At 56.8% G+C, this 57,671-nt stretch carries 47 protein-coding genes, 2 tRNA genes and 3 pseudogenes (2 of these 52 running past the window's edge); 26 read left to right on the forward strand and 26 right to left on the reverse strand.

Features of this window, described 5'->3' with window-relative positions; all coding sequences use genetic code 11:
* The 3 genes from AC07U5_RS16290 to AC07U5_RS16300 form a co-directional block, all read right to left on the reverse strand.
* Nucleotides 1–1,957, reverse strand: the 5' portion of a protein-coding gene (locus tag AC07U5_RS16290) for an RNA degradosome polyphosphate kinase (protein ID WP_062445358.1). It extends 248 nt beyond the left edge of the window; the window shows 1,957 of its 2,205 coding nt (coding positions 1–1,957); its start codon is at nt 1,955–1,957; its stop codon lies off the left edge, out of view.
* Between the two features lie 64 nt (nt 1,958–2,021).
* Complete coding sequence (gene hdaA, locus AC07U5_RS16295; protein WP_111847384.1) at nt 2,022–2,735, reverse strand: DnaA regulatory inactivator HdaA; 714 nt, start codon at nt 2,733–2,735, stop codon at nt 2,022–2,024.
* Complete coding sequence (locus AC07U5_RS16300; protein ID WP_062445362.1) at nt 2,735–3,889, reverse strand: AI-2E family transporter; 1,155 nt, start codon at nt 3,887–3,889, stop codon at nt 2,735–2,737. Before AC07U5_RS16300 ends, hdaA begins: the two co-directional genes overlap by 1 nt.
* Nucleotides 3,890–4,123: 234 nt before the next feature.
* Between AC07U5_RS16300 and purM the strand changes: the two genes are divergently transcribed.
* Together purM and purN are read left to right on the forward strand one after the other, a co-directional pair.
* Nucleotides 4,124–5,197: a phosphoribosylformylglycinamidine cyclo-ligase gene (gene purM / locus AC07U5_RS16305; protein ID WP_494723636.1), complete on the forward strand. Its 1,074-nt coding sequence runs from the start codon at nt 4,124–4,126 to the stop codon at nt 5,195–5,197.
* Complete coding sequence (gene purN, locus AC07U5_RS16310) at nt 5,194–5,853, forward strand: phosphoribosylglycinamide formyltransferase (RefSeq protein WP_494723637.1); 660 nt, start codon at nt 5,194–5,196, stop codon at nt 5,851–5,853. Before purM ends, purN begins: the two co-directional genes overlap by 4 nt.
* A 69-nt stretch (nt 5,854–5,922) precedes the next feature.
* On the opposite strand, the gene AC07U5_RS16315 is transcribed toward purN, so the two are convergent.
* On the reverse strand, nt 5,923–6,861 hold the full coding sequence (locus AC07U5_RS16315) for a phytanoyl-CoA dioxygenase family protein (protein ID WP_494723638.1): 939 nt from the start codon (nt 6,859–6,861) through the stop codon (nt 5,923–5,925).
* A 131-nt stretch (nt 6,862–6,992) separates the two neighbouring features.
* Between AC07U5_RS16315 and AC07U5_RS16320 the strand changes: the two genes are divergently transcribed.
* Nucleotides 6,993–7,844, forward strand: a complete 852-nt coding sequence (locus AC07U5_RS16320; RefSeq protein ID WP_494723639.1) for a helix-turn-helix domain-containing protein — start codon at nt 6,993–6,995, stop codon at nt 7,842–7,844.
* Between the two features lie 51 nt (nt 7,845–7,895).
* On the opposite strand, the gene AC07U5_RS16325 is transcribed toward AC07U5_RS16320, so the two are convergent.
* A complete protein-coding gene (locus AC07U5_RS16325; RefSeq protein ID WP_494723640.1) occupies nt 7,896–8,510 on the reverse strand; it encodes an NUDIX domain-containing protein in 615 nt (204 codons plus the stop codon).
* Nucleotides 8,511–8,523: 13 nt separating this feature from the next.
* Nucleotides 8,524–10,722, reverse strand: coding sequence for a molybdopterin-containing oxidoreductase family protein (locus tag AC07U5_RS16330; RefSeq protein WP_494723641.1), 2,199 nt, complete (start codon nt 10,720–10,722; stop codon nt 8,524–8,526).
* A gap of 17 nt (nt 10,723–10,739) precedes the next feature.
* Here AC07U5_RS16330 and AC07U5_RS16335 point away from each other — a divergent pair, with 17 nt between their 5' ends.
* Nucleotides 10,740–11,588 carry a 23S rRNA (adenine(2030)-N(6))-methyltransferase RlmJ gene (locus AC07U5_RS16335; protein ID WP_494723642.1) on the forward strand — a complete coding sequence of 283 codons (849 nt, stop codon included), beginning with the start codon at nt 10,740–10,742 and terminating at the stop codon, nt 11,586–11,588.
* Nucleotides 11,589–11,594: 6 nt separating this feature from the next.
* Here AC07U5_RS16335 and AC07U5_RS16340 read toward each other — a convergent pair whose 3' ends face one another.
* Nucleotides 11,595–12,551 (reverse strand): lysylphosphatidylglycerol synthase domain-containing protein, encoded by a 957-nt coding sequence (locus AC07U5_RS16340; protein WP_062427581.1) that lies wholly within the window; start codon nt 12,549–12,551, stop codon nt 11,595–11,597.
* Between the two features lie 204 nt (nt 12,552–12,755).
* Here AC07U5_RS16340 and AC07U5_RS16345 point away from each other — a divergent pair, with 204 nt between their 5' ends.
* Nucleotides 12,756–13,484, forward strand: coding sequence for a ribonuclease T2 family protein (locus tag AC07U5_RS16345; protein ID WP_494723643.1), 729 nt, complete (start codon nt 12,756–12,758; stop codon nt 13,482–13,484).
* 17 nt (nt 13,485–13,501) lie between these two features.
* Nucleotides 13,502–14,095, forward strand: coding sequence for a glutathione S-transferase family protein (locus AC07U5_RS16350; RefSeq protein WP_494723644.1), 594 nt, complete (start codon nt 13,502–13,504; stop codon nt 14,093–14,095).
* Nucleotides 14,096–14,169: 74 nt separating this feature from the next.
* Here the strand turns inward: AC07U5_RS16350 and AC07U5_RS16355 are convergent, their stop codons facing one another.
* Nucleotides 14,170–14,820, reverse strand: coding sequence for an outer membrane protein (locus AC07U5_RS16355; RefSeq protein ID WP_062445385.1), 651 nt, complete (start codon nt 14,818–14,820; stop codon nt 14,170–14,172).
* Nucleotides 14,821–15,189: 369 nt separating this feature from the next.
* Between AC07U5_RS16355 and AC07U5_RS16360 the strand changes: the two genes are divergently transcribed.
* The 5 genes from AC07U5_RS16360 to AC07U5_RS16380 all read left to right on the forward strand — a co-directional run bounded on the left by AC07U5_RS16360 (nt 15,190) and on the right by AC07U5_RS16380 (nt 19,405).
* A complete protein-coding gene (locus tag AC07U5_RS16360; protein WP_062427577.1) occupies nt 15,190–15,957 on the forward strand; it encodes an SDR family oxidoreductase in 768 nt (255 codons plus the stop codon).
* Nucleotides 15,954–17,996: an excinuclease ABC subunit UvrC gene (uvrC, locus tag AC07U5_RS16365; protein WP_494723645.1), complete on the forward strand. Its 2,043-nt coding sequence runs from the start codon at nt 15,954–15,956 to the stop codon at nt 17,994–17,996. The genes AC07U5_RS16360 and uvrC overlap by 4 nt, the downstream gene beginning before the upstream one ends.
* Before the next feature lie 102 nt (nt 17,997–18,098).
* Nucleotides 18,099–18,686 carry a CDP-diacylglycerol--glycerol-3-phosphate 3-phosphatidyltransferase gene (pgsA, locus tag AC07U5_RS16370; RefSeq protein ID WP_062427575.1) on the forward strand — a complete coding sequence of 196 codons (588 nt, stop codon included), beginning with the start codon at nt 18,099–18,101 and terminating at the stop codon, nt 18,684–18,686.
* A complete protein-coding gene (gene moaD, locus AC07U5_RS16375; protein WP_062427574.1) occupies nt 18,686–18,940 on the forward strand; it encodes a molybdopterin converting factor subunit 1 in 255 nt (84 codons plus the stop codon). The genes pgsA and moaD overlap by 1 nt, the downstream gene beginning before the upstream one ends.
* 3 nt (nt 18,941–18,943) lie before the next feature.
* Nucleotides 18,944–19,405, forward strand: a complete 462-nt coding sequence (locus AC07U5_RS16380; protein ID WP_494723646.1) for a molybdenum cofactor biosynthesis protein MoaE — start codon at nt 18,944–18,946, stop codon at nt 19,403–19,405.
* A gap of 95 nt (nt 19,406–19,500) precedes the next feature.
* Here AC07U5_RS16380 and AC07U5_RS16385 read toward each other — a convergent pair whose 3' ends face one another.
* Nucleotides 19,501–21,798 (reverse strand): heavy metal translocating P-type ATPase, encoded by a 2,298-nt coding sequence (locus AC07U5_RS16385; protein WP_494723647.1) that lies wholly within the window; start codon nt 21,796–21,798, stop codon nt 19,501–19,503.
* A gap of 230 nt (nt 21,799–22,028) precedes the next feature.
* Here AC07U5_RS16385 and AC07U5_RS16390 point away from each other — a divergent pair, with 230 nt between their 5' ends.
* Entirely contained in the window at nt 22,029–22,913 is an 885-nt protein-coding gene (locus tag AC07U5_RS16390) for a DMT family transporter (RefSeq protein WP_494723648.1), read from the forward strand.
* Here AC07U5_RS16390 and ocd read toward each other — a convergent pair.
* The gene (gene ocd, locus AC07U5_RS16395; RefSeq protein ID WP_494723649.1) at nt 22,908–23,996 is read right to left on the reverse strand and encodes an ornithine cyclodeaminase; all 1,089 of its coding nucleotides are present in this window, start codon (nt 23,994–23,996) and stop codon (nt 22,908–22,910) included. The genes AC07U5_RS16390 and ocd overlap by 6 nt on opposite strands.
* 13 nt (nt 23,997–24,009) lie before the next feature.
* Nucleotides 24,010–24,930, reverse strand: coding sequence for an arginase (rocF, locus tag AC07U5_RS16400; RefSeq protein WP_113261566.1), 921 nt, complete (start codon nt 24,928–24,930; stop codon nt 24,010–24,012).
* 129 nt (nt 24,931–25,059) lie between these two features.
* Here rocF and AC07U5_RS16405 point away from each other — a divergent pair, with 129 nt between their 5' ends.
* From AC07U5_RS16405 to AC07U5_RS16430, 6 genes are all read left to right on the forward strand, one after another.
* On the forward strand, nt 25,060–25,497 hold the full coding sequence (locus tag AC07U5_RS16405; protein ID WP_494723650.1) for an Lrp/AsnC family transcriptional regulator: 438 nt from the start codon (nt 25,060–25,062) through the stop codon (nt 25,495–25,497).
* A gap of 108 nt (nt 25,498–25,605) precedes the next feature.
* Nucleotides 25,606–25,679, forward strand: a tRNA-Gln gene (locus tag AC07U5_RS16410).
* A 511-nt stretch (nt 25,680–26,190) separates the two neighbouring features.
* On the forward strand, nt 26,191–26,910 hold the full coding sequence (locus AC07U5_RS16415; RefSeq protein ID WP_494723651.1) for a hypothetical protein: 720 nt from the start codon (nt 26,191–26,193) through the stop codon (nt 26,908–26,910).
* 94 nt (nt 26,911–27,004) lie between these two features.
* A complete protein-coding gene (locus tag AC07U5_RS16420; protein WP_494723652.1) occupies nt 27,005–27,712 on the forward strand; it encodes an FkbM family methyltransferase in 708 nt (235 codons plus the stop codon).
* Nucleotides 27,713–28,100: 388 nt separating this feature from the next.
* Nucleotides 28,101–29,054: an IS110 family RNA-guided transposase gene (locus AC07U5_RS16425; protein ID WP_494723653.1), complete on the forward strand. Its 954-nt coding sequence runs from the start codon at nt 28,101–28,103 to the stop codon at nt 29,052–29,054.
* 207 nt (nt 29,055–29,261) lie between these two features.
* The gene (locus AC07U5_RS16430; protein ID WP_494723654.1) at nt 29,262–29,567 is read left to right on the forward strand and encodes a hypothetical protein; all 306 of its coding nucleotides are present in this window, start codon (nt 29,262–29,264) and stop codon (nt 29,565–29,567) included.
* A gap of 1,557 nt (nt 29,568–31,124) precedes the next feature.
* Here the strand turns inward: AC07U5_RS16430 and AC07U5_RS16435 are convergent.
* The 5 genes from AC07U5_RS16435 to AC07U5_RS16455 all read right to left on the reverse strand — a co-directional run bounded on the left by AC07U5_RS16435 (nt 31,125) and on the right by AC07U5_RS16455 (nt 37,961).
* Entirely contained in the window at nt 31,125–32,129 is a 1,005-nt protein-coding gene (locus AC07U5_RS16435) for a hypothetical protein (RefSeq protein WP_494723655.1), read from the reverse strand.
* Between the two features lie 45 nt (nt 32,130–32,174).
* Nucleotides 32,175–32,513: a hypothetical protein gene (locus AC07U5_RS16440; RefSeq protein WP_494723656.1), complete on the reverse strand. Its 339-nt coding sequence runs from the start codon at nt 32,511–32,513 to the stop codon at nt 32,175–32,177.
* Nucleotides 32,514–33,351: 838 nt separating this feature from the next.
* On the reverse strand, nt 33,352–33,753 hold the full coding sequence (locus tag AC07U5_RS16445; RefSeq protein ID WP_494723657.1) for a hypothetical protein: 402 nt from the start codon (nt 33,751–33,753) through the stop codon (nt 33,352–33,354).
* Nucleotides 33,754–34,536: 783 nt separating this feature from the next.
* Nucleotides 34,537–35,508, reverse strand: a complete 972-nt coding sequence (locus AC07U5_RS16450) for an acetylxylan esterase (protein WP_494723658.1) — start codon at nt 35,506–35,508, stop codon at nt 34,537–34,539.
* 11 nt (nt 35,509–35,519) lie between these two features.
* A complete protein-coding gene (locus tag AC07U5_RS16455) occupies nt 35,520–37,961 on the reverse strand; it encodes an aminotransferase class III-fold pyridoxal phosphate-dependent enzyme (RefSeq protein ID WP_494723659.1) in 2,442 nt (813 codons plus the stop codon).
* 353 nt (nt 37,962–38,314) lie between these two features.
* Here AC07U5_RS16455 and AC07U5_RS16460 point away from each other — a divergent pair, with 353 nt between their 5' ends.
* From AC07U5_RS16460 to AC07U5_RS16475, 4 genes and pseudogenes are all read left to right on the forward strand, one after another.
* Nucleotides 38,315–38,485, forward strand: coding sequence for a hypothetical protein (locus AC07U5_RS16460; RefSeq protein WP_494723660.1), 171 nt, complete (start codon nt 38,315–38,317; stop codon nt 38,483–38,485).
* A 12-nt stretch (nt 38,486–38,497) separates the two neighbouring features.
* Nucleotides 38,498–39,127, forward strand: a pseudogene (locus AC07U5_RS16465) (ABC transporter substrate-binding protein); the annotation flags it as partial.
* Between the two features lie 64 nt (nt 39,128–39,191).
* The gene (locus AC07U5_RS16470) at nt 39,192–39,968 is read left to right on the forward strand and encodes an amino acid ABC transporter permease (RefSeq protein WP_494723661.1); all 777 of its coding nucleotides are present in this window, start codon (nt 39,192–39,194) and stop codon (nt 39,966–39,968) included.
* Nucleotides 39,965–40,739, forward strand: a pseudogene (locus tag AC07U5_RS16475) (amino acid ABC transporter ATP-binding protein). Before AC07U5_RS16470 ends, AC07U5_RS16475 begins: the two are co-directional and overlap by 4 nt.
* A gap of 236 nt (nt 40,740–40,975) precedes the next feature.
* Here the strand turns inward: AC07U5_RS16475 and AC07U5_RS16480 are convergent.
* The 9 genes from AC07U5_RS16480 to AC07U5_RS16520 form a co-directional block, all read right to left on the reverse strand.
* On the reverse strand, nt 40,976–41,884 hold the full coding sequence (locus tag AC07U5_RS16480) for a LysR family transcriptional regulator (RefSeq protein WP_494723662.1): 909 nt from the start codon (nt 41,882–41,884) through the stop codon (nt 40,976–40,978).
* Nucleotides 41,885–42,097: 213 nt separating this feature from the next.
* Nucleotides 42,098–43,765 carry an amidohydrolase gene (locus tag AC07U5_RS16485; protein ID WP_494723663.1) on the reverse strand — a complete coding sequence of 556 codons (1,668 nt, stop codon included), beginning with the start codon at nt 43,763–43,765 and terminating at the stop codon, nt 42,098–42,100.
* A 49-nt stretch (nt 43,766–43,814) separates the two neighbouring features.
* On the reverse strand, nt 43,815–44,165 hold the full coding sequence (locus AC07U5_RS16490; RefSeq protein WP_494723664.1) for a cupin domain-containing protein: 351 nt from the start codon (nt 44,163–44,165) through the stop codon (nt 43,815–43,817).
* A 25-nt stretch (nt 44,166–44,190) separates the two neighbouring features.
* A complete protein-coding gene (locus tag AC07U5_RS16495; RefSeq protein ID WP_494723665.1) occupies nt 44,191–45,678 on the reverse strand; it encodes an aldehyde dehydrogenase family protein in 1,488 nt (495 codons plus the stop codon).
* Nucleotides 45,675–47,063, reverse strand: a complete 1,389-nt coding sequence (locus AC07U5_RS16500) for an NAD(P)/FAD-dependent oxidoreductase (protein ID WP_494723666.1) — start codon at nt 47,061–47,063, stop codon at nt 45,675–45,677. The genes AC07U5_RS16495 and AC07U5_RS16500 overlap by 4 nt, the downstream gene beginning before the upstream one ends.
* Complete coding sequence (locus AC07U5_RS16505; protein WP_494723667.1) at nt 47,060–47,854, reverse strand: ABC transporter permease; 795 nt, start codon at nt 47,852–47,854, stop codon at nt 47,060–47,062. Before AC07U5_RS16505 ends, AC07U5_RS16500 begins: the two co-directional genes overlap by 4 nt.
* On the reverse strand, nt 47,851–48,705 hold the full coding sequence (locus tag AC07U5_RS16510) for an ABC transporter permease (RefSeq protein ID WP_494723668.1): 855 nt from the start codon (nt 48,703–48,705) through the stop codon (nt 47,851–47,853). Before AC07U5_RS16510 ends, AC07U5_RS16505 begins: the two co-directional genes overlap by 4 nt.
* A gap of 3 nt (nt 48,706–48,708) precedes the next feature.
* On the reverse strand, nt 48,709–49,749 hold the full coding sequence (locus AC07U5_RS16515; protein WP_494723669.1) for an ABC transporter ATP-binding protein: 1,041 nt from the start codon (nt 49,747–49,749) through the stop codon (nt 48,709–48,711).
* Between the two features lie 73 nt (nt 49,750–49,822).
* Nucleotides 49,823–50,929: an ABC transporter substrate-binding protein gene (locus AC07U5_RS16520; protein WP_494723670.1), complete on the reverse strand. Its 1,107-nt coding sequence runs from the start codon at nt 50,927–50,929 to the stop codon at nt 49,823–49,825.
* A gap of 159 nt (nt 50,930–51,088) precedes the next feature.
* Here AC07U5_RS16520 and speB point away from each other — a divergent pair, with 159 nt between their 5' ends.
* The 4 genes and pseudogenes from speB to AC07U5_RS16540 all read left to right on the forward strand — a co-directional run bounded on the left by speB (nt 51,089) and on the right by AC07U5_RS16540 (nt 56,605).
* Nucleotides 51,089–52,123, forward strand: coding sequence for an agmatinase (gene speB / locus AC07U5_RS16525; protein WP_494723671.1), 1,035 nt, complete (start codon nt 51,089–51,091; stop codon nt 52,121–52,123).
* Nucleotides 52,124–52,175: 52 nt separating this feature from the next.
* Entirely contained in the window at nt 52,176–53,771 is a 1,596-nt protein-coding gene (ggt, locus tag AC07U5_RS16530) for a gamma-glutamyltransferase (protein ID WP_494723672.1), read from the forward strand.
* Between the two features lie 73 nt (nt 53,772–53,844).
* Nucleotides 53,845–55,125 (forward strand): 4-aminobutyrate--2-oxoglutarate transaminase, encoded by a 1,281-nt coding sequence (locus tag AC07U5_RS16535; protein ID WP_494723673.1) that lies wholly within the window; start codon nt 53,845–53,847, stop codon nt 55,123–55,125.
* A gap of 3 nt (nt 55,126–55,128) precedes the next feature.
* Nucleotides 55,129–56,605: pseudogene (locus tag AC07U5_RS16540) on the forward strand (NAD-dependent succinate-semialdehyde dehydrogenase).
* A 991-nt stretch (nt 56,606–57,596) separates the two neighbouring features.
* On the opposite strand, the gene AC07U5_RS16545 reads toward AC07U5_RS16540, so the two are convergent.
* Nucleotides 57,597–57,671: transfer RNA gene (locus tag AC07U5_RS16545), tRNA-Met, on the reverse strand; it runs 2 nt beyond the window's last position.

Below are 57,671 nucleotides of genomic sequence, written 5' to 3' on the forward strand. Positions count from 1 at the left end.
GATTGACGAGCGGCACAAGGGTTTCGACACGGCGGTCGAGGTTTCGCGGCATCATGTCGGCAGAGCCGATATAGACCAGCGCCTTGTCCGATGGCAGCCCGTGACCGTTGCCGAAGCAGAAGATGCGGCTGTGTTCCAGGAAGCGACCGACGATCGATTTGACGCGGATATTGTCCGAAAGTCCGGGCACCTGCGGGCGAAGGCAGCAGATGCCGCGCACCACAAGATCGATTTCCACGCCTGCGGCACTGGCACGATAAAGCGCGTCGATGATCTCCGGATCGACCAGAGAATTCATCTTCATCCAGATCGCAGCCGGCGCGCCGTTCTTGGCGTGCTCGATTTCATCATTGATGTGCTTGAGGATGCGCGGACGCAGTGTATAGGGCGAGACCGCCAGCTTCATACCTTCTTCCGGCTCGCCATAGCCGGTGATGAAGTTGAAGATATTGGCCATGTCATGGGCAATCTTCGGATTGCAGGTGAAGAACGAAAGGTCGGTATAAATCTTCGCCGTGACGGGGTGGTAGTTGCCGGTACCAAGATGGCAATAAGTACGCAGCTTGCCATCTTCACGGCGCACGACCATCGACATCTTCGCGTGGGTCTTGAGTTCGATGAAGCCGAACACGACCTGCACACCAGCACGCTCAAGGTCGCGCGCCCAGCGGATGTTGGCCTCTTCATCGAAGCGGGCCTTAAGCTCGACCAGTGCCGTCACCGACTTTCCAAGCTCAGCCGCATCGATCAGGGCACGAACGATCGGGCTGTCATTGGAGGTTCGGTAAAGCGTCTGCTTGATCGCCAGAACGTCCGGATCGCGGGCAGCCTGAATTAGGAACTGTACGACGACGTCGAAGCTCTCATACGGATGGTGAACCACCATGTCCTTTTCGCGAATGGCGGCAAGGCAGTCGCCCATATGTTCGCGAACGCGCTCCGGGAAGCGGGCATTATAGGCTTCGAACTTGAGGTCTTCTCTCGGCGCTTTGGCGAGTTCCGAAATGGTGTTGAGCGCCAGAAGACCGGGCAGAACCGCCACACGATTTTCCGGTACGTCGAGCTCGTGAACCACGAACTGGCGCAAGGAATGCGGCATTTCACTGTCAGTCTCGATGCGGATCACCGAGCCGCGACGACGGCGTTTCAGAGCGCTTTCGAAGTAGCGCACCAGATCTTCCGCCTCTTCTTCCAGCTCGATATCGCTGTCACGAATGATGCGGAAGGTGCCGAAGCCCCGAACGGTGTATCCAGGATAGAGCCTGTGGATGAAGAGGCCCACCGAATCTTCCAGTGTGATGTAGCGGATCGCAGTCTTGTCGTCGGGCAGGCGGATGAAGCGGTCGAGCGCCGTCGGAAGACGCAGCAGCGCCGTCATCGGCTCGCGTCCATTGACGCTGTCCAGCTGCAGACCCATCGAGAAACCGAGATTGGGAATGAACGGGAAAGGATGCGCCGGATCGATGGACAGCGGCGTCAGAACGGGGAAAATCCGTTCCTCGAACTCGTTCTCGAGCCAGGTGCGGTCTTCGTCCGAAAGCGCGCCCGGACGAACAATGTAGATATCTTCCTTGGCGAGATACTGCTGCAGAACGGCAAGCGAGGCCTGCTGCTCCATCTGAAGATTGTCGATTTCCTTGAGAATATCTTCAAGCTGCTCGGCGGGCGTCCTGCCATCCGGTGTCTTGATGGTGACGGACTGGCGTACCTGGCCTTCCAGGCCGGCAACGCGCACCATGAAGAATTCATCCAGGTTGGCGGCGGAAATGGACAGGAAGCGCAGTCGTTCCAGAAGCGGATGCGCGGGGTTCAGCGTCTCTTCCAGCACGCGGCGGTTGAACTGCAGCCAGGAGAATTCGCGGTTCACAAATCGAGTGGGGCTGTCCCAGAGATTTTCAACCTCCGCTGCCTGTGCCGATTGACCGCCTGCCAATTCTTCCTGTACCGCCGAATCCATCAAGTCGCCCACCCTTTGTCAGTTTCCATGCCCGTATAACAGTTTGACGACGGAACTATGACAGTCAATCGTCCTGCGAAGCGGCACCCAATTCGTTCAGCACCTCGGCCGCGAGCGCCCGACTGATACGCGTGCCACGCGAAAGTGCCAGACGATCCAGCCGTTCCACGATGATCTGCGCCGTGTCTAGCGAACGCTCCATTCTGGCCACGATATAGCTGACAAGTTTGTCATCCATGTAAAGCTGCCGGTCGGCGAAGAGCTTCATCAGCACCTGCGCCAGGAGGTCCTCATCCGGCTCGCCGATCTCCACCACCGTCGCCGCTTTCAAGCGCGAACGCAGATCCGGAAGCGTGACAGGCCACGCCGCCGGCCATTGCCGTGTCGTGATCAAAAGCGAAGTCCCGTTTTCACGCACGCTGTTGATCACGTGGAAAAGCTCGGTGTCGTCGAAGCCAACGCGATCGGCATCTTCGAAAAGAACCGACCCTTGCTCGGCAGCGCGCGCGGCATCAGATCCCTTTTCAGGTTTGATCTCGACGGCACCGCTGGTGTTCCTCCAGATCGCAGCGAGATGCGACTTTCCCGACCCTGGCGGACCAGCCAGAATGACGACCGGAGACGGCCATTTCGGCCATTCGTCCACAATGCTGACCGCTGCATCCAGGGGCGCAGCCACCAGCAAATCGTCACGGCCCGTCGCGCTGCTATGAGAGAAGGCAAGCGGCAACTGTTCGGCCTTTGGCCGGAGCGGACCGGGCTTATCATTCTCGTTCATCAATCAGCTCTGGAGTCGATCTGCGCATCGATCTTCTGCGATGGCACGATGTCGGGTTGCCACGGCAGATTGGCCGCGCGACCATGATAGAGATCGCTTTCCAGATATCGCGACAACGCGAAGCGAACCAGAACACCAACCGCGGCCGCGGCCGGCACAGCAACCAGCAGGCCGACAAAGCCGAATAGCGCACCGAAAGCAAACAGCGCGAACATCAGCCAGACAGGGTGCAGGCCGACGCTGCTGCCGACGAGCTTCGGCTGAAGGATATTGCCCTCGATGAACTGACCGGAGAAGAACACCGCCAGCGTCAGGATCACGTAGATATAGTCCGGCCAGAACTGGACGAGCGCAATCCCGATGGCAAGGACCAGACCTACCATCGAGCCGATATAGGGGATGAAGCTGATGGCGCCAGCAAACATGCCGATCAGAAGGCCGAAGTTGAGGCCGACGAGCGACAGGCCGACCGCGTAATAGACGCCGAGAATGATGCAAAGCGAGCCTTGGCCGCGGATGAAGCCGGCGATGGTCGCATCCATGTCACGCGCAATCTGGCGAACCGTCGCGACATGATCGCGCGGCACCCAGCTGTCGACCTTGTCGATCATCCGATCCCAGTCCAGTAGGAGATAGAAGGCGACAACCGGGGTGACGACCAGAAGCGAAATCACATCGATCAGCGACTTGCCGGAATTCCAGATCTGCGTCAGCAAGGTGCCGATAAAGCCTGCCCCTTCGGCGAGAAGCTTGGAGAAGTTCTCCTTTACCGTATCAATCTGGGCGCTGACCCAGGCGGGCAGCAGGTTGGTATCCGCTCCGGCAATCAGATTCTGCAGCGACGAGATGTAAGACGGAATGCGGGTGATGAAGTCCGACGCCTGCGCCGCGATCAACGGAATGATGATGATCAACGATAGCGCGAACAGGAGCACGAAGGAAATCAGGATGAAGATGCTCGCCATCATGCGGCTTAAGCCCCGGCGCTCCAGCCAGTCGGCAACAGGATCGAGAAAATAGGCAAGCGCCATGCCTGCAACGAAGGGCAGCAGAATCGAGCTGAACACCATCAGGAAGACGACGAAGACGACAAGCGCGCCCAGCCAGAAGAATATCTGGCGTCTTAGATTGATGCCTCTGATGTGTGGCTGCATCTCATTTCCCTTCGCGGCACGTGACGCCTCATAACGCACTGCAACGAGATAGGATGCGCCGCTAGGAGAGGTCAAGGGTTGCGGCAGGTGGTCAGACACCTCAACAGCGCATTGCTCAATGCTCTGCCGCGGGTAAAATGGTACGAAAATCGGGGGCTGCAGCGCTCTTACCCTTGCATCAGCACCCATCTCATGCGAATGGCGAGCCCAAGAAAACCAGCGGAGACGAGAGCCATGAGCCAGTCGGGCAAGAACGGTCTTACCTACAGCGATGCAGGCGTGGATATCGATGCCGGAAACCTGATGGTCGAGAAGATCAAGCCAGCCGTTCGCTCCACCCGCCGCCCCGGTGCGGATGGCGAAATCGGCGGCTTTGGCGGCCTGTTCGACCTGAAGGCCGCAGGCTTCACCGATCCTGTTCTGGTTGCCGCCAATGATGGCGTCGGCACCAAGCTGAAGATCGCGATCGACGCCAACTTCCACGACACCGTCGGTATCGACCTCGTAGCCATGTGCGTCAACGATCTGGTCGTCCAGGGCGCAGAGCCTCTCTTCTTCCTCGACTATTTTGCTACGGGAAAGCTCGATCCGGATCAGGGTGCAGCCATCGTCAACGGCATTGCCGCGGGTTGCCTGGAATCCGGTTGCGCGCTGATCGGTGGCGAGACGGCTGAAATGCCGGGCATGTATTCCGATGGCGACTATGATCTCGCGGGCTTTGCCGTTGGCGCTGCCGAACGTGGAAAGCTTCTGCCAGCGGGCGACATTGCCGAGGGCGACGTGATCCTCGGTCTTTCTTCGTCGGGCGTTCACTCCAACGGCTTCTCGCTGGTGCGCAAGATCGTGTCGCTTTCCGGCCTTGGCTGGGATGCGCCAGCACCCTTCGCAGACGGCAAGAAGCTCGGCGAAGCCCTGCTGACGCCGACGCGCATCTATGTGAAGCCGCTTTTGAAGGCAATCCGCGAGACGGGTGCGTTGAAAGCACTCGCCCACATCACCGGCGGCGGTTTTCCTGAAAATATTCCGCGCGTGCTGCCGAAGCATCTGGCGGCAGAAATCGATCTCGAATCCATCGAGGTGCCTGCGGTATTCTCCTGGCTTGCAAAGACCGGCGGCGTTGCGGCAAACGAGATGCTCCGCACCTTCAACTGCGGCGTCGGCATGATCGTCGTCGTCTCCGCAGAGAATGCCAAGGTCGTCACAGACGCCTTGACGGCGCAAGGCGAGACCGTGTTCCCACTGGGGCGCATGGTTGCCCGTGAAGAGGGTGCGCATGGTACGATCTACAAGGGCACACTGGCACTATGAGCCACAGCGCTCCCCGCAAGCGGGTCGTCGTCTTCATCTCAGGCGGCGGCTCCAACATGGTGGCGCTGGCGAAAGCCTGCCGTGAGCCGGATTTTCCCGCAGAGGTCGCTTGCGTCATCTCCGACAAGCCGACGGCTGGCGGGCTTGCCAAGGCGCAAGGCCTTGGCATTCCGACGCTGGTCTTCGAGCGCAAGAACTATGCGAGCAAGGGTGAGCATGAAGCTGCGATCCTCGCAGCCCTTGGAGAACTCGCGCCCGATATCATCTGCCTTGCGGGCTATATGCGCCTGATCTCTGGCGAGTTCATCGCGCCTTACGAGGGCAGGATCATCAACATCCACCCCTCGCTTCTGCCGCTCTTCCCCGGCCTCCACACCCACCAGCGCGCCATCGACAGCGGCATGAAGATCACCGGCTGCACCGTGCATTTCGTCACCGAAGGCATGGATGAAGGCCCGATCATCGGCCAGGCCGCCGTGCCTGTTACCGCTGGCGACACGGCCGACAGCCTTGCCGCCCGTGTGCTTACCGTCGAGCACAAGCTCTATCCGCTTGCCCTCCGTTTGCTGGCAGAAGGCAAGGTGCGGATGGACGGCGGGAAGGTCGTCCGGGACTCAGACGTCAGTTCCGAACTCCAATCGCTTGTTTCGATCTGATCCAAGACGCCAGTCTACAATCCTGATGATCGGGTCGCCATCCCGTATGACGACGACGCTGCATCATCATCACCAGCGTTTCAGCCCGAGAAGCTTCTCGCCAAGGGGATTGAGTTCTGCCGTCTCCGCATTGTGCTTTTCCCACTCGCGAGGATCGCCGGGAAAAGCATCGCGGCGCGGATGATCACGGTCTTTCCATAGCCGAATGCGCTCCTGGCGCTCAGCATCGTTGTCGAACTCAGCGGGGTGCATCGAGATATATTGCGCCATGCGCACACGATCATCGGAATGGTTTGGTCTGACGCCGTGCGCCAGCAGCGAGTTGAAGATCATCAAGTCACCCGGCTCCATATCGATATTGACGATGGAAAGGCCGGCCATGTCCGGATGCATCGGATCACGATCGTCGGGCTGCGTTTTCACCCATCCGTCAAAGTGCTCGAAAAGATACGGCACGCATTGGAAGCCGCCGACGTCGCCATCTTGCTTCTGCAGGCTCAACACGCCCTGCACGCCAATTGGCAATGGCCGAATGGAGGTATCGACATCCCAATGGATGAAGCCGTTCGGATTTCCCTTCACCTTCTTCGGCGGATTGAGATTGGCGCGGTCGATAGTGACCCAAAGGTCCTCCCGATCCCAGATATCGACGAAGATATCGTAGACCCGCCGCTCCATCCGATTGTCCCAGAGGTATTGGTGATTATAGATCTCCAGCATGCCTGTATTGTTGAGCTCTTTCATTTTGTGTTCGCGTCGCTGCGGCGCGTACCATGTGGACGGGTCCTTCGGGTCTTTCTCGTCAAAGCGCCAAAGGAGATCCACAAGCCGCTCTACATTGGCCGCAGGCACCGCCTGACGGACAATGATGTAGCCCTTCGTGATCCAGTGCTCCCAATCGGCCTTGGACAGAACCCGCAGCGGCAAAGTCTTGCTGATCTCCTTGAGCTGCGTCGTGGCATTCGTCGTCGGGTGGCTGTCCCGTTTCATTGCGGCGGTGGATTGCATGTTCGTCTCCCATCGAAATCTCCCTGAACACCAAGGCGATGTGAAAAGAGTAATCGACGCGACGCCTTCATGTTGTCGAAGGCTGGCAATTTCTGATACTATTCTGGCGTCCACAGCTCTCGGAATGCGCGATGCGATCTTATCTCGAACATCTTATCGTGTCCCCTGGGTGTTCCTGGAGCCGGCTGAACAGGCGCCTTGAGGAGGAAATTCCATTCGAATGGCATCACCATCCCGAATTCGAACTGACACTGACGCTTAACTCGCGCGGCCAGCGCTTCGTCGGCGATCATGTCGGTCGCTATGACGATGGCGATCTGGTTCTCATTGGGCCGAACTTGCCGCACACCTGGGCATCGAGAGAAAAGGTGCGTGAAGGTGAACCGCATACCGCGCTCGTCTTCTGGTTCAGTCGTGAATGGATCGAACAACTGACGACCGAAACCGCGGAATTGCGTCCTATCCACCGCCTGATCGACGGCGCCGCCAGTGGTCTTGCTTTCGACCGAACCATTGGATTATCGCTCGCGGCGGATTTCGAAGCGATCTTTTCCAGAGCGCCAGCCCAGAGCCTGTTCAGCCTGCTCGACCTTCTGCTGCGCCTATCCGAATTAGAGGCGCAACCACTGTCAGCAACCGCGCCAGCCCAGGCAGAGGCCGGTCGCGAGCGGATCGACCGGGTGTTGCAACACCTGCACCAATCCTATCAAGAGCCGCTGCGGATGGAAGACCTTGCCGAGATCGCCGCACTCAGCGTTTCCGGCCTGCACCGACTGTTCCGCAAACACACGCAGTCCAACGTCTCGGACTATCTGATCGGCTTACGGATCGGCGAAGCCTGCTCGCGCCTGTCGGCAACCCGGCAGCCTATCCAGCACATCGCGGCTGAGGTTGGCTACGCTTCGCTTGCCAACTTCAACCGGCAATTCCGGCGGCTGCGTGGGATGTCACCACGCGCCTACCGCGCTTCGTTTCAACGGTAACGCGGACGGGCCCGAAAGGCGGATCAAAGCCCTCTCGCCACGAACTCCCGGTTACAGGTTCGCCCGGTTGAGCATGGCCCATTGCAGCATGATGATCGTCTTGGAATCGGTGATCTCGCCGGATGCAATCATGTCATAGGCGGCGTCGAGGGGGACGGTCAGAACTTCGATGTCCTCCCCCTCGTTTTCAAGGCCGCCACCCTCTCCCGCCTTCACATCAAGATCGACACGAGCATAGAAGAGGCTGACCTTCTCGGTCAATGTGCCGGGGCTGGCATAGGTATCGAAGAGATAGCGCGGCGCGCTGACGGCATAGCCAGTTTCTTCCATGGATTCGCGGCGAATGGCCTCGTCCGGATGATCGCCATCGGTCAAACCAGCCGGAATTTCCAGCATGAAGCTTGGGTCGCCATTTACATAGGCGCCGGGACGGAACTGGCGAACCAGCACGACTTCCCCCCGCTTCGGATCGAAAAGCAGGATGGCAGCAGCAACGCCATGATCATGCACCTCGCGATGGATGCGGAACGTGCGCCCGTCACGAGCCTGCTGTTCGAAAATCATCGTCTGCAGGTGGATGAAGTTCTTCCAAACCGTCTGCTTTTCGATGAGCTTGACGCGCGCCTCGTCATCGACCTGCGATACTGGACCAGCAGTGGACCGCATCATGAAACTCCCATCAGGCTTTCTTCAGCCACACCTTGTTATCGTGGAACGCCGCGCCGCCATAGGGAGCGACAGCATCGGCTCCCGTCAAGACGTTGATACCCTCACCGTCAAGATGTGCCTTGTTGGGCCAGAGCCCTTCGGCAATCAACACGCCGGGGCGAGCGCCCTCGACGACTTTCGCATGAATGCGCACATCGCCGCGCGCATTGCCGATCTGGACCACGTCCCCTTCTGCGATGTCGAGGCGCACGGCATCAACGGGGGAAATCATCAGTTCCGGGCGACCTTCCTTCTGCACCGAGGTCTTCGTTTCAGCGAAGGTGGAATTCAGAAAGTTGCGAGCCGGAGACGTGGCAAGCCGGAAAGGATGCTCGGCGTCGACCGTTTCGATCACATCCACCTGATCCGGGAATTTTGGAAACGCGTCGGCAGGCCCCATGACGCCGACATTTTTAGGCGGCTTGTTGGGTGACGGGCCTTTCTGCCAGTCCGGACTGAAACGGAACTTGCCGTCACCATAGCCGAAACCCTGCAGATAATGCGCGACCTCGAATTCCGGCTGCGCATCGATCCACTTCTCCTCAGCCAGATTGTCAAAGCTGCCCCAGCCACTTGCTTGAAGGATCGTCTCGACATGCTCGCGCTCGCTCATGCCAAAGCCCGGCATGTGATCGACACCAAGGCGCTTTGCGAGTTCCTCGATAACGAAGAGGTTTGTCCGTACCGTCTCCGGTGGCTCGACCAGCTTGGGACCGAGCAGAATATGGTTCTGTCCGCCGGCGCGGTAGAGATCGTCATGCTCGAGAAACATCGTGGCCGGCAGGACGATATCGGCAATCTCTGCCGTCTCCGTCATGAACTGCTCATGCACGGCGACGAACAGATCCTCGCGCAGGAAGCCTTGGCTGACCAGCCGCTGCTCCGGGCAGACATTGGCCGGATTGGTGTTCTGGATCAGCATGGCCGTCACAGGTCCGCCGCCGCGCAGCGCTTCGGCATCGCCTGTCAGGATGCGGCCGACTTGCGACTGATCGAGCTGGCGGACATTCGGATCGGCATAGGCCGTCCCCATCAACTCCGCCTTGTTCAGCCGGAAGATATCGCCGTTGTTATGAAACGCGCCGCCGCCCTCATATTGCCAGGAGCCGAGAACGGTGGCGATCGAGAGCGCCGCATGCATGGCGACCGCGCCGTTGCGTTGGCGGGCAAAACCATAGCCAAGGCGGAAGAAGCTTTTCTTCGTCGTCCCGACGAGCCTTGCGAAAGCCTCGATCTCTTCCACCGAAAGCCCGGTAATGTCGGCAGCCCATTGCGGAGTCTTGGACGCAAGATGCGCTTCGAGCCCGGCCGGATCGTCGGCAAATTTCGCCATATAGGCGCGGTCGGCATAACCATCGCGAAACGCGATGTGCATGACGGCGCAGGCAAGCGCCGCATCCGTGCCCGGTCGCACCACAAGCTTCATATCCCCCTGCTTCATCGTCGGGTTGTCATAGATATCGACAACAACGATCTTCGCACCGCGTTCCTTGCGGGCCTTGACCGCATGGGTCATGACATTGACCTGGGTGGCAACCGCGTTGGTCCCCCAGATGACGACGACATCGGCCTTTGCCATCTCGCGCGGGTCCGGTCCGCGCAAGGCACCTGTCCCCATCACATAGCCGGTCCAGGCCATATTGGTGCATATGGAGCCGAAGAAGCCGGAATATTTCTTGGCGTGGCGCAGCCGCTCGATGCTGTCGCGCTGCACCTGGCCCATCGTGCCGGCATAAAAATAAGGCCACACGGCCTCGGCACCATGCGCCGCTTCCGCCTTGATGAAGGCGTTGGCGATCTCGTCCAGCGCATCGTCCCAGCCGATCTCCTGCCAGTCGCCAGCACCCTTCGCGCCCTTGCGGCGCTTCGGCGTCAGCAATCGGCCCGGATGATAGATCCGCTCCGCATATCGAGCCACCTTGGCGCAGATCACGCCAGCGGTGTAGGTGTTGGCGTTCGCACCACGCACCCGGCCAATGCGGCCATCGGCGTTGATATCGACCTCCAGCGCGCAAGCGCTCGGACAGTCATGCGGACAGACGGTATGGCCGACGCGGTTGGCATCGGTCACGGCTTTGGCGGAAATCGGGGTCGCAACGTTCATAGATTTTCTATATTGCATGTGCGAGATCGCCAAAAGGGCGAAGTGACGCACATCAAGATAATTCATAAAAGGCATCGCCCCAGATGAACTACCGGCACATTTACCACGCAGGCAACTTTGCCGATGTTCTCAAACATGCGGTCCTGGCCCGGCTCGTTCGCTATCTGCAGAACAAGGACAAGGCGTTTCGCGTGCTTGATACGCATGCCGGCATAGGCCTGTATGACCTCTCATCTGAAGAGGCGCAGAAGACAGGCGAATGGCAGACCGGCATCGGCAAGCTTCTGGAAGCCGATCTTCCGGCAGAGGTCGCGGAACTGATGGAGCCTTATCTCTCAGCCGTTCGGGAATTGAACCCTGAAGGTGGGCTCAAATACTATCCAGGCTCTCCAAAGCTCGCCCGGATGCTGTTTCGCCCCCAGGATCGTCTTTCAGCCATGGAGCTGCACCCGGATGATTTTCGCGCGCTCTCACGCCTCTTCGAAGGCGATTATCAGGCGCGCGTCACCGAACTCGATGGCTGGCTTTCGCTTGGCGCCCATCTGCCGCCGAAGGAAAAGCGCGGCCTCGTTCTGGTCGATCCACCCTTCGAGAAGGAAAATGAATATGAGCGCCTGGCGGATGGTCTGCACAAGGCCTATCGCCGCTTTGCCACCGGAACCTATTGCCTGTGGTATCCGCTGAAGAAGAATGCGCCCATCAAGGACTTCCACGAGCGCCTGCAATTCTATGAGATTCCCAAAATGCTCTGCACCGAGCTATCGGTCAGAAGTGACCGGCTGGAGGGCTTGAGCGGCTCTGGCCTCATCATCGTCAACCCGCCCTATACGCTAAAGGACGAGTTACACGCGATGCTGCCCGTGCTGAAGGCGATCATGGCGCAGGACCGATACGCGTCACATCGCGCCTTCTGGCTGCGCGGCGAAGAATAGGAACGGCTACTTCTGCTGAAGCCGCCTCTCCTCCCGCTCGGCCGCCGCCAGCTGGGATCGTTCGAAAAACAGGATGATGAACAGGCCAATGACGAAGGGGATGATCAGGTAGAACAGGCGGAAGACGAGAAGTGCGGCGATGACGTCTGCCGGGTTCATGTCCGGCAGACCCATGACGAAGACGAGTTCGAGCACGCCAAGCCCGCCCGGCGCATGCGAAATCAGGGCGGCGGAAAATGAAATCAGGAAAATTCCCAGGATCACCATGAAGCCTGGATTGCCAAGCTCGGGCAGTGCGAAATAGATGATACCGGCCGCGCCGATCAATTCGATCGGACCAATGACCAGCTGCTGCACCACGAGCTTCGGCACCGGGTAGAACAGCGTGAAGGAGCCGATCTTGAGCGGCCTCAGCTTCATCAGACTCCCGAGAACGTAAAGCGCGACGATGGCAAGCAGCAGAATTCCTGTGGTGCGCGAGGCTTCCACCGGCAGAACATCGACAAAACGCTCCGTGATATCCGGCTCATAAACCAGGATGAAGCCGATCAGCATCAGCGTGCCGATGACGAAGGTGAAGGAGCAAAGCGCAACGAGAACGCCGACTTCCGCAGCACTCAACCCCTTGGAGGTGTAGGCACGGTAACGCACCACGGCACCGGAAAACACGGACGCGCCGACATTGTGGGATAGGGCGTAGGTGGTAAACGAGGTCAAAGTGATGAACCACCAGCCGACCTTGCGCTTCAGATGCTGCAATGCGATTCGGTCGTATCCGGCAAGAGCGGCATAGGCGACCAGCGTGCAGAGCCCCGACATCATCCAGTGATGCATGCTGATGGCGCTGAGGCTGTCCCAGACGTCATCGAGCGAGAGATGGCGCAATTCCTTGTACAGCAGCCACACCGAAAAGCAGATCGTCGCAATCCCGATGACGGGCCAGAGATACTTTTTCATTTTCATGCGGACATGCCCAGGCTCGATCCTCCCTCCGGCAAGATGTCATGCCGGATTCGACAAGCTTATTCGTTATACTAACTCCGGTTCAACACGAAGGATGCCGGAGAGATGATTTTTCGGTGGTCTGTTTGCCATAGGCAGAAGATGGTATAAAACCCGAAGCCTGTTCAACAAATCGTCATCCTTGCCAGAAAGACAGCGCCCTCGATGAAACAGTATTTCGGTTTTATCGCACTCGGCGCACTGTCATTGGCAGCGGCTGGCTGGGCGTTTCTGGGCCAACCCCAGCCGGCGTCCGGTCCTGCGGCGCCGCGAACCGGAACCCCATCAGCGCCAAGCTCACAAGACACTGCTAAAACCTCGGAAACAGGCTTCGATTTCTACGTCCTGTCGCTCTCCTGGTCTCCCGCATTCTGTGCCAGTGACGCCGGACGCAACAGCCGGCAGCAATGCGGCTCGGATCGAAAGTTCGGTTTCGTGGTTCATGGTCTCTGGCCTCAGAATGACCAAGGCTATCCGGAATTCTGCGGCGCGGACAAAAACGAGCGCGTGCCTGACAACCTTGGACGAAGCATGTTCGACATCATGCCGTCCATGGGGCTGATCGGCCACCAGTGGCGCAAGCATGGCAGTTGCAGTGGCCTGACCCAGAAACAATATTTCGACAAGACACGTGATGCCTACGACCGCATCAAGATACCTGCCGACCTCTCAACCGGGGATCAGAGCAAGCGGCTTTCCGCCGACGCTATCGAATCCGCTTTTGTGGATGCCAATCCTGGCATGACAAAGAGTGGCATCGCTATCAGTTGCGAAGGTCCGCGACTGGAGGAGGTGCGGATTTGCCTGTCCAAGACCTTGTCCTTCCGCGATTGCTCTGAGGTCGATCGCCAGGGTTGCCGATCGAATGCTGCAGAGATCATTCCCATCCAATAGTGAAACAGGAAAAACCGATGGAACTGCTTTACGCTCCCGCCTCCCCCTATTCCGCCAAAGTGCGCATGGCAGCGCGCTATCTGGATATCGGCATCACCGATGTCCGCGTCGACACCAATGCCGAACCCGCCACGCTGATCGACAACAATCCGCTCGGCAAGATTCCCGTGCTGCTGCATGAAGGTGGCTCGGTCTACGACAGCGTCGCGATCATGCATTATCTCGATCGCGTGTCTGGCGGAAAGCTCTATCCGAAGAAGCATGCCAAGCGCACCGAGGCCGAAATCCTCGAAGCACTTTGCGACGGCGTGATGGATTGCCTGCTGGCGATCGTTTACGAAAAGCGCTTCCGCCCGGAGGAAAAGGTTCACCAGGAGTGGATCGACAAGCAATGGCGCAAGGTGGTGAAGGCGCTTGATTACCTGAACGACAATCTGCCGAAAACCGGCAAGAAGCTGCATGGCGGCCACTTCGCCCTTGCTGCGATGGTCGGCTATCTCGATTTGCGCTTCAGCGGACAATGGGCGGATGGCCGCAAGCGGCTCGCGGACTGGCCGGAAAAATTCGGCAAGAAGTTCAAGCAGTACACGGAGCTGAAATCGGCAGCCTGATCGCCGAATTTCACTCGATGTAGAAACAGAAAAGCCGGGGAGAACCCCGGCTTTTCCGCATTATATCTGGCAGATTAGAACTTGACGCCGATACCAGCCTTGACGCTGTGATCGTCGAAGCCGCGCGAGACGTTGCCACCGTTGATGGCGAAGTCCTTGTCCTGGTAATCGGTGTAACGATACTCAAGACGTGCCGTGATGTTGTCGGTGACGAGAGCTTCGACACCGGCACCAACCGTGTAGCCGAGAGCCGTCTTGTCGTCCTTGCTACCGGTTGCAGTGTCACGAATTTCGTTATTCGAAACTGCAAGACCACCCGTACCGTAGATCAGGAAGGGGTTCATGTCGTAACCGACGCGAGCGCGCAGCGAGCCGTTCAGCTTCTGCTTGCCTTCGAGCGTGCCGCCAGCGGAGCCCTTCTCATCGCCGTAAGCGAGATCGGCTTCACCACCGTAAACGATCTGGCCGTTCTGCCAGTTGTAACCACCATAGAGGCCGCCGCCAAAACCGTCAGCGTCGCGACCGTTGTTGCTGCCGCTGAAACGACCCCAGTCGTAGTTCACGGTACCACCGAGATATGCGCCAGACCAATCCTTGATCGGTGCGGGCTGCTCAACTGCGACCGGCGCCTGCGGAACTTCATTTACCGCATCGGCTGCCTGTGCTGCCGAGAAAGCTGCCGCGGCCATGGTAGAAGCCAAAAGTGTTGCAACGATAGTACGCATGCCATTCTCCTTTTCAAACCCGCGGGGGCACTCAAACACTCGGTCCCAACGCGGTACAAAACAGTTAGTTCCCTGCCCGTCTGGAAATGCAAAATGATGGGGGAATGAGGAAATCACAGAGCCAAAATGTGAATTGATTGAGGCACAGCCGTGACAGAAATTGGACGTTGCCAAAAGGACACAGAAATCCATTAAGGATAATGGATCGTTAATTTAAGCAAAGCGCGTTTTTACTTGTGTTTACATCAAATTAAGCTGGTAAAACTTGCGCCTGATAAATCTGTATAACGCCATTCGGATGTGGGCAAACCTCACGGTTTCGATTTATATCTACAGGTAAATGTGGAATAAGCAGAGCACGGGTCCGCTTTGACAGAGACTATACCGAAGACCGTCTTGATCACGGGCGCAGCGCGCCGCATCGGCAAAGCCATCGCCGATTATCTTGCTTGCGAAGGGTTTGCGGTGGCAATCCATGCACGCTCTTCTTTGGCCGAAGCCGAAGAGTTCGCTAACGATTTACGGCAAAAAGGTGGCAAAGCGGTCGTCTTACAGGCCGACCTCATGGATTGCGCCTCCACCGCCGAATTGATGGAAAAGGCAACAAAAGCCCTTGGACCTGTGGGTGTTCTGGTCAACAACGCCTCTGTTTTTCACAAGGATGAGGCCGAAACCTTCGACGCCGAGACGTTCGACGCGCATTTTGCCGTGCATGTGCGCGCGCCGTCCATCCTCTCAGCCGCATTTGCAAAGCAACTGCCGCAGGAGCATTCCGGTCTGATCGTCAACATCATCGACCAACGCGTGTTGGCGCTCAATCCGCGTTTCTATTCTTATACCCTGTCCAAGGCAGCGCTCTGGGCCGCAACGCAGACGCTCGCCCAAAGTTTTGCGCCACGCATCCGGGTCAATGCCATCGGCCCTGGTCCGACGTTTAAAAATGAGAGACAGAGCCCCGAGGACTTTCAGGCGCAGGTCGACGCCCTTATATTGAAGAGAGGTCCGAAGCCCGATGAGTTCGGGCGGACGATTCGCTTTCTTTACGATACCCCCTCGATGACCGGCCAGATGATCGCACTCGACGGGGGCCAGCATCTTGGCTGGGAAACCCCGGACGTGGCGGAGATTAATGAATGAACGGAAAGAAGCTGCCGGATGGCGGTGTTCTCTTCGATGAAACCGACGACGATGAAGACGATGTTGCACTTTCCACCGCCGATGTCGCTGTGGAGCGGGACAGCGCCGGCATCGACTGGAACGCCGGCTGGAAGAACGAGTCCGGCCTGAAGGGCATGGATCTGATTGGCGAATTCGTCAAACATCTGCCCAACAATCCCGGCGTCTATCGCATGTTCAACGAGGCTGGCGACGTTCTTTATGTCGGCAAGGCGCGCTCGCTGAAAAAGCGTGTCAGCAATTACGCCCAAGGCCGTGTGCATTCCAACCGCATCGGCCAGATGGTGCGGCTGACGACTCATATGGAGTTTGTTACCACCCGCACCGAAACGGAAGCGCTGCTGCTGGAAGCCAATCTCATCAAGCGCTTCCGCCCACGCTTCAACGTGCTGCTGCGCGATGACAAGTCGTTTCCTTACATTCTGATTACGGGCGACAACCGAGCGCCGGCGATCTTCAAGCATCGCGGTGCAAGAGCGCGCAAGGGCGCCTATTTCGGTCCCTTCGCCTCTGCCGGTGCGGTCGGTCGAACCATCAATTCGCTGCAGCGCGCCTTCCTGATCCGCACTTGTACCGACAGCGTGTTCGAGAGCCGCACCCGGCCTTGCCTGCTCTATCAAATCAAGCGCTGTTCAGGCCCCTGCACCCATGAGGTCAGCGACGAGGCCTATGCAGAGCTGGTGCAGGAAGCCAAAGACTTCCTCTCCGGCAAAAGCCAGAGCGTGAAGTCGACGATTGCCCGGCAGATGAACGAGGCCTCCGAAGATCTCGATTTCGAGCGCGCCGCCATTTATCGCGATCGTCTTGCCGCGCTCTCGCACGTTCAGAGTCACCAGGGCATCAACCCTGCCGGGATCGATGAGGCAGACGTCTTTGCCATCCATCACGAAGGTGGCGTGTCGTGCATTCAGGTCTTCTTCTTCCGCACCGGCCAGAACTGGGGCAACCGCGCCTATTTCCCCAAGGCCGATCCGTCGCTTCCTGGCTCGGAAATTCTCAATGCTTTCCTGGCGCAGTTCTACGATGACAAGCCGGTGCCGAGGCAGATTCTGTTGTCTGAAACTGTGGACGAACAGGAATTGCTGGCTGCAGCCTTTAGCGAAAAGGCCGGTCACAAGGTTGTCCTTTCGGTGCCGCAGCGCGGCGAAAAGAAGGACATTGTCGATCATGTGCTGGGCAATGCTCGCGAAGCCCATGGCCGCAAGCTCGCCGAGACCTCGTCTCAAGCGCGGCTGTTGAAAGGCTTCGCCGAGACCTTCGGTATGTCCTACATCCCGCGCCGCATCGAGATCTACGATAACTCCCACATCATGGGCACCAATGCGGTGGGCGGCATGGTGGTGGCAGGGCCGGATGGCTTCGTCAAAAACCAGTACCGCAAGTTCAATATCAAATCGACGGACATCACCCCGGGCGACGACTTCGGCATGATGCGCGAGGTGATGACTCGTCGCTTTTCTCGCCTGTTGAAAGAAGAAGGCAGGCCTGACCGGAGCCAGCCGGTGTCGCCGGAAGACGCGGCAGATATGCCGTTTCCGGTCTGGCCAGACGTGATCCTGATCGACGGTGGTCAAGGCCAGATGTCAGCGGTACGTGCCATTCTCGATGAACTCGGCATTCGTGATTGCGTCACCGCGATTGGCGTTGCCAAGGGTGTCGACCGCGATGCCGGTCGCGAGCGCTTCTTCACCGATACGCGCAGCGACTTTTCGCTGCCACCGCGTGATCCCGTTCTATACTTCGTACAGCGCCTGCGTGACGAAGCGCACCGCTTTGCCATCGGCTCGCATCGGGCGCGGCGCAAGAAGGAGATGATCAAGAATCCTCTCGATGAAGTAAGCGGCATCGGGCCGGGCAGAAAGCGCGCGCTTCTGCAGCATTTCGGCACGGCGAAAGCCGTGTCGCGTGCAGCGCTCAGCGATCTGATGGCTGTGGGCGGCATTTCAGAAACTGTCGCAAAACAGATATACAATCACTTCCATGAGAGCGGCCGCGAGTGACGTGGCGGCTTTTACCGCCGCCCGCTAAAAAAACACAAAGAAGTGTTGACGCTTCCACCTCGGAGCGTCATCAACGCTCTGATATCGATAGACAGGTTTTCCATGGCTTCGCGCGCATACAACATCCCAAATCTTCTGACCTACGGCCGCATTCTGGCCGTACCGGTCATCGTTTTGTGTTTCTTCGTCGAAGGAAAACTCGAAAGTTCGGATTTTGCGCGATGGACCGCGCTCTGGCTGTTCATCATCGCCTCCATCACCGATTTTCTCGACGGCTATCTGGCGCGCATCTGGAACCAGACCTCCAATATCGGCCGCATGCTCGACCCCATTGCCGACAAGCTCTTGATCGCCTCGATCCTGTTGCTTCTGGCAGCCGACGGCACGATTGCCGGTTGGTCGCTCTGGGCCGCCATCACCATCCTTTGCCGTGAAATTCTCGTCTCGGGCCTGCGCGAATATCTCGCAGCGCTGAAGGTGTCGGTGCCTGTGACGCGCATTGCCAAGTGGAAGACGACCATCCAGATGGTGGCGATCGCTTTCCTTCTGGCCGGACCCGCAGGCGACACGATCCTGCCCTACACCACCGAGATCGGCATCGGCCTTTTGTGGATCGCCGCAGCGCTGACGATCTATACCGGCTATGACTACTTCAAGGCTGGCCTGCGCCACATCGTGGATGAAGAGTGATGACCCATATCGTTTACTTCGCCTGGGTGCGAGAAAAGATCGGCAAGTCGGAGGAGGATATCGACCTTCCCGCGAATGTGAAAACGGCGCGCGAACTGATCCTTTATCTGAAAGGTCTTGGCGAAGAATACGAGGCGGCCTTTGAATATCCGAATGTCATTCGCGTCGCGGTCAATCAGGAGCATATCGAGCATCACGAAAGCATCGTCGGCGCGCGGGAGATCGGCATTTTCCCGCCCATGACCGGTGGCTGACCGATGGGCGTGACCCCGACCATCCGCGTGCAGACGCAAGACTTCGACCCTGCCGCAGAAGCCAGGCTCTTGACGCGAGATGACGCAGGGATTGGTGCTGTCGTGACCTTCACCGGTCTCTGCCGCGATGAAGGCGGCGCGCTTTCTGCTCTGGAGCTTGAGCATTATCCCGGCATGGCAGAGGCGGAAATGACGCGGATCGCCAGGCTTGCCATCGAGCGCTTCGACCTTCGTGGCCTGACTGCGATCCATCGCTATGGCAAGATCGCCACCGGCGACAACATCGTCCTCGTCATCGCCGCCTCATCCCACCGCCAGGCCGCCTTCGATGGCGCCAATTTCGTCATGGACTATTTGAAGACCGCCGCCCCCTTCTGGAAGAAGGAGCACGGGACGGATGGGACTGCGGGCGGTTGGGTATCGGCTAAAGATGCCGATGAGAGCGCCAAGGAAAAGTGGCGCTAACGCTCTCGATCTTCTTCGCGTGACCACATGAACGGTCTCAGACTTCGCCGAGTTGAGGCCTGAGACACGGTCGCTGGTTGGTTTTGAGCTGTTCCTTACTTCGCGACCCTCAGCAGGCGCAGCGCGTTCATCGTTACAAGTACCGTGGCGCCGGTATCGGCAAGGATTGCGGGCCACAGACCGGTGACGCCGATAATGGTGGTGACGAGGAAGATGGCCTTCAGACCAAGCGAGATCGCAATGTTCTGATAAATATTGCGCATCGTCCGCTTGGAAAGATCGATCATCCGGGCGACATCGCCGACGCGCCCATGCAGGATGGCGGCATCGGCCGTTTCCAACGCCACATCCGTTCCGCCGCCCATGGCAATGCCGACATCGGCAGCGGCAAGTGCCGGTGCATCGTTGATGCCGTCGCCCACCTTGCCGACAACGAGACCCTGCTGTTTCAGTTCGCCGACGATGCGCTGCTTGTCCTCTGGCAGAAGGTCTGCACGCACCTCGATGCCGAGCGTCTTGCCGATTGCGCTTGCCGCGCGGGCATTATCGCCCGTCAGCATGACGATCCTGACACCCGCATCCTTCAGCGCCTTCAAACCGTCTGCGGCATCCGCACGCGGCTCATCGCGCATGGCAATCGCACCGGCCAGTTTGCCATCCACCACGAGGACAGAAACCGTCTTGCCTTCATCATTCAGCGCACTGATGGCGGTCTGATCCGCAGCGGGAATATCCACCAACCCCGAGGCCGCTTTCGCCGAGCCAAGAAAGACCGACTGCCCTTCCACGGTGGCCGACACGCCCTTGCCGCCAAGCGCCTTGGCATCGCTGACCGGTGGTAGGGCGATCTGGTTCTCCGTGGCCCTTTCCAAAATAGCGATAGCAAGCGGATGGCTGGAGCCCGTCTCAAGCGCTGCTGCCAGACGCAAGGTTTCCGGCTCCGACAGCCCGAAAGATACAATATCCGTGATCTTCGGCTTGCCCTCCGTCAGCGTGCCCGTCTTGTCGAAGGCCACCGCCGTCAGACGACCGAGCCCTTCCAGAACAGCGCCACCCTTCAACAACAAGCCTCTGCGTGCACCTGCCGAGAGCGAGGCGGCGATGGCGGCGGGGGTGGAGATGACGAGCGCGCAAGGGCAGCCGATCAGCAGGATGGCAAGGCCCTTGTAGATCCACTCATCCCAGTTGGCGCCCCAGAGAAGCGGCGGTACAAGCGCAACCAGCGCGGCAACAACCACGACGCCTGGCGTATAATATTTCGAGAAGCGATCGATGAAGCGCTCGGTCGGCGCCTTGCTTTCCTGCGCCTCCTCAACCAGCTTCACCACGCGCGCAATCGTGTTGTCGGCTGCGGCCGCCGTAACGCGGACCCGCAATGCAGCGTCACCGTTCACAGTGCCAGCAAACACGCTGTCGCCAGCGCTCTTTTGAGTAGGTACGCTCTCCCCCGTCACCGGCGCTTCGTTGATCGCACTTTCGCCGGACACGATGACGCCGTCTGCCGATATGCGATCACCCGGACGAACAAGAATGATGGCGCCGATCCCAAGGCTTTCGGCCGGCACCTCGCTGGTTTTGCCCGCCTCTTCCAACAGTGCGGTCTTCGGAACGAGGGCGGCGAGCGACTTGATGCTGTCACGTGCCTTCCCGGCAGCTACGCCCTCCAGCAACTCGCCCACCAAAAACAGGAAGACGACGGCAGCGGCTTCTTCCGTCGCGTTGATGGCCAGGGCGCCAACGGCCGCAATGGTCATCAGCATTTCGATAGAGAAAGGCGTGCCCGCGAGCGCTGCCATGATGGCCCGGCGCGCAATCGGCACCAGACCCACCAGCATGGCGATGGCGAAGGCATAAAGCTGGATGGACGGCACGAGGTGGCCGATCACATAGGCCACCACCAGGGCTGCGCCCGCCAACAGCGTTGCACGCCCCTTCTTGCTTTTCCACCAGGGGCCGTCACTCGACCCATGGTCATGGCCATGCAATCCCTCGACAACGGCGGCACGGTCGCCTCGGTCCTGTTTGCCATGTTCGTGGCTATCGTGGTCGTGGGCATCGTGATCGTGGGCCGGGCCGGAATGCGTGTGGCTGTCGCCATCCGCATGATCATGCGCATGACCGCCACAGCAGGCCCCACCATGGTTCGCCGATGTCGGGTGATCGACTTGGCGCCCAGCCAATCGCTCGACCGAGTAGCCAAGGCCCCGAACCTTCTTTCCTATGGCGTCGAGATCGCTCGTCTGATCGTGACGGATGCTCATCGTTCCCGCGGTGACGGAGACCGACACGTCTTCCACCCCCGGCATGCGCCGAACTGCAGTGTCGATCTTGCTGGCGCAAGAGGCGCAGTCCATGCCGCCAACCCGAAATCTGGTCTGTAAATCCGTGCTCATCTCGTGGATCCTCTTAATGGTGAACACGTCTTACGACCTCTAGCCACTAGAGCTACAAGACCAAAATGAGATTTCTCGCAAAATTCAACGCGGCATGTGACGCATATAAATTGGTGAAGGGAACGGAAGAGATTTGATCCGGCCTTTCGCTTCGACCATTTTTCGCTAGATTGTTTGGTGATCAGACTATCGGCATTTCCTCCCTCCCGCCGATATGCCGAGAGAGAGCGATGCCCAGCCAGTCAACCGGACTTCTTTACGCCCTTGGGGCGTTTTCGATATTTGCCGTGCAGGATGGCATTTCCAAGCATCTCGGCCAGTACTACCCGCCGGTCTTTGTCGTGATGCTGCGCTACTGGGCCTTTGCAGTCTTCGCCGTGATTCTGGCCGCACGCTCTCACGATGGCCTGAAGGCCACCATGCGCTCCAAGCGGCTATTGCTGCAGATCAGCCGTGGCGTGCTGCTTGCCGCGCAGATCGTTCTTTCGATTTTCTCGTTCAAGCTCGTGGGCCTGGCGCACACGCACTCGATCTTCGCCTGCATCCCGTTGATCGTCGCAGCGCTTTCCGTGCCGATGCTGGGGGAAAAGGTCGGGTGGCGGCGCTGGTGCGCCATTCTTGTCGGCTTCATCGGTGTGCTGATCATCATCAACCCTGGCGAAACGGGCTTCGATCTGACCTTCCTGTTGACCTTTGTCGCCGCCTTCATGCTGGCGCTCTACGGTGTGATGACCAGGCTTGCCAGCCGCACGGATACGGCCATGACCAGCTTCTTTTACACCGGCGTTGCTGGCGCCGCAGCGCTGACGCTGGTCGGTCCTTTTTACTGGGTGAACATGGCCCCGCATGACTGGCTGTGGATGGTTGCGCTCTGCATCACCGGCATGAGCGGCCATTACCTTTTGATCCGCGCTTTCGAACTGGCGGATGCGGCCTCGGTGCAGCCCTTCTCTTACTATCAGCTCGTGCTGGTCTCGATCGTCGGCGTCACGATCTATGGGGAAGTGCTGACCGCCCATATGGTTTTCGGCGCGGCGATCGTCATCGCAGCCGGCCTCTTCACCATTTGGCGCGAGCAACTGACCGCCAGAAGACGCCGACTTCAAGGACTATGAAAGCGCAGGCTGCTTCTGTGTGTCGGCAGCGGACATCGCCGCCTCGCATCGAAGCAACATGCCATAAAGATCGCGCGGCTCGTCGGGATCGGCGAGAAGATCGAGTTCTTCGAACAGACCCGTTTCCATCAGCTTGGAACGCACATAGCGCAGCGCTGAAAAATCCTCGATGGCAAAGCCGACACTGTCGAATAGCGTGATCTGCCGGTCGCTCGTGCGACCCACCGTCTTGCCCGCCATGACCTGCCACAGCTCGATGACCGGATGATCGGCATTCAGCTGCTGGATCTCCCCTTCGATGCGCGTCTGCGGCGGATATTCGACGAAGATATCCGAGCGCAGCAGGATATCGCGGTGAAGTTCCGTCTTGCCGGGGCAATCGCCACCAATCGCATTGATGTGGACGCCTGGGCCAACCATGTTGTCGGTCAGGATCGTGGCATATTGCTTGTCTGCGGTGACGGTTGTGATGATGTCTGCACCTTCGACAGCCTGCTCGGCGCTGTCGCAGATCGTGATCGAAAAACCGAGCCCGCGTAAGTTTGCCTCGCATTTGCGGCTCGCCAGCGGATCGATATCGTAAAGCCGCAAGTGATCGACGCCGAGAATTGCCTTGAACGCGCGGGCCTGGAACTCGCTCTGCGCACCGTTGCCGATAATCGCCATGGAGCGCGCATCCGCCCGCGCCAGATGTTTTGCCGCAACGGCAGAGGTGGCGGCGGTTCTAAATGCTGTCAGGATCGTCATTTCGGACAGCAGCATCGGGTAGCCGTTGCCGACATCGGATAGGACGCCGAATGCCGTCACCGTCTGCCGGCCTTCGCGCGTATTTTTGGGATGCCCGTTGACATATTTGAAGCCGTAAAGCGTGCCGTCACTCGTCGGCATCAACTCGATCACCCCTTCCCGCGAGTGCGAGGCCACGCGTGGCGTCTTGTCGAAGGACTCCCAGCGCAGAAAGTCCTCTTCGATCACGTCCGCAAGCTCGCGAAGAAAACTGTCGATGCCAACGTTCAGCACCAGCTTCATCATATGATCGACGCTGACGAAGGGAACGATGTTGAGTTTCGCAATGGCTGTCATGGTGAGTTCCTCCTCAACCTGCTCGTGTCGGACGGTCGAGAACGCGCTTGCCCATCAGGCTTGCGGTCAGATCCACCATCAGGGTCGCGGTGCGCCCACGTTCATCCAGAAACGGGTTCAACTCCACGAGATCGAGGCTGCTGACGAGACCGCTGTCATGCAGCATCTCCATCACCAGATGCGCCTCACGGAAAGAGGCGCCCCCCGGCACCGTCGTGCCGACAGCTGGCGCAATCGACGGATCGAGGAAATCGACATCGAAGCTGACATGCAGCAGCCCATTGGCCGCCTCGACCTTCGCCAGGAACTCCCGCAGCAGCGCGGCCACGCCATGCTCATCGATCATGCGCATGTCATGCACGGTGATGCCGGAACCTTTAAGCGCCGCACGCTCTGCCGGATCGACACTTCGAATACCGATCATGCAGACATTGTTCGGATCGACAGGATGCGCGAGCGGCGGGAAGTAACCTGCAAAGCCATGTCTCCCTGTGTAATAGGCGACCGGCGTGCCGTGCAAATTGCCGCTCTTCGTCGTCTCAAGCGTGTGAAAATCAGTGTGGGCGTCCAGCCAAAGCACGAAAAGTGGTCGCCCCCGCTCGGCAGCCCGGCGCGACAGCCCGGCAACCGTGCCGGCGGAGAGAGCGTGGTCACCGCCAAGGAAGATCGGCATGGCATTCGCACTTTCGAGATAGGCTGTCTCGATCAAGGCTTCGGTCCAGGCGACCGTTTCGGGAAGGTGATGCACCGCCGCGTTCGGATGCTGGAGATCGCGAAAAGGCGCCGGCGACACATTGCCGAGATCGCTGACGTGATGCCCCAACTCTTCAAGCGCTACCTTCAGCCCCGCGACCCGAAGAGCGCTGGGCCCCATCTCGCATCCGAGCTGCCCTGCTCCGATCTGCAGCGGAACACCGATCAACTTGCAGTCCATCATGTCATCTCCAGTTCCCGATTTTGGATCATGACACCATATCTGTATGGCAGATTGAATGGTAAGGATTGGCAATTTTTATGAGAAAGCTTATCATTATGATCAATTACCCTGCCAAAATGGTTTATCATGGATCAACTTGACGAAAAGCTCATCACGCTTCTGCGCCACAATGGACGAAGAAGCATATCGGACCTGGCGATCGAAACCGGCGCCTCCCGCGCCACGATCCGCACGCGCATGGAGAAGCTGGAGCAAACCGGCACGATCATAGGCTACACCGTCATCCTTCGCGCCGACGCAGTGGAAAACGCAATACGCGGCGTCATGATGATCGAGATCGAAGGCCACGTCACCGACCGCGTCATCCGCGCCCTCGGCGGCATTTCGGAGGTCTCCGAAATCCACTCCACCAATGGCCGCTGGGATCTGATCGTCGAACTGAGCGCCGCAACACTCACCGAGTTTGACGCAGTACTCCGCCGCATCCGCCTCGTCCCCGGCATCACCGGCAGCGAAACCAGCCTAATCCTCTCGACACAGAGATCCACCAAAGCAAGGCTTTGACCTGAACCGAAAAACAAGCTTTGAAAAAATGCATTTTTCAGCTTGCATAGCCAACCAAATCATCTATATGACGACCCACCAAACGAAAGCGCCCGGCGCTTCTCGGATTGGGGAATAGTTCAATGGTAGAACAGCGGACTCTGACTCCGTCGATCTTGGTTCGAATCCAGGTTCCCCAGCCAAATTTCTTTACAGAAATCAAGGCTTACTTCTTCGAAGATCTCGGACAAACCAGAACAAACGTCGCACTTCGGTCACACGGAAGTCGGCACAATATGTTCGATGCATGTTCTATTTGATCGAGATGCGCGCCGTGCTTTCTCTTAAATCAAGACGTCTAAAGACGGTGCTACTTGAAGTAGAAAGGCGTCTTTTTTTCTATTCGTCAGCCATAATCACGCTGCCCCCGTCAGAACCACTTATTTCTCCGGGCTTTAGAGCCGTCCGCCGTCCGCCGCGGATAAGATCATTGTCTCTGCCCTCGCCACTATGCTATCGATGGGCTAAACTGCTCTTAGAGCGTGTTTTTAACGCTAATTTTTTTCTATAGGTATAGCATTGAAATGTGTATGCTTTTGCAGCGCTCCACCAGCAGATACGCCGGCCCACGGCGTTTGGACTATTCTGGACGGTGACGCGCAGTTTCGCCTGTTTCACGCCTCAGTTGCGGCCGTCGAACCCGATGCGGATTTCGTGATCCTGACGGATGAGTTCACCCCTTTTGATGCAAGTTTTCCCACGACCGACGTGCAGCGCTCCTCCATCAATCACGGCGAGATAATGCTGGAGCGGACACGACGCCAGTCATCTTTCCTGGACGGAGATCCACTTGATAAGCCCGTGGTCTTCTTCGACACAGACATGCTGCTGCTAGAGCCGATCTCGCCTATCTTCGAGCGCGATTTCGATATTGCCTTGACGCTTCGTCCCTCCGGGCGAATGCCGGTCAATGGTGGCCTGATTTTCATCAACAACCGCCGCCCCGACCTGGTTCGACTGTTTTTTCAAACACTAAAAGAGCACATAGAGAGAGAGGCCCAAGGCCAGAAGCGCGAATGGTATGGCGACCAGATAGCATTGGCCGATATTGTCGGCGAGGTGAATGTTGCCCGGGACCGTGACGCGATCCGCGAGATCAACGGCCTGCGCATCCTATTTTTGGATGCGGCGCGCTACAATTACTCGCCTAACCGGGATCACCCAGTTTTGTGGTCAAATCTTTCAGGTATCTCGCTGTATCACTTTAAGGGGCGCTGCCGTATCTACATGCGTGATTTCTGGATCAAACGCATCAATCCACAAAGGGGCTTTCTTGATCGGTTTCCGCTAACATGGCTAATCACAGGGCTGTGGCTGGAATGGAAACGCAAGAAGACAAAGGCTGTGTTTTTTGGCGACACGCGGAGACTTTGAGGGAACTGCACTCACGGCGATACACCAGGTTCGGGCTCAGTTGCGAGGCACCGGGAATGCTGCCATAAGACCGCATAATGTAGAGAGGACTGCGATGAGAAAGCTGTCAAAATCCATCCGCAAAAAAATCCGGTACTTATTGGACGCAAAAACTGTTCGTATTAATGGGGTTAAACTCGTCAGCGACGGGACGAGGATTTCCGCGTATATGCGTGATCTAATCTATCGCGAAGCGTACGAGGACACTGAGGCAAATGTTCTTCTCAGGGCTTTGAGACCCGGTACCAAAGTTCTTGAAATCGGCACGGGCGTCGGTTTCATCGCGCTCCTTGTTGCAAAAATTTGCGGTGCTCAGAACGTCAAAACCTATGAAGCCAATCCAGATGCTGAGCAGCTCATCCGCGAGAACTTCGCACTTAACGGTATCGAACCCGATCTGGTTATGAGAGCAATGACTGCTGATGGTCGCTCTCTAACGTTCAACGTTGCAGACAACATTATCTCTTCGAGTGCTTTCGAGCGCGACACGCAGTCCAAAAAGATTGCGGTTAACAGTGACCCCTTCAAGAGGGTACTGAGCGACTACAATCCAGATATGATCATTATGGATGTTGAGGGTGCAGAGTATGAACTGTTTCTGAGCGTCACTCAGTTTCATGCGAAAGACATCCTTGTCGAATTGCACCCGCAGATTATCGGCCAGGACAAGGTCGATGAAATAGTAAGTCATCTCACGGGGGCTGGTTACAGGGTCAGTTACACCGACCGCAGGACCTACCATTTTTCGTTGACCCATCCGTGATAGTGCAGGCCACAAACCCCACAACGGACTGCAGAGACGAAGAGCGCACAGCTTTGCGCGCGCCGTTCGAAGCATTGAAAAGGCTACAACACGTTTTTCCGACCGGCAAACTAATCGATAGCTGACGCCAAGTCTCGCGACGAGAGCAAAAAGGCCGTCCGGATCGCTCCGGACGGCCTTATACATTGGAGGCCGGAACATTGTTATGATGTTCCGGCCTTGTCTTTCTTGATGATGGTCGCAATACCGTCGAGACGATGGGCAGGGCGGTTGGGCCTTTGGCGGCCTGAACTTTCGTTCGTAAAAAAGCAAAACCCTCAGCGCATTTCGAGGCTTCGTCGAACCGTTGAGAGAGCCAAGCGCTCGCGTATAAGGGAGACAAGACCTCATGACCTATACTAGCCATTTTGTCGGCATCGACATATCGAAAACGTCATTCGATGTCTGCGTTCCTCCCGAAGAGCGCTTCGCAAATTTTGCTAATGATGCCGCAGGGATTGCTCATTTTGTGACATTTCTCGCGCAATGGGAGGGTGTCGAACGTCTGGTGCTGGAGCCGACGGGCGGCTATGAGCGTGGTGTCGTGGAGGGCCTTCTGGCGGTTGGTTTGCCTGTGGCCAAGGTCAATGCAAAGCAGATCAGGCAGTTCGCACGCGCCTGCGGTCGCTTGTCGAAGACGGACAGGATCGATGCATTCGTCTTTGCCGACTATGCCAGGCGCATGGATACCAAGGTTCTGGAGCCCTCTTCACCTGCCCATGCGATGCTGATCGATCTCGTATCGCGCTACAGGCAATTGTCGCACATGATCGTCCAGGAAAAGAACCGGCGCGAGAAGCTCGTCAATCAGGACAACGCCAGAACAAGAGCATGGATCGAACAGACGCTTGCATTTCTGCAGCAACAACGTCAGGCGGTCGTCGATGCGATGGCAGCCTGCCTGACCTTGGATGAGCACCTTGCCCTCAAGGCTAAGGTGCTCATGTCGCTCAAAGGCATTGGGTTGCGCACAGCGTGTTTTCTACTCGCAGGTCTTCCCGAACTCGGCCAGATGAACAAAGGACAGATCGCAAAGCTTGTCGGCGTTGCGCCGATCAATCGTGATAGCGGCCAGATGCGCGGCAAGAGAATGATATCGGGCGGACGAAAGCCGATCAGAGACGCTCTCTACATCGCAGCCTTACCAGCCATTCGTTTCGATCCGAACATGAAAGCCGTCTTCCAAAGGTTGAAGGCCAAAGGCAAACCAGGAAAGGTCGCCCTCGTTGCCGTCATGCGCAAAATGATCGTCATCCTCAACGCAAGAATGAGAGATCATCGAGCAACGGCCCTTGATTGTTAACACCGTTGCTTTTTGATGACTACTGACGATCTGTTGACTCTGTCCTTAAATAAGAACATTTATAGAACAAAAATGGAAGGACCATGCGAGCCCGATCACTCATAACCCCGGACGAAATTAGAACAAGAATCAGGAGGCCGCTTAGCTTTCCCATGCTGGTTTTTTACGGCAACGAATGGCAGGTCTGCTACGAGGAAAAAGGTGAAAATGCCAGGCGGTAAGATTGTCACTGCCTGGGTCTATGGACGAGAGAGCATCTTCTTTTGCGAGAAAGGACACAAAAGATATGTTTTCGATCTACCTAACCCCGACCAGAAAACGTTCTTCGATAACGCGTTCAACCATAGCGTTGATGAGATTATGCCGGACGGTAGCCGCGAGCGAAAACTAGGCGGCGCGCAGAATGTTGTAGCGGCAAACGCCATGTACCAAGCGCACAAGTTCAACTCTTCCGGCATCATCCGCCTCTGCGAAAGCGGCAGACTGATGCGCCGATCCGACACAGAAGACTAAGATTTGCTTGTCGGCAGGATTGTGAACTGTATCCCGAGCGAAACGACGGGGATCGGCCCCACCAAGTTGTGAAGCGGATTGCAGATGTATTCCAGCGTCACACTGTACTCCGCAGGACCAGGTGCAGCGGCCGGAGGGATGGTAAATTGACCGACGATAAGTCTCTCTGCCCGCCAAGAGCCTCAGTGCGGTCGTGTATTGAGGAATGGAGTGACGCTCCTTATGGGCACCGAGCAGCCAGCGTTTCGCCACCAATGGGCATATCCTCTTGCGGAAACAGAAAATTCCATCTCGATCGTCCCGCCCTGCTCGACTGTCCCAGAGAGCGCTCTTACACTCTCAACTCAATGGGAGCGTAAGTGTCGGCTACCCAGATCCCGAGGTTGACCGAGCCAACAATGGCGAGGAGGCCAATCACCGTCGCAAAAATTTTTATGAAAAATCTCTTCATTAGGACGATCCCCCTCTGAAAAAGCTTATGAACTTGATGAACTGCTCATAGAGCATGGCTGTGCCCACGAAGATCGAGATACAGGTGATGATCACCCATCGCATATTGCAACCGACAATCCGCATATCTCTGATCAGTTTGAATGCATTGCGGATGTCTTCTTCTGGCAGCTCAACGATCGCCTTGAGCGTGTTGAGCTAGTCCGGTCGTAAACCCGCCATCCATTCACGAGTCTCCGTCGGCAAATCCCGCATTTTATCCGGGATAGCAGTTTCGGTCGTTTTTCTACTTTCACGACGCAAGGGGTGATCGAGGTCGCGATAACCGCAGATTCTGAGGACCAGCGGAGACGCGCAGATAAGCGCCTCCCGCCAATTGACGGTGAAAATTGGTGGTGCGTGATTGTTCAGAATGAACAAGTTTCGCCAACCGACGTAATTGATTAAATCGGAAAGCCAGCCATCATTTTAATTCTGAGTCGTAACTGAAGGATCGAAGATGTATTCAGACCCGCAAATCTTCGTTTCGGACTTAGATGCACTATCGGAGATGATGAAGTACCCAAACGAAAAAACATGCTCTAGGCTTCAGGTAGACTAAGAAGACTGCTTCTCGACAATGTCGCAGGAGGCACGCTCCTATCAAAGGTAGCGCATGAAAACGGATTTAAACCAAAATTTCGCGTGCACTCCGTACAACTCCTAGAGGAACTTGCCGAAGAAGTTACATTTTCGTGGTCAAGTGCGAACGCCGACTCTGGCAACCGGTACGTGGGGCTCGATGCATTTCTCGCAGAACCAATAACGTGGATCCGAAGATAACGGTGCGCGAGACCATCAGCTACGTGGCGAATGTAGGAGGAGGAGTGCACAAAGGGCAACCTTCGAAACGAGATAACGCGGAAAGCATCCACGAGACAGTGAACCGGTTTTTGCCGGAAGGGATTCCCTATCCAGTCTACAGCATTTTAGGCATCTGTCGGGCGACATTAGATGCGTTACAGCCACTCTATGATTGTCTGAGGGCCTAGTATATCAGATTAGAGAACGCCGGATCGGGTACAAAGCCGAGGCACTTATCATAAAGGGCCGCGCACGGACCTTCCATCACTTCACCGCAACTGCAGTCCAGTGCGTGCTGTCGAAGAAGAATGCCGCATCTTCACTGTTAGACAGGACAGTTGGTGTGATGTGCTCGATTTTGGTGGTATCGATGCAAAAATCAAACCCAATCTCACTCCTTTTTGCTTTTAGGTAGGCCATCACGTCGATATTGTGAGCGCTGATTGAGCCATTGATACCGCGAGCCCACATGCCACGATGAACGATCTTTAGATCGTGAACGTAGGAGTAGCGCTGACGGCAAAGCGCGACGAACGGCTTAAGGACGTTGTCGATGTAGTTGATCGTCCCCGCATATGTCGCGCCCGGCGTTCCAGCAGGCACCGAAGCGAGGCCGGGGTTACTGTTATCGAGCGAATAAGGAATGTCATTGGTGTCGCCAATTGCGAGCACCAATTGCTGGTCGGCTCCGACGTTGATCTGATCCATCTGACCAAAGTTTTCCAACCAGGCCACACCCTGCGTGTAGGCCCAGTTAGGGATGGTGACGAGCCGCGCGCTGTCCCGTCCCATGTTCATGATGCAGCGAGTTTTCTCGTATGCCCATCGCGGATTGAACCCGATCTTCTGGTTGGATGATGTAGGGGGAAAGATCGCCTCTAGCCCGGTAGGCAATATGCCTTGTGACCACAATTGGTCTCTAAACAGAGGCGTGTATCCGCCGAGAACAGAATTTATGCGGCTATCTCCCACCGCGCATATGAGTTGGCGCTGCAGTATGCTGTTGAAGTAAGACACGTCGTCACTTGTTGCCGTGTAACTTCCAGCAGGAGCGTCGCTGCCGTAAAGCGCGTCAGCAAAGATGTTAGGGTTAGCGGCCTTGGCGGCGTCGTAGCTGCGCTGATCAATCTGCAGGTGTCGTTCTGAACCAAGAGCGAAAATCGGTCCCCATTTGGGCGTTTTCTTACCGAGCGCATTGGATATCCGGGTCTGCAAAAATCTCTGATCATCAGGACCAGTCGAGGCAGGCTGTGCGACGGCAGTCGTCACGGCCGGGAAGGCCTGCGCTGGTCGGATTTAACGAAATGGCATGGATCAGACCTCCGACATTGCGGCGAAGATTGCATCAAGACGGGCGCTGTCGGCAATTTCGCCTACCAGCAGCAAGTCCGCGAAAATTTCAGCGAGTGCTGTCCCGTCTCCCAGAAAACTTTGCACGCTGTCTGGCGTGTTAGATGCCCAGGGAGCGGGTTCGGCAGGGGTCCAGCTTTCTGTGTAAATTGCAGTTCGCGAGTTCATGTACATGTTCATGAGAACCTGGGACCCGCTCATATCCAGCGTCACGATGCCGGTGTTTTTCGCGCCGTCTACCGCCTGGAGAGGATTAGCAGAAGTGCTGACAGTGGCCTTAGTCGCTCCGTCTGCAATCGCCATGCTGATGAACGGCCTTCGATTTGCCGCCCAGCCGGACAAGCGAAAAGAGAAGCGCGGCTGAGTTGATCCCCACCGGCAGGAGAGGCCGTTGTCGCAGCTTCGGAAAAAGTCACGAGAACTCGCGCTGCACCTGACGCACCATATAGGTCGCCTCGAGACAAGAACCCCATCGCGTAAGTGATTTTGTTGGCGCCACTGAGCGCTGAATTCTTGAGCGCTAGGAGCCGCTGCGCTTTAGCAGCATCAGCAAAAAACATGCCGCCGTTGACGCCCTTTGTCGGCTGAAGATTTTTGTCACCATCCACCACCCCAGAGAGCGGCTTAAGAAAGCAATATCTAAAGCCGCTGAAATGGGACTGACAGCCGACAAACCCTTCTTGACCAACTTCGCTCGCAGGAAGGACTAGCTAAACTGAGCCAGAACGCGACGGTGAACGCCCTCGCTGCAGACAGCTCCCTCATAATGTAGATGCTCTCCGCTGCGGAATTCGAAATCGGCGTTACATCAGAGGATGAATTTGTGATCGAAAGCAGACCGATCGCAATGGCTAGCGAGGGGCTGCTGCAAGCTAAGGTAGGTAAACAGCCATGTGGTTCCCGCTAGCGCCGGATGTCGCGGTGCGCCCGAAGTTCAAGGGACCATCATGCATCAGCGAGTTGAACACAAAACAGGTGAGAGAAATAAACGAGCACATCCTTCGGCAGAGCGGCTACGTGGCGAGCGCATCTGAAGCCCTGCTCAGAAGCCTACCGATAATGACGGCCTGATATCTGCTGGATACGGCTCGCTAGCGTCGGTCGAGCTCACAAAGTATCAGATTTGGACGCCCGGGCCGGATCAAGTGGCATTTCGCGACTTTGTTCCGATATTAATTTGCGAACGGATCGCCGCTAGAGTGCGACGAACCGTGAGGAGCATTGAGGTAACCTTAAACACCCCGAAGAACTTGTGGACGATGGTAATGCTACTGCGAAACCCTGGTAGGCCGTAGATCTCGACGGTGTAGACGCACTCGTTGCGCGTGTCTGGATTGCCGAAGGCCATGAGGTCCAGCGGCTTCTGATCGTAAAAGCGGTCGATTCCGTCCTGGATGGCCCGCGCCTCCGAATCGGCGTTGTCGACGAGCCGATGATAGATGTGGTTGATCGTGTATTCCGGCGGCAGTTGCTTTCTTTGGGACTTGTAGATGACGCCGCACGAAAGTGCCGTGAAGAAGTCGTCGAAGCGTGCGCGGTCCACGGGATACCTAACGCACCCCCCGGAAACCTTAACGAACCTTTCAGCAATAGCTTTCGCAGAGCGTCTTTATTGTGCGACAGCTGTGGAGCGACTTTCGCCAGAGATACCTCTCTCGCACGGTTGCTCGGCGACGCCGTTCATGCAGATCTGAGCTAACACGTAAAGGTCGTCCGTCGACTTGTCATTGGTGTGCGATTTGCAAGAATTGACACTAAGAAGTTGCAAACTTTCGCGGTTTGGGAAGAACGATCGCGGCGGAATGTGCTCCTTAGTGATCCCCTTTTCAGCGCAGCCTTGGAAATAACAGCTCATATTAACCTTCAGGCGCGATCGGTTTGCCCCACCTGGTAGCTATATAGCTGCCATCGGCCGCTAACCGATAAAGTTGCTTGAAAGCGAATAATATAACAAGGGTTGCAAACTTTCGAGTTCGAATTGTTCGTCTTTTGAACTTGAGTCAGCCATCGCAACTAAGCGGCGTGTCAGAATTATGTGCTCAACTCCGGCAACTGCTCATTCGGAATGTGCCGCTGGAGGTGCGTGCTCGGCCTACGACGGCCGCTACCGTCTTTGAACGGGGTGCGGACCTTCAGGCCACCATCAGGCCGCTACCCACGGGGAGCGCGTGCCCGATATGTTGCCAGTTTCAATATCCACCACCGCATTGAGCGCCGCTATTCACTTTTGGAAAGATATCTCACAGAGAAGCTCAAGCAACTGGCCCAGTCGTTGTATGGTCACGATGTCTGTGACATCAGCCCGGGTGAGCGTAGAAGGCACACCCTAATGTGTCGCAAAGAGGTCGGATAGCCAGTTCATCTGCTCTCGCTCCTGGTAGAACTGCCCACCTTCGTGATTGTTGAAATCACAGTCGACAATGTTTTTCTGTCCTGCATAAGCGTTAAAGGCGGCGTACACCGTCGAGGCAGGACAGATTTCATCCATCAGGGCGACAGAAAACAGCGCCGGCGCCTTGGCGTGCCGCGCAAAGTGGACGCAATCGAAGTAATTCAGCGTCTCGAAAACCTTGGCTTTCTTGTCTCTGTGTTGCGAGAGAAAGCGAATGATCTCGATGTAGGGATCGCGAGTAGCAAGCTGCACAGCGCGTGGGAAGTCGCAGAGAAATGGCACATCGGGCATGACAGCCTTAATTCTTGGATCCAAACCACCGACTGCGATGGATATCGCTCCTCCCTGACTGTCGCCACAAACGGCAACTCGCTCGGTATCAATGAAATCCAGCGTCAAAAGTGCATCGATTGCTCGGACGCTGTCGGTCAAGACGCGACGATAATAGTAATCGTTTTTATCAAGAACGCCTCGTGTCATGAAGCCCGGGCTGGATGAGAAAGACCCTACGGGATCGGCTGTCGCCCCAACACTCCAGACACTGCCCTGCCCGCGGGTATCCATGCGAAAGTAAGCAAACCCCGATGCCGCCCAGTGCAGTTGCTCATGCGGCAAACTCCGCCCGCCACCATATCCGATATATTGAACGACCAGTGGAAGCCGGCCTCGCCTTTCTTTGGGAAGAATAAGCCAGCCCTTTATCGGATGCCCTCCAAAGCCTGGAAAGGTGACATCGAAGACTTCAATCACCTTGAGGGTGGTCTTCTCAGGCACGACTTGAATGTCACCACCAATCTCACGTGCCTGCGCAATGTTGGACTGCCAGAAATGTGTAAAGTCATCAGGCATGATGACATTGCTCTCATAAGCAGCCAACTCAGGTTGAATAAGGTCCGGAAAAGCCATGCCTTTACCCACTATCTGCTTGCTAAGCTTGAGTTGGAGCTACTCTTTCGTCTGTCGCAACGGCACTGTACTTCCGAGATAGCCTGATCCAGAACGGCAAGGCACTGCGAGGCATCCGAGACACTGAAAACGAGCGGTGGTCGAATCTTGATGATGTTGCCGTGTGGGCCAGTGGAGGAAACAAGAACGCCAAGCACCTTCATGCGCTCTCGCACCCAGCGCGCCGCCAGCTTTGCGGGCTCCCGCGTCTCTCGATCAGTGACGAGTTCCACGCCGAGGAAAAGACCCCTTCCCTGAATGTGTCCGACGAGCTCATGCCGCTTCATGAGGGCTTGGAGACCGGGAATGAGAACATCAGCGCTACGTCTGGCATTGCCTTGCAAATCCTCTCCCTGCAGAACATCAAGACAGGCATTGGCGACAGCAGCAGAGACAGTATTTCCTCCAAAGGTGTTGAAGTACCCCGTCTGCTTTTGCAGCCTTTCTGCAATATCGCGGCGGGTTGCAAGTGCCGCAATCGGGTGTCCGTTGCCCATGGGCTTGCCCATCGTTACGATATCAGGCTCGACACCGAAGGCCTCGAAACCCCACATGTGGGTACCCGAACGGGAAAACCCCATTTGCACTTCGTCGGCAATGGTCAGAGCGCCGGCGCGCCTGGCGGCGGAATATGCAAGCGCAAGGTAATCTGGGGGAGGAACCAGCGCGCCATTGGCATCGAAAATCGAATCAATCATCATGCCCGCCATACCGTGCCCTCGCTCCGTCAGGCACGAGGCTGCGTTGGTGATATGCGCGGCATATTTTTCGCCCGCGTCGTTTACGCCCTCGCGATAAAGCCCTCTATACAGATTGGGAGGCGCAACCGCCTCGACCCAGTCCGGTTTGTCCTTGATGTCGTAATCGATCAAAGAGAGCGGCGTTACCACCGACGTATTGCCGTGATAGCTATTCTCTGTAATCACGATGCCCTGTCTGCCGGTTGTCTGACGTGCCAAGCGAACCGCCAGGTCATTGGCCTCGGACCCGGTGCAGACGAACAGCCATGTATCGAGATGCGCCGGCAGCGTCGCGCCGAGCCGTTCTGCCAAACGCACGATCTCCGGATGAAGGTAACGCGAATTCGTATTGAGCGTACCGGCCTGTCGTGCCAGGGCATCGACCACGTAGGGATGGCAGTGACCGACATTGGCGACGTTGTTGTAGCAGTCGAGATATTCTTTTCCGTTGGCGTCGTACACGCGACATCCGCGCCCGCGCACCAGTTCAAGGGGTTCATCGTAAAAAGTATAGGTCTTGCCGAGAACCGCTTCGCGCCGTTGAAGGAGTCTCGGTGTCGGTCCGGTAATGCCGGCCCCGGTGGCCCCTGATACGGGAACGACGGAGGGCATCAGGTGCGCGGCAAAATCAACATCGGAAACGGCGGCGATGTGCAAGATCGCGGCGGTGTAAACCGATTGGAGTTCTTCCAGATCGGGATCGTGACGTCCCTTGACTGCGGCTTGACGAGAAACGAGACCGACTTGCAGGAGGAGACGGGCAAGGACGATCTGCTTTAGCACCTTGATGTCCGCAGTCTCCAGCGGCATGTGGCGCTGATAACCCCGCACGAGGCAAGCTGCTGCAAAGACCGGATCCGGTGTCCAATGGATCAAGGATGCGACAGTCACCGCAATATCCTGGATCAACGGACCGTAGATCATATCGCCAAAATCGATGATGCCTTCGACAGCGAAGTCCGGCTCAAAACGCACCAGAACATTGGACTCGTGGAAATCATGGTAGATCACCTGCGCCCGTAGAGTAGGCAGCGTCTCGCAGATCACCTGCTCTATCCCAGGCAGAACGGCTTCCAGTATCGGAGAGAGTGACGGCGGCATGTGGGCGAGAAGCTGCTCGCTGAACAATAGACCGTTACTCAGGTCCCAAGGCATCAGGCGCGGCGCGCCCAAGCCTCGAAAGCCCTGCAGGGAGCGCGCAAGCCTTCCGCTTGCTTCGCCCAAAGCAATCAGCTCTTCCGCGCCGAGCGCACTCTTCACAGTGCGCAACTGATCAAAAACAGTGTTGCCAGGCATGAAAGTCAACACTCTGACGGAATGCTCGCGACCTTCGTCATCGGCGATCGCCAAGATCGGATCACCAGTCGTGGTCCTGATAAGCCGCGGCACGGAGAGAGTCGGATCGACCCTCGCTATATGTTCGAGGGCACGCGTCTGGAACAATAGACTCTCACGAGGCTCGTCGAGCGACGCAATCTTGACAACGAACTGGCCTCCATTTGCGGTGAAAAGCCGAAAATTTTGTTCCCTCTCGCCCCCCAGACGGCGCCACTGCCCCTCCAGACCGTAAGCCGCAGACACATGCGCCTGGACCATTTCAAGCGGCAGGTCTGGAGCGTTGATGCTCTCCAACAGCGTCTCGAAATCATCCGCCGTCAATTGGGTCTGCATCATAAGCCCCTCCCTCACATTTGGAAGATCATTTCCAACGGCATCAACCCGTTTCCAAAATCAACGGCCTGCGCACACTCATTATCGATCCTTGTCCCACGCGTCGATGGCGAGGCATATCAGGAAAAATCGCAGTTCACTTCGGCAATACGTAAACATTTGAGACGGACAGGATTGGACGGTTGGGCGGATGGAATGATGTGCCGCCACATCACCCCAAAGCCGCAATCCTTTTTGTTTGGGAAAACACGAAGTGACCTTCTGAATATGTTGATTTTCGCTGCACCCACCGCGTGTTGCAGTGGCGACGCTAACGAAAGTGTCGAAAACAGGCACTGTCAGATAACGAGGGAACGATGAATATCAAACTGTTGATAGGTCAATCCTTTCTCGCAATTACACTCGCATCAAGCGCGGTGGCTGCTGAGAATATTCAGGCTCCAGACCGGATCAAGTCCGCTAAGAAGCTGGTGTTTTGCACCGAAATGGCTTTCCCCCCATGGGAGATGCTTGATCCCACGACATAAAAGCCAGTTGGGTTCGACATCGACATCGCTGCCGAAGTGGCCAAGAAGATGGGTGTCACCAACGAACATAAGAACATCAGTTTCGATGGTCACATCCCAGCTCTTCAGGCCAGCCAGTGTGACGCAATTATTTCTGCGCTGTATGACAAGCCCGAGCGCCGAGAAGTCGTAGACTTCGTGGACTACGCAAAGACCGGGGCGGCGATCATCCTTCGTGATTCAAGCACTCTGGCGGTTTCCGCATTGGACGATCTCGCGGGCAGAAAGGTAGCCGTAGGCATCGGGACAACAGGCGAAGGTCTGCTCGCAAAGGCTAACGAAGGCCTGAAGAGCGCGGGCAAGCCGCCTATCAACATGATCGTCTTACAGACGAGTACCGAAGCATTTCAGCAGGTCGCAACCGGACTTGTCGACGCATACATTTCGACGCCCGATCAGGCGGCTTACTACAACAGCCGCACACCGAATGCCGTCAAGCAGATGGGCGAGACCTTCAACAAGCTCGCCACCGGCATCGCGGTGCGCAAGGATGACAAGGAACTCCTGGCCGCAGTCGATGCCGCGGTGAAAGAAATGTGTGCCGACGGAACCTACAAGGCGATCCTAGACAAGTGGTCGTTCCAGTCGCTGGCCTTTCCCTGACCCTCCCAGCCGGTCGGATGCCTTCATGGCAGCCCGACCGGCGCCTGACCGATAGGTAGAGCCAATGGGCAACTTGCGCCTGGATTTCAATTTTTTCCTCCAGTACCTTATCTCTCCGCCAAGCACCGTGTGGGTTGGTCTCGGCATCACCATTATCGTTGCCACAATTGCTATGCTCCTGGGTATGACGCTCGGGTTTCTCATTGGGCTTGCGCGGCTTTCAAAGAACCCTTTCCTCAGCACCGGGGCCAGGCTGTATGTCTGGGTTTGGCGCGGGACTCCGTTGCTGGTTCAGTTGGTACTGGCCTATACCGGCGTCGCAGCGGCAGGCATTTACATGTGGCCGGACCTGCAGGTCTTCGGACTGACGATTTCAGGTGCACTTCAAGCGGCAGTGATTACGCTGGCCCTGAACGAAGCAGCCTATATGGCCGAGATCGTCCGGGCCGCTATTGCCGCGGTAGACAAAGGACAGTTCGATGCGGCCCGCGCCGTTGGCATGCGCCCCGCGCAATCAATGCGACTGATTATTCTGCCACAGGCTCTGCGGATCATCGTTCCGCCTCTCGGCAGCGAAATCACCCTGATGATCAAAAGCACATCGCTTCTTGCCGTCATAGGCATCCGGGAGTTCTTCGGCACTTTGCAATCTATCAATGCGGCCACGTTCAAGACGTTCGAACTCTTTGCTGTTGCGGCGGTCTGGTACCTCTTCCTCACCAGTCTCGTTTCAGCCGTTCAACGGATTATCGAAATGCGGCTCGCACGCTACGACCTTCCCGCTTTGGATGTCGAAACGATCATACCCAAGCGAAAGCTGTTACTGTTGAGGCGTTCATGACTGACACCATTTCATCCCCGTTGGTGCGCATAAAAGGCGTCCGCAAAAGCTACGGCACTCTGGAGATTCTCAAAGGTATAGACCTCGATGTCGCAGCAGGTGAGGTCATGTGCATCATCGGCCCTTCCGGCTCAGGTAAGACGACGCTCGTTCGATGCATCAATCATCTGGAAAAAATCAATGACGGCGACATCTTCGTTGGGGGAGAACGGATCGGCTATCGGCGGGTCAACGGCCGTCTCGTTGAAGAATCGAGCCGCAAGATTGCGCTACAACGCCAGCGCACAGGCATGGTGTTTCAACGCTTCAATCTATTCCCGCACCTGACAGCAATCGAGAACATCACCATAGCCCCATGCCGTATACAGAAGAGAGATAGGGCGACGTTAGAAAAAGAAGCGATGGCTCTTCTTCATCGTGTCGGACTTGGTGACAAGGCTCGACGCTATCCCTCACAACTCTCCGGTGGACAGCAGCAACGAGTGGCGATTGCACGGGCCTTGGCCATGAAGCCGGATGTTCTCTTGTTCGATGCCGACAAGCGCACTCGATCCCGAGACCGTCGGCGGGGTGCTCGAAGTCATGAAAGAAGTTGCCCAGCAAGGCATGACGATGATTGTCGTGACCCATGAAATGGCATTTGCCAGGGACGTGTCGCATCGCACGGTTATGATGGTGTCGGGCGAGATCGTTGAGATGAGTCCGTCAGCAAGTTTTTTCAGTAATCCGCAACACGAGCGGACCAAAGCATTCCTGCGAGGCATCATTTAACCTGCATTGATCCGCTGAGCCTGAAAAATGACGCGTCGATCGACTGGCAGTAACGCCCCGGTCGCGATCAAGCGCTATCCGACTGTTGCGCTTGGGAAAACCACATCGAAACCGCGACCAACAGCAAAATCGGCAATACATCACGCATTGCTGTAGCCATGGTGTCTCTCCTAAAAAGACCCGGTGAAACCAGGCTGAAAGGAATATCGATACTCCCTTTGGCTAGGGCCGATGACCTATCCTGGTTTGGACGAATTTTTCTTGGCGGCATTGCTAATGAGGTCAACGAAGGTTTTCACGATAGGTCGGCTCTTCCAGTCTTCCAGGGTGGCAAGCTGAAATTTAGCCTTGTAGGAAAACAGGTTCGGGCGGATCAATCGCATACGACCTGCCTGCACGAATGGTGCAGCGAAATGGTCAGGCAGATATCCCAGGTACGAACCCGACAAAATCAGATAGGCCTCGGCTTCCATGTTGGAGACCGTGGCGTGGGGACTGGCGATTGCGAAGATCTTGATGTCACGTGCTGCCCAATAGCTGCGCCCGATGATGCGGTGGGTACGGACCTGATCGATGCCAATATCCTCGTCAGCGAGGGAAAACAGAGGATGGCCACCGCCGCAGTAGAAATTTTGGGTTTCTTCGTAGAGATCTATATAGGCAAGGCCCAGCGCCATCCTGGGAAAACTGCCGACCGCCAGATCGAGCTTGCGGGCAACCACATCCCGCAGCAACTCTCCGGGAGATCTGGTTTCAACAGAAAGATGCAACAATGGCGCGACTTCGGCCAGTTTCGAGATTGTGGGGGCGATTGGAGAGACCGGATCGGTAATGGTGTTATCCACCAGGCCTACCGACAACGTGCCGCTCAAGTTAGACTTCAGACCCGCCACTTTGCGGCTGAACTGATCCAGGGAGCCGAACAGTCTTTGGCATTCGTCAAATACAGACCGACCGTTATCGGTCAGTTGAAAACCTCCCCTGCCCCGCTTGCAGAGCGTAACACCCAGCCTTTGTTCCAACGCAGAGATTTTCTCGGAGATTGTCGAGAGCGAAAGATTGAGATCTGCCTGCGCAGCTGAAAGCCCACCCGCCTCGACCACCCTGATGAAAATCCGGATCAGACGAATATCGGTATTATCCATTGAGATCGCGTTTCGCGAACTCGTTTCAGGTCTCTGCATCTCTTGTCCCTTATTTGACTGAACGCTATGAGCCGAAACTTCATGCGACCAGCCAGGAGTGACGATATTGGCTCCTTAAAGGTTGTACAAGCGCCGCTCTCACTCAGCGCGCGACGCAACTGAATGTTGTGCGGGTAAGAACCCGCATACGACATTCGCTGCAGGAAAAGGCACCTATGCGCTGTAGGTGACGTTGCCGCCGCAAATCGTGAAAAGAGGGGCAACACCAACCATCTCTTCGGGATCGAGCCTTTCCATATCCCTGTCCCAGACGACGATGTCTGCGACATAGCCGGGCTTCAATCGACCCTTCCAGCCTTCGGCAAATTCCGCATAAGCACCGCGCACGGTATATGCATCCAGTGCTTCCATGAGCGTCTGGCGATTATCGGGCAGATCGTCTCTCCATGGCTTTCTTGTCATAGCTGAATGCATCGACAATATCGGTGAAACGGGAGATACGGGCCAATCTGTCGAGAATATCAGGTCGATGTCGGCATCGCGAATTGCTCTCCAAGCATAGGAGCGGACCCAGTTGTCGGTGCCGATACGTGACAGGGTCGGCTCAAGCGGCAACCCCATTTGTCCCGGCGGCACGGTCGGTTGCATGGAGGCCACGATTTTCAGATCGGCCATGCGTGGAATATCGTGCCACCGGACAACCTCGATATGCTCGATACGGTGACGGCTATCACGCGCACCGTTGGCACGCCGCGCTTCGGCATATCCATCCAGAACGCTTGCAACGGCACCATCGCCGATCGCATGAACCGCAATCTGAAGACCGCGCTTGTCTGCTTCCGTGCATAGCCGATCAAAGGTTGCCTGATCGAAACGAGGCTCACCCTTCCAGCCAGGCCGATCAACATAGTCGTCGTACATCACGGCAGTATGGGAATCGAGGACCCCATCCATGAACACCTTGACAGTGCCGGAGTTCAGCCACTCTCCATTGAAATCGGCCTGCATCCGAACGGCCTTGTCCATCTGTTCGACAATGTCCCCCGTGACATAATGCAGTGGAACCCGGCCTCGGCACAGGAGCGCTCCCTCCGCCTGAATTTCCGATAGAAGTTCAAGCTGATAACGATTGCCATCCATGTTCTGAAAGCTGGTAATGCCGTGGGCCGCCAGATGCTGCAGGCCGCGTTTCAGCAAAGCACGATCATAAGCGCGATCCGCAGCAGATGGCTCGTGCGGCTCGTCGCCTGTGCTCAGGCCCAGCATGTCTCGGCCAGCATTCGCGCCAAGGGCGATGACGTCATCGAAGGCGTAGTGTTCGCGTAACTCGCCAGTCGGCAATCCGTCCTCAGCAATGACGATCTCGTTGCCGGGTGGCAATGCCCGGCCTTCCAGAAGGCCTGCTCTGGTAAGCGCGAGAGTATTTGCCCAAACGGTATGGTGATCCGGCGCCATGACAGCCAACGGGCGGTCTGACACGATAGAGTCCAGAACATGCCTGTCGATCGGACGTCCATCTCCGAGGATCGTGTAATCACATGAGATGACCATGAGAAGCGGGTCATTCGGCTTCGCCTCGCCGTAAGCCAGAATTGCCGACTTCATGGCGTCGTATCCCTTGACCTCGAAAAGAGAGAGCTGGTCAAGCTCTGCCGAGCCGCTAAAGATATGGATATGGCTTTCGTTGATGCCAGGCGTCACCGTTGCGCCAGCGGCATCCATGACTCGTGTCTGGCTGGTCCTGTAAGCCGAGATCTCGCTGTTGGTACCTACGGCCACTATGCGGCCCTCGGCAATGGCCAAAGCCTCGGCGCGAGGCTGTGCCGGGTCCATTGAAATTATCCGGCCATTGATGATGATCATATCGGCTGATGCGGCCATGCGTGTCCCCTCTCCTCGCAGGTCGCCATCCACGACGCTGCATTTATTATCATTCGACAGTGAAGTCATATTTTCGGCAGGTTACGGTGACCTCGAAGCGCCCTTTGAAGCCCTTCTGCATGAAGTAGGTGTCACCTGCCCCAAACGTCTGCGGCTCTGCGCCGTCATGTATGATGACAACCTCGCCGGAAATGATGTGTGCCATCTCGTTGCAGGGATAATCGTCCATGCGCTCCGCATAGGGCGAGGCCTCCCATATGCCGCAGGTCTGTTCGCCATCCCCGTAGATGACGGTACCCTGCTCGGCGGGCGGTGGGGTCAGAAGGCTCTCGGCCGGGACGATCGAACAGGGCTTTAAACCTGTCGGCCCATGAGGAGAAAGCACGATAAGCTTAGACATTGTTTGATCTCTCGCTTCCTTGATATCAGCTGGCGAGCGTCACGTGCTTGACCGACTGATAGGCGGACAAACCCCATGGTCCCAATTCCCGGCCGATGCCACTTGCCTTGAAGCCTCCCCATGCCGTGTTCGGGAAGATGATCTGTGCGCTATTGACCCAGATATGGCCGGCATCCAGGCGGTCGGCCACAGAAGCCGCCTGCTGGCGATCCGTCCCAACGACAGTTGCTGCAAGTCCGAAATCCGTGTCATTGGCGATATCGATCGCTTCCTCCACACTCGAAAAGCTGCGCAAAGCGAGGACCGGTCCAAAAATTTCCTCACGCCAGACGGGGTGATCCATCGGAACATTTCGATAAACCGTCGGAGCGACGAAGAAGCCATCTTGGCCACGGATGGCGGTCCCGCCGACCAGACATTCCAGCCCATCTTTGGCAGCTTGCTCCAGTATAGCCGTGACTTTGGCAAATTGGGGGGCGTTCATAAGCGGACCCATTGCCGCCTCTGGCATGTCATGGCCCCCGACCGCGAGACTGTGAACCTTGGCGACGAGCGCCTTGACGAACTCGTCTGCGATCTTCTCCGATACTAACAATCTTGATGTCGCTGAACACATCTGACCGCAGTTGAAGAAAATCCCGGCAGCGGCGATTTCGACGGCCTGCATAATATCCGAATCGTCAAGAATGATAATGGGCGACTTGCCGCCGAGTTCTAGCGAAACTGGTACGTTGCGCCGTGCAGCCGCGGCCATCACGCGGGTACCGGTCGCATTGGATCCGGTGAAAGAGATTTTGCGGAAACGCCTGTCGGCGCAAAGAGCCGCACCGACGTCACCAGCGCCCGGCACAATATTCAGGACGCCATCGGGGAGACCCACTTCAATTGCCAGATCACCATAGACGAGTTCGGCCAAAGTCGTGAATTCAGACGGTTTCAAAACCGCAGTGCAGCCCGCCGCCAACGCTGGTGCAAGCTTCCATGCTGCCGTGACCATCGGAAAATTCCACGGCACGATCAGTGCGACCGGGCCGACGGGCTCGAAATAGGTCGCGCCCTCTAGGCCGTCCGATGCAAGTTCGACCGATTGCCCCTGCTTTTCGTCCAGTCCTTCGGCAAGCTCAGCATAATAATCAAATGTCGCAGACGCGTCATCGACATCGATCTCGGCCTCGAAACGCGGCTTTCCGCTATTGAGCATCTGCAAGGCGACCAATTGCGATTTGCGCGCCTGTAGTCCTTTGGCAATCTCACGGAGGAACCCGGCTCGCTCACGTCCACTTGTCCGTCGCCAGGTGGAGAAGGTGCGCGCTGCGGCCACCGCTGCATCTTCCACCTGCGCTATCGAAGAGGGCACGAAAGCAGCGAACGCCTTGCCGCTGGATGGATCGATTGCCTCTATAGAAGACTGTGCAGCACCGTCGACCCAGCATCCATCGATAAAGACGCTCTTCTCACGATCAAGAAATTCAGGCGGAACCTGAAGACGTGCCGGGCGAGTGAATGTCGTCATAGCGGGAACCCCATTTTATGTACCATGCTTATCCAGAGTTTGCGCCAGCCGCCTTTCTGGTCCACCTCGTCCAGCGCGTACATCGTGGTCTTCGCGCCGATCCAACGGAAGGGCTCCGGCGGAATCCAGTTCGGTTGGGTGCGGACGAAATCCAGATCGAGATCCGGGTTGCTCTTGCCGTCGAGAATATCGAGGCCGATGGCAGCACCGAAGCGGGTGGCGGTAACGCCGAAGCCGGAATAGCCCCCTGCATAGATGCCTTTCCCGCCATAGTAGCGCTGAAAATGCACAGCAAGACGCATGGTGAGATCGATGGGACCGGACCATGCATGGGTGAACTTAACATCGCCCAGCTGCGGGAAGGTTTTGAAGAAATAACCCGCCAGACGCTCATAGGTCTCGATTTTGCGGTCTTGCGCAGGATCGGTGTTGTTATTGAAAAAGTAGCCGACCCGGCCACCGAAGATGATCCGGTTGTCGCGCGTCAAGCGCATGTAGTTCAACTGGGTACGGGTATCGTAGATGCCTTGGCGATTTTTCCAGCCGAGACGCGAAAGCTGCTCGTCCGTCAGCGGTTCAGTCGCCAGAACCCGGTCACGCACCGAGACGATCCGTCGCTTGATGTTCTTATGCCCGGCATTCCAGGCATTGGTCGCAAAAAGCACTTTCGGGGCCTTGATGCTCCCATCATGGGTGATGACGGTCATAGTCGAGCCATTATCTTCCACCCCCGTCATCGGGGTATGTTCGTAAATGCGAACGCCAAGGCTGAGCGCGGTTCGTTTCAGTCCCCATGCAAGTTTTGCCGGATGCACCGTGCCGCTCCGCTCCTTCGACCACAGGCCTCCATCAAACAACGGGGATGCGACTTCGCTGCGCGTCTGCTCTCGGTTCATCAAAATAACGTTGTGGCCGTATCGCTTTGCGAGTTCGAATTCTTCCTGAAGCTCGTCCAGCCCCGTTGGTCCGATGGAAACGGTCATCTCGCCCGACCACTCCAGATCGGCGTCGATCTGGTGGTCCAGGATGGTCTGCGTCCAACCATCAAGGTTGGCCTTGCCGAGACGTTCCAGCGCTGGAAGATCGTTGGGAAAAATCCTGTTGGCGTTGATCAGGCCATGCATGACGGAGGTGGAAACAATACCACCGGGCCTGCCGGATGCGCCGTGCCCCACCTTTCGCGCTTCGATGATGACGACATCGCGCGCCGGATTGGCCTGTTTAGCCAGAATGGCTGCCCACAGTCCGGTGAACCCACCGCCGACGATGGCAAGGTCGGCATCGGTGCGGCCCACCAGATGCGGCTCGCTGGATGGTGCCAGCGGATTATCGAGCCAGAACGGGTACAATGTGGCGTCGGATAACGCCCTGCGGATTGCGGTCATTTCGAATAGGCTCCGAGGAGTTTCGGAAGATCGCCGAAGCGCGCGACAAGCGAAAAGATGACGACGGTCACGAACACGAAGAAGATCGATGCAGACGCCATGACGGGCGTGTAGCCGTAGCGCAGCGAATTGAAAATCTTCATCGGCAGCGTTTCGAGAACGGGTCCGACCGTCATGTAGGCCACCAGATATTCGTTCAGCGAAACGACGAAAGCGAAGGCAAAGCCGGAAATCAGGTAGGGCCGAACCAGAGGCAGGACGACGGTTCGCAGGATCGCACGATTATCCGCTCCCATCGTGGCCGCCGCCTCGGTGAGGCTGCTTTCGAGAGAGCTGAAGCCAAGAGAGAGCGAAACCAGTGGCAGCGAAACAAGGAAAATGCCGTGGCTGACCACGACAGTCCAATATTGTCCGTAAAGGCCGGACTGCGTCCAGAACGACAAAAAGCCCATGGCCGTGATCACCGGCGGGAGAAGGAACGGCATGAGCCCGATCGCCACAACAACCTTGACGATGCCCAGCCGGTAACGCCAATTGAACCACGCCAGCGGGAAAGCGATGATGACCGCGAAACTCGCTGAAAGAAGCGCGATGATGCCGCTGTTGAGCAGGGCGCTTGACCAATCCGGCATCCGAAAAAGATCGAGATACCAGCCGACATTGAAGCCCTGCGGAGGGAAGGTCAGTGCTTTTTTCTGATTGATCGATACACCCATCACGACGATCAGCGGGGCGGCCATGACGGCAGCAAGCACGGTGAAAAAGACGCGGCGCACAAGGGTTTGGTTCATTGTGTCTGCTCCTTGCGACCGAAGAGGACGATGGTTCCGACAATCAGCAACGTCGCAATGACAAGGAAAACGGCAAGTGCTGCGGCAAAGGGGATGTTCGACTGCATCAGCGCCTGATCGCTGATGGCGACGGAAAGCGTCCAATGCTGCGGCCGTCCAAGAATTTGCGGCATCAGATAAGTGCCGAGGGTAAACACCATGATCATCAGGAAGGTCGTGATGATCGCGTTGCGCTGCATGGGCAGCACCACGGTGAAAAATGTGCGCAGCGGCGATGTGCCGAGCGTTCGCGCCGCTTCCTCGATATGAGGATCGACGCGTGACAGGATCGGAAACAGAACAAGCACCGCATAGGGGAAAGCCGTGTAGGTAACACCCGCAACCAATGCTCCAAGCCCCGGCGCATAGGATGTTGGCCGGTCGATCAATCCGACCCAGACAAGAAAATTGCTGACCCCGGCCGTCCGCGACAGGAGTGTGGACCATGCAAAACCGATGATCGATTCCGACAGAGACAAGATCGATAGAAGGAAAATGAGCCAGCATACCTGTGTGGAACGCGGCGCATTGACCAGAAGGTAGGAAAACGGGAACGCGATCAGGATCGAGATGGCCGCGACACCAAGCGCGAGCCCGAAGGAGGAAACCAAAAGCCAGCCGAAGAAAGGGCTGAGCAAACGCCGGTAGTTCTCCAGCGTCATCAGGTTTTCAGTCAGTCCAGCGCCCGCATTCTTCTGAAAGGATGCGAAGATCATCGATCCAAACGGCACCACGAAAAACAGGATGAGGAGTGCTGTCGGCACTATGAGCGGCATGTAACCTGAAAGCGATTGAGGCTTTGAAACGGTCATGGTTCACCCCAGAACAACGCAGGAGGAACCCGGAACGTGAACATGGACGGTTTGCCCAATAGACAGCATGCTTTCCTGCCTTGACGGCAGAGCGACGATGATATCCTTTTCCAGACCATCGACGGAAACATTGACCTCGACCGCTGCACCGAGATGTCTGGTGAATGCGACACGTCCCGAAACGCTGCTGTTACTGGCTTCGCGACGCAGTTCCAGGTCTTCGGGGCGCACGGAGAAGACGACTTTTCCTGATGGCGGCGCAGTGGAAATTTCGACGTTGCCACCAGGCACGCTGATACGTCCGGGAGATGTCACAGTCCCTTCGATGAGGTTGGCAACACCAATGAAATCGGCAACGAAGGCATTGGCAGGATTGCGGTAAATCTCCAGTGGCGGAGCGACCTGCTGTATGATTCCACCGGACATCACGACCACGACGTCGGCTGTCGTCATGGCCTCACGCTGGTCATGGGTCACAAGGAATGTGGTAATGCCAAGGTCTTGCTGGAGGCGCTTCAGTTCCACCTGCATGGCTTCGCGAAGTTTCGCATCAAGCGCCGACATCGGTTCGTCGAGCAGAAAGAGCTTCGGCTTCAGGGCAAGTGCGCGTGCAATGGCGATGCGTTGCCGCTGACCGCCGGACAGCTGGGTGATGGCACGATCCGCAACACCCGGCAAATGCACCAGTTTGAGCAGCCGCTCCACTTCCTGTCTCTGCACGTCCTTTCCAGCTCCGCGTATGCGCAACGGATAGGCAATGTTTTCACCCACGGATAAATGAGGAAAGAGCGCGAGGGACTGAAACACCATGCCGAAGTCCCTCAAATGCGCAGGGACATGAGTGATATCACGGTCATCCAGTGCGATCGTTCCAGAGGAAGCGGTTTCCAGGCCGGCAATGATACGCAACAGGGTGGACTTGCCGCAGCCGGAAGGACCGAGCAAGCAGACGAACTGCCCGTTCTCGACATTGAGCGAAATCTTGCTCAGCGCGTCGACTGGACCATAGCTCTTGTTGAGATTTTGGATCGCCAATCCGGACATGTCTTCACCTCTGGGCAAGCGATGTGAATGCGCTCATTCACATCGCGATTGGTCATTCGATACGATGGCAGGATCAGCCCTGCTGCATCTCGCTCCAGACCTGATTTATGAAGTCCGTCTTCAAAGCCTGCATTTCATAATGCGGAGTGATCGGATCGATGGTGGACGAAACGGATTCGAATTCCTCGTCGGTCAGATCTGTCAGGGCGCGGTCTACGATCGGTGCGCTTCCGAGCTTGCGGGCAAGTTTTGCCTGCGTCGATGGTTGAGACATGTAGTCGATGTAGACATAGGCGAGATCGAGCGAAGAGGCTGCAGCTTTCGTCACGGCCCAGGAGCCGTAATCGTAGATACCGCCTTCGATTGGCATGGTGGAGCGAACCGGGAAGCCGTCCTTGACTGCAAGCCTGGTCACGTCGTGGTAGTATTGGCCCATAGGGATTTCGCCGGATTTCAGCGCCTGTTCGAACTGCGCTTCGTCGCGGTACCACAAGCGCACATTCGGCTTGAGCTCGCCAACCTTGGCACAGGCTTCGCGGATTCCGTCGTCCGTATCTAGATGTTTGATGCCACCGAAGTAAGTCTTTGACGCTACTTCAAGCAGGTATGAGTTACCGACATTGGCGAGCAGGCCGAGGCTGTCCTTGTATTTCGGATCCCAAATATCCTTCCACGATGTCGGTGCTTCCTTGTAGACATCCGTGTTCGAAACGAGCGTGATGTACCAACTCGTAGCTCCGACGGAGACGACCTCGCCAGCACTGTTCGTCCGCACCAGACTTGGCTTGACGTTCTTCAAGTTAGGGAGCTTTTTGGTGTCTAGCGGAGCCCACAGCCCGGAATTGATACCGCGAATGAGCGGCACCCCAGCCATCATGGAGATATCCACCGGAGACTTGCCCGCTTTTGCCGCCTGCTCCAGCTGAACCAGCCACACCTCGCCCGTCGGCTCTGCCACGCTTTCGACCGCGATTCCTGTTGCTGCGGTAAAATCCGGAAAAATCTCCGCGTCGAATGTATCTTTGAAGTAACCGCCGTATAAGCCGATGCGCAGCTTCTTATCCTGCGCCCGCGCTATGTTTGGAAAGCCGCCGATCAATGGCGCAGCGCTAAAAGCCGTGAGACCTGCAAGAAGTGTACGGCGCCCGATAGGCGTATTGATGACGTTGCCTTTAGTCATGGTGCTCCCCTTTTTTTGGCATCCATTAAGAAATCATGGTCCGCCATCAGGCCTCGGAAATACATAGGAAACTGGCAGCTCATCACTTCGGGAAAATCGGAAGTAAGTTGCTAACGATGATCTCTATGGTCAGTCTGGTTGATCAGGAGACATCCAGCCATGACCGAGCACGACCATCTGAAAGCCCTTCGCGAAAAATACGGTAATGCCTCTGGCGGCGACATATTCGACCCCCAGTTTCGCGAGGTCGCCAATGCGCAATTCACCGATGGTGACAAACGCAAGTGGCCGTTCGCAGGTATTCCGACGCTTCTGGATGCTCCTCCTATGCCTGATGCAGGCCAGAGCGACGATTTCGGCGGGCTCGATATTGCGCTTGTCGGAGTGCCGATGGATCTTGGTGTTACCAATCGCAATGGTAGCCGTTTCGGGCCGAGGGCAGTACGTTCTATAGAACGCGTCGGTCCCTATGATCATGTGCTGCGCGTGTCTCCCATGAGCAAGGCAAAGATTGCCGACATCGGTGATGTGCCCATGCAAAGCCGATACGATCTCGCAAAGTGCCACGAGGATATCGAACTATTCTATCGACGGATGGTCAAAGCAGGCGTTCGTCCACTCAGCGTCGGCGGCGATCACTCGATCACATCGTCGATCCTCAAAGCTGTTGGCGCAAAAGAGCCGGTTGGGCTGATCCATATCGATGCACATTGTGACACTGCCGGTCCATACGAAGGAACCAAATTCCAGCATGGAGGGCCGTTCCGATTGGCCGTGCTGGACGGCGTTCTCGACCCACGCCGAACCATCCAGATCGGCATCCGCGGCCCTGCGGAATATCTGTGGGAGTTTTCCTACGAAAGCGGCATGACTGTCGTTCACGCGGAGGACGTGGGCGAGACCAGCCTACCCAATATCATCCAGAAGGCGCGGGAGATCGTCGGGGGCGGTCCGACATATATCTCTTTCGATATCGATAGCGTCGATCCCGGCTTTGCGCCTGGCACCGGCACGCCTGAAGTCGGCGGCCTGCAACCTCGCGAAGTGCTGCAAATCCTACGCGGTCTGCAGGGATTGAACATCGTGGGTGGCGACGTTGTGGAAGTGGCCCCGCAATACGACTCCACAACGAATACGGCGCACATAGCAGCGCAGGTTCTACACACCATCCTCTGCCTGATGGTCGAAACGTAAAACGGCCCGAGACTCATAATTTCGGCCAATCAACTGCAGGGGGGATATACGAATGCGCAATTTTCAGAAAACCACACGTTCTATCGCCGTTTCGACAAAGGCCATGGCGGCGACATCACATCCTTCCGCAACACTGACGGCGATCAATATCTTACAGGCTGGCGGCAACGCAATGGATGCGGCAATTGCCGCGTGCGCCGTTCAATGCGTGGTCGAACCAGGCTCAACTGGAATTGGTGGCGACTGTTTCGCACTTTATGCGCCTGATGGCGGAGATAAGGTTCTTGCCTATAATGGCTCGGGGCGGACACCGGCTGCGCTGACGGTGGAATGGTTCGAAGAACGTGGATTGACCGAAGTTCCGCGCCAATCTCCATCCGCAGTTACTGTTCCCGGTGCGATCGACGCATGGACCACACTACACGCCGATCACGGAAAGCTGCCATTCGCCGACGTTCTTGCACCTGCGATCCGCTATGCGGAGGAAGGTTATGCGATTACGCCACGGGTTCACAGAGACTGGTCGCTTGAGGAAAAGCTTCTTTCACAGGATGGGGCGGCCGCCGATATCTTTTTGCCAAATGGCCGGGCTCCACGCGTCGGAGAGGTTCATCGCCAGCCTCGCCTAGCTGCAACGCTTCGTACGATAGCTGAGAAAGGTCGTGACGGTTTTTACAAGGGGCCGATTGCCGCCGATATGGTGGATCATCTGCAGTCGCTGGGAGGGCTGCACACGCTTGAAGACTTCGCTTCTGCCAAGGGCGAATATGTTACACCTGTCACGACGGATTTCCGCGATTATACCGTCCATGAGTGCCCGCCCAATGGTCAGGGCATCATCGCGCTGCTCATTCTGAGTATCCTGTCGCACTTTGGCACCGACCATCCGGCAACATCGGCAGACCGACTTCATCTTGAGGTCGAAGCGACGCGGCTGGCCTATGCTGCGCGAGACGAATGGGTAGCGGATCCAAGCAAGGCTGATGTTCCTGTCAAGGAAATGCTTTCGAAGGATTTCGCGGCGAAGCTGGCAGCGATGATCGATCTTAATAAGGCAATGACTGATCTGCCAGATTTCGAAATGCCGCTCCATCGAGACACCGTTTATATTTCGGTTATCGACAAGGATCGCAATGCGGTGAGCTTCATCAACTCCATTTTCGATTGCTTCGGGTCTGGAATCGTCGCGCCTCAATCCGGTGTCATCTTGCATAATCGGGCACAAAGCTTCTCTTTGAAGAGAGCACATCCGAACATGATCGCACCAGGTAAACGTCCACAACACACCATCATTCCAGGCATGGTCACCAGACATGGCCGCACCGAGATGTCGTTCGGGGTGATGGGGGGCTATTATCAGGCCATGGGCCATGCGCACCTCATTTCGAAGGTGGTGGATTACGGCATGGATCTGCAGGACGCCATCGATCTGCCTCGTCTCATTCCTGCGAGCGGACACGCTCCGCGTATCGAAGTAGAACACACTGTGCCCGCGGAAACGGTTACGGAACTGACACGTCGCGGTTTTGAGATTGTCCCTGCGCAAGATCCCATCGGGGGCGCCCAGATCATTCGCATTGATTGGGAGAATGGCACCCTCACGGGTGCATCGGAATCGAGAAAAGATGGCATGGCGCTTGGCCTATGAACAGGCTCTCTTTCCCTGACGACGGGGATGATCCTGACGACTGCCAAAAACGGACAAGAGGGAACTGAATATCATGCAGAATCTGGAAATTGCATCACGCCGCTCGGAAGCCATTTCGCGTGGTGTCGGCGTCACCACGCAGATTTATGCCGACAAGGCACAGAACGCGGAAATATGGGATGTCGAAGGCCGCCGTTACATTGACTTTGCGGCGGGTATCGCAGTGGTCAACACCGGCCATCGTCACCCCAAGGTCATTGCTGCTGTAAAAGATCAGCTCGACCACTTCACGCACACCTGCCATCAGGTCGTCCCCTATGAAAACTACGTTCGTCTCGCCGAGCGCCTGAACGATCTCGTTCCTGGCGATTTCAAGAAGAAGACGATCTTCGTCACCACGGGCGCAGAAGCGGTTGAAAACGCGGTCAAGATTGCGCGCGCTGCCACCAATCGTTCCGCAGTCATCGCTTTTACCGGCGGGTTCCATGGCCGCACTTTCATGGGCATGGCGCTGACAGGCAAGGTCGTCCCTTACAAGAACGGTTTCGGCCCCATGGTGCCGGACGTTTTTCACGTCCCCTTCCCGGTGGAACTGCATGGTCAGACCATGGAAGATTCTCTTGCCGTTCTGGACAAGATGTTCAAGGCAGATGTCGATCCCAGCCGGGTCGCTGCCTTTATTGTCGAGCCTGTGCAGGGCGAAGGCGGCTTCTACGAAGTCCCACGCGCATTCATGCAGAAGCTGCGGGAAATTGCCGACAAGCACGGTATTGTGCTGATTGCGGATGAGGTCCAGACCGGCTTTGCCCGGACCGGCAAGCTGTTCGCCATGGAACATTATGGCGTCGCGGCCGATCTCACCACCATGGCGAAGGGTCTTGGCGGCGGCTTCCCTATTGCCGCCGTTACCGGTCGCGCGGACATCATGGACGCCCCCGGCCCTGGTGGCCTGGGTGGCACCTATGGCGGCAACCCGATCGGTATCGCAGCAGGCAATGCCGTTCTCGATGTCATAGAGGAAGAAAACCTCAACGAGCGTGCGGGCTCTCTTGGCAACCGCCTGAAACAGAAGCTCCAGTCGCTTCGCGAAGCCGTGCCGCAGATTGCCGATATTCGCGGGCCGGGCTTCATGAACGCAGTCGAGTTCAACCTCCCAGGCACCAGGACGCCGAATGCGGACTTCACCAACAAGGTCCGTGAGCGCGCCCTGCAGAAAGGTCTCATCCTGCTGACATGTGGCGTTTACGGGAACGTCATCCGTTTCCTTGCTCCCATCACCATCCAGGATGACGTGTTCAACGAAGCGCTTTTCATTCTCGAAACGACACTTCGCGAATGTGCGTCGGAGGCTTGATCGATGACAATATCGAAAAAACTACTTAAAGTTGAAAGACCCTTCGCTTGCAATCGATAAGGCGTTGATTGACGGCGTGTGGCTTGAAGCAGGCGATGGCGGAACGGCGTTCGACGTCACCAATCCATCAACCGGCGATGTCATCGCAACGCTACCGGATCTGGGGCGCGCGGAAACCGCGCGTGCCATTGATGCGGCATATAAGGCGCAGAAACTGTGGGCGTCAAAAACCGGCAAGGAACGTGCCGGCATTTTGCGCAAGCTGTTCGATCTTCTGGTTGCCAATGCTGATGACCTCGCCACGATCCTGACCATGGAGATGGGCAAACCGCTGGCTGAAGCGAAGGGAGAAATCCTCTACGGCGCCTCTTACGTCGAGTGGTTTGGCGAGGAAGCCAAGCGCGTCTATGGCGATACCATACCCGGCCACCAGCCGGACAAGCGCATCATCGTCATCAAGCAGCCGGTTGGCGTCGTGGCCTCCATCACGCCCTGGAATTTTCCCAACGCCATGCTGGCGCGTAAATTCGCTCCGGCAGTTGCGGCTGGATGCGCCATGGTTTCCAAACCGGCGGCGGAGACACCGCTTTCCGCACTGGCGCTTGCCGCGTTGGCGGAACGGGCGGGATTGCCAGCAGGCATCTTCAATGTCGTCCTCTCGAACGACTCTGCTTCGATCGGCAAGGAGTTCACCGATAACGAAAAGGTGCGCAAACTCACATTTACGGGCTCCACCAACGTCGGCAAAATCCTGATGCGCCAAGGTGCCGAGCAGATCATGAAGCTGGGTCTGGAACTCGGTGGCAACGCTCCCTTCATCGTCTTCGATGATGCGGATATCGATGCCGCCGTTGAAGGTGCGATGATCTCGAAATATCGCAACAACGGACAGACCTGCGTTTGCGCCAACCGCATCTACGTCCAGTCCGGCGTCTACGACGCCTTTGCGAAAAAGCTCGCCGAAAAAGTCTCTTCCATGAAGGTGGGCGATGGCTTCGAGGCGGGCGTTACCACAGGGCCGCTGATTACCGCAAAGGCATTGGAAAAGGTACAGGAGCACATTGAAGACGCAGTCTCCAAGGGCGCATCCGTTGCACTTGGCGGAAACCTAGATGAGCGCGGCGGCCTGTTCTTCCAGCCGACCGTCCTGACCGGCGTGACCAAAGACATGAAGGTCGCCTGCGAGGAAACCTTCGGCCCCGTCGCGCCGCTCTTCAAGTTCGAGACGGAGGAAGAAGTCATCGACATGGCCAACAATACCGAGTTCGGCCTGGCTTCCTATTTCTACGCGAAGGACGTGTCGAAGATCTTCCGGGTCGCCGAAGCGCTAGAATATGGCATGGTCGGCATCAATACCGGCCTCATCTCGACCGAAGTCGCCCCCTTTGGCGGCATCAAACAATCCGGCCAGGGCCGCGAGGGCTCGAAATACGGCATCGAAGACTATCTCGAGATAAAGTATCTGTGCCTGAGCATATAGCTCCGCCACAAAGAGATAGCGGCGAGTTCGCCTATTCCCGCCGCTACCACTAAGTCTGTTTCAAAATCGCTAGTTTTGTTGGGAAAATTCGGCACGCATTAGCGGATGCACCGATTGAATGAGGCATGGCCTTATCGCCTGCCTGGCGACCGCAATACAAGAACGGCCCGCCACCTGTATTTCGCTGGAAACTGAGGAAAAACGTGTGCAAAGAGCGGCGATCTCAAAGCGGAATATCTGCTGATCCAAAGGCAGTATGAGGCGTGCGATCAGCGGGCGCTCACTATGGAAGCGCTCGCTACCCCCGCTCCTCGGTGCTGGTATAGCCTTTGGCTTCAAGGAGCAGAGCACTACCGCGCCACTCTGACCACCATCCTTTTGGCTGCCTCGCTCTGTGTTTTCGAAGCGAACTGGAAGGACTTCCAATATTGTCTGACCGATCGCATAATCCGCCTGGAAGAATGGTTCCGGGGCTAAAGGTCGAGAAGATGAACCGACATTCCAGATTTATACGGAGTTGGGCGTATGCTCGCTCTCGCGCTGAACATGTGTTGCGTCGAATGATGATACCGGTTGCATAACTCTCCCATGCGATCATCATCGCGGTAGGGCGACTGCTCGTGGATCAGCCCGGCCCAGGATGGCTTTCTTTACGGCTTTCCCGATATATGGTTTGCGAGCCAATCCCCGACGGCAATCATCGATCACACTCTGAACTTGGCCCGCTGACGCCTGCCGAGTTCGCTCTAACCATCAACCCACGACGTGATGCGAGTTCAAGTCGCCGGACGGCTTCGCGCCGCAACACGCCGCTACTGCCTAGAACACGACAACCAAAACCGCCGGAGCGGACTTGAAACGGGCTGAGACATGTAGGGCAAGGTCACGTTAAACCGCCCATGGTTTTCGTGCTAGCGGCGCACGAGGCGCAAAACGCAAGAAAGCCCTCCTTTTGGGAGGGCTTGATACATTAAAATTTTTTAGAATTTTCTGGTTGCGGGGGCAGGATTTGAACCTGCGGCCTTCAGGTTATGAGCCTGACGAGCTACCGGGCTGCTCCACCCCG

The sequence above is a fragment of the Agrobacterium sp. GW821-FHT02D03 genome, from assembly GCF_059421725.1.

Bases quoted from the DNA above. Each gene is read 5' to 3' on its own strand.
- hdaA (WP_111847384.1), bottom strand. From the start codon at position 2,735: ATGAACGAGAATGATAAGCCCGGTCCGCTCCGGCCAAAGGCCGAACAG.
- AC07U5_RS16300 (WP_062445362.1), bottom strand. From the start codon at position 3,889: ATGCAGCCACACATCAGAGGCATCAATCTAAGACGCCAGATATTCTTC.
- purM (WP_494723636.1), top strand. From the start codon at position 4,124: ATGAGCCAGTCGGGCAAGAACGGTCTTACCTACAGCGATGCAGGCGTG.
- purN (WP_494723637.1), top strand. From the start codon at position 5,194: ATGAGCCACAGCGCTCCCCGCAAGCGGGTCGTCGTCTTCATCTCAGGC.
- AC07U5_RS16315 (WP_494723638.1), bottom strand. From the start codon at position 6,861: ATGCAATCCACCGCCGCAATGAAACGGGACAGCCACCCGACGACGAAT.
- AC07U5_RS16320 (WP_494723639.1), top strand. From the start codon at position 6,993: ATGCGATCTTATCTCGAACATCTTATCGTGTCCCCTGGGTGTTCCTGG.
- AC07U5_RS16325 (WP_494723640.1), bottom strand. From the start codon at position 8,510: ATGCGGTCCACTGCTGGTCCAGTATCGCAGGTCGATGACGAGGCGCGC.
- AC07U5_RS16330 (WP_494723641.1), bottom strand. From the start codon at position 10,722: ATGAATTATCTTGATGTGCGTCACTTCGCCCTTTTGGCGATCTCGCAC.
- AC07U5_RS16335 (WP_494723642.1), top strand. From the start codon at position 10,740: ATGAACTACCGGCACATTTACCACGCAGGCAACTTTGCCGATGTTCTC.
- AC07U5_RS16340 (WP_062427581.1), bottom strand. From the start codon at position 12,551: ATGAAAATGAAAAAGTATCTCTGGCCCGTCATCGGGATTGCGACGATC.
- AC07U5_RS16345 (WP_494723643.1), top strand. From the start codon at position 12,756: ATGAAACAGTATTTCGGTTTTATCGCACTCGGCGCACTGTCATTGGCA.
- AC07U5_RS16350 (WP_494723644.1), top strand. From the start codon at position 13,502: ATGGAACTGCTTTACGCTCCCGCCTCCCCCTATTCCGCCAAAGTGCGC.
- AC07U5_RS16355 (WP_062445385.1), bottom strand. From the start codon at position 14,820: ATGCGTACTATCGTTGCAACACTTTTGGCTTCTACCATGGCCGCGGCA.
- uvrC (WP_494723645.1), top strand. From the start codon at position 15,954: ATGAACGGAAAGAAGCTGCCGGATGGCGGTGTTCTCTTCGATGAAACC.
- pgsA (WP_062427575.1), top strand. From the start codon at position 18,099: ATGGCTTCGCGCGCATACAACATCCCAAATCTTCTGACCTACGGCCGC.
- moaD (WP_062427574.1), top strand. From the start codon at position 18,686: ATGACCCATATCGTTTACTTCGCCTGGGTGCGAGAAAAGATCGGCAAG.
- AC07U5_RS16380 (WP_494723646.1), top strand. From the start codon at position 18,944: ATGGGCGTGACCCCGACCATCCGCGTGCAGACGCAAGACTTCGACCCT.
- AC07U5_RS16385 (WP_494723647.1), bottom strand. From the start codon at position 21,798: ATGAGCACGGATTTACAGACCAGATTTCGGGTTGGCGGCATGGACTGC.
- AC07U5_RS16390 (WP_494723648.1), top strand. From the start codon at position 22,029: ATGCCCAGCCAGTCAACCGGACTTCTTTACGCCCTTGGGGCGTTTTCG.
- ocd (WP_494723649.1), bottom strand. From the start codon at position 23,996: ATGACAGCCATTGCGAAACTCAACATCGTTCCCTTCGTCAGCGTCGAT.
- rocF (WP_113261566.1), bottom strand. From the start codon at position 24,930: ATGGACTGCAAGTTGATCGGTGTTCCGCTGCAGATCGGAGCAGGGCAG.
- AC07U5_RS16405 (WP_494723650.1), top strand. From the start codon at position 25,060: ATGGATCAACTTGACGAAAAGCTCATCACGCTTCTGCGCCACAATGGA.
- AC07U5_RS16420 (WP_494723652.1), top strand. From the start codon at position 27,005: ATGAGAAAGCTGTCAAAATCCATCCGCAAAAAAATCCGGTACTTATTG.
- AC07U5_RS16425 (WP_494723653.1), top strand. From the start codon at position 28,101: ATGACCTATACTAGCCATTTTGTCGGCATCGACATATCGAAAACGTCA.
- AC07U5_RS16430 (WP_494723654.1), top strand. From the start codon at position 29,262: ATGCCAGGCGGTAAGATTGTCACTGCCTGGGTCTATGGACGAGAGAGC.
- AC07U5_RS16440 (WP_494723656.1), bottom strand. From the start codon at position 32,513: ATGGCGATTGCAGACGGAGCGACTAAGGCCACTGTCAGCACTTCTGCT.
- AC07U5_RS16450 (WP_494723658.1), bottom strand. From the start codon at position 35,508: ATGGCTTTTCCGGACCTTATTCAACCTGAGTTGGCTGCTTATGAGAGC.
- AC07U5_RS16455 (WP_494723659.1), bottom strand. From the start codon at position 37,961: ATGATGCAGACCCAATTGACGGCGGATGATTTCGAGACGCTGTTGGAG.
- AC07U5_RS16460 (WP_494723660.1), top strand. From the start codon at position 38,315: ATGAATATCAAACTGTTGATAGGTCAATCCTTTCTCGCAATTACACTC.
- AC07U5_RS16470 (WP_494723661.1), top strand. From the start codon at position 39,192: ATGGGCAACTTGCGCCTGGATTTCAATTTTTTCCTCCAGTACCTTATC.
- AC07U5_RS16480 (WP_494723662.1), bottom strand. From the start codon at position 41,884: ATGGATAATACCGATATTCGTCTGATCCGGATTTTCATCAGGGTGGTC.
- AC07U5_RS16485 (WP_494723663.1), bottom strand. From the start codon at position 43,765: ATGGCCGCATCAGCCGATATGATCATCATCAATGGCCGGATAATTTCA.
- AC07U5_RS16490 (WP_494723664.1), bottom strand. From the start codon at position 44,165: ATGTCTAAGCTTATCGTGCTTTCTCCTCATGGGCCGACAGGTTTAAAG.
- AC07U5_RS16495 (WP_494723665.1), bottom strand. From the start codon at position 45,678: ATGACGACATTCACTCGCCCGGCACGTCTTCAGGTTCCGCCTGAATTT.
- AC07U5_RS16500 (WP_494723666.1), bottom strand. From the start codon at position 47,063: ATGACCGCAATCCGCAGGGCGTTATCCGACGCCACATTGTACCCGTTC.
- AC07U5_RS16505 (WP_494723667.1), bottom strand. From the start codon at position 47,854: ATGAACCAAACCCTTGTGCGCCGCGTCTTTTTCACCGTGCTTGCTGCC.
- AC07U5_RS16510 (WP_494723668.1), bottom strand. From the start codon at position 48,705: ATGACCGTTTCAAAGCCTCAATCGCTTTCAGGTTACATGCCGCTCATA.
- AC07U5_RS16515 (WP_494723669.1), bottom strand. From the start codon at position 49,749: ATGTCCGGATTGGCGATCCAAAATCTCAACAAGAGCTATGGTCCAGTC.
- AC07U5_RS16520 (WP_494723670.1), bottom strand. From the start codon at position 50,929: ATGACTAAAGGCAACGTCATCAATACGCCTATCGGGCGCCGTACACTT.
- speB (WP_494723671.1), top strand. From the start codon at position 51,089: ATGACCGAGCACGACCATCTGAAAGCCCTTCGCGAAAAATACGGTAAT.
- ggt (WP_494723672.1), top strand. From the start codon at position 52,176: ATGCGCAATTTTCAGAAAACCACACGTTCTATCGCCGTTTCGACAAAG.
- AC07U5_RS16535 (WP_494723673.1), top strand. From the start codon at position 53,845: ATGCAGAATCTGGAAATTGCATCACGCCGCTCGGAAGCCATTTCGCGT.